The sequence below is a fragment of the Lawsonibacter sp. OA9 genome (genome assembly GCF_022440585.1).
Window position 1 is genome coordinate 2,509,332 of the sequence record NZ_JAKNTI010000022.1, and the last position, 57,671, is coordinate 2,567,002.

The window sequence follows — 57,671 nt, forward strand, 5'->3', positions numbered from 1 at the left end:
AAGAGCTCAAGGATGCCCCACACCAGCAAGGCGGACAGAATGGCCGAAACGACAACCCCCTCCTCAGTGCTGAGAAAAAGTCCACCCGGAATCATACCAGTCTCCAGCTCAGGGGGATTGAACCCACGCTTCAGCTGGATGAAAAACACAAGCAGGATGACAATAGAAATCAGAGTGTCTTTTTTGCTCCGTTTCATTCTGTTCTGTCCTCCTTATTACAGTAAATGTTAAAAAGAGGCCGGGCGGAAAAGGCCAGACTTCGAGGACGCCGCTCTCTACAAAATCTCTTTCAGGTGTTCCGCCGCATCCTTAATATGCCCAAACAGAGGGTCCGGGATCTGGGGCAGCAGCTCTGTTTCGATTCCTGCCGGGGTATAACGGTTTTTCACCCCCATATAGACCCCGTCCAGAAAGACAGAACCGCAGTGCCACTCCCCCCGGAGAGTAAGCAGCAGAGACAGGGCCCCGGAGGACAGAGCGGGGGCCACATAGGGCTTAAAGCCGATCTCCCGCATCTTCAGATTGGCAGTGACGGTGAGGCGGGTCAGCTCCTGGGAGACGGCCTCATCATAATGTTTGATGGAGTTGGCGATGGTCAGCCCGGTGCCGTGGGGCCCGAAGGACCGGCCCTCTGTCAGAAAGGAGGCGAATCTGGCGTCCCGCTTGGCAAAGTAGGCCGCCCGGGCGTTCATCACCCCCAGGCCGAAGCCCTGTACCTGCTCCGGCCGCAGGCCGAGGCCGTCCCAGTTTCCATTCTCGTCCCGGTTGCTCTCCAGATAGGCGGTTTTGGCCAGGGGGTCCACCGGGTCGGACACCGCGCACCACAGTCCCTGAAACTTCTTCTCCCGCGCCATGCGGGCGTAGCCCTTGACGATGGCGGCGTTTGCCTCGAACTGGGCCATCCGCACATCCTTCACCTGGGAGCCCACCGGGGGAATACCACGGGAGGCCACAAAGACGAACAGGTCGCAGTCAAAGAGATTTTCCGGAGAAATGATCTCCACCTCGGGGAAGGCGCTGTACTCCCAAGGCAGGGAGATCTGCCCCATCTCAAACTCCCACCGGGCGGTGATCTGGTCGGACAGGTCACAGATACCGATGGAGGAGATCACATCTCCCCCCAGCAGCTTCAGCCCGGTGAGCAGGGTGGAGCCCACATCACCGATGGCCAGGAGATTCACCCGTTTCTTCCCTTCTTTGGGGGAGGCGGCGAGGAGGGCCTCCCACCCCGCCCGGCCAGGGTTGACGGCGGTGAGCCGCCCCTCTGTGATGGCGGCAGACAGGGCCGGGTCCGCCTCCACCCAGGGCAGGCGGGAGGCATCCAGCGCCTCCAGCCCGTGGCCGGCCAGCAGCTGGCCGGGGTGATTTACCCGGAACGAGCCCCGGCCCAGAACCGGATCTCCGGGCACCAGGGCAAAAATAGGGCCGTCGGCGGCAGGATCGGTTTCAGGGCCGAAGCCCTCCAGAGGGGCTGGAGAAACCAGGGCAGCCCCTTTCCAGCGGTAATAATACATACAGATCACCTGTCCTTTTTACAGTTTCAGCGGTTGGGACACAGGGGGCACAAGCGTGGCAGCTCCGCTGTCATCCGTTTTGACGGAGAAGCTGCTCCAGGTCGTTCTCCAGATAGACGGAGGGGGACAAATTGGGGTCGTAGCTCAAGCAGGTACCCTTGTCCGGGCACAGGGGCAGGACGACCGCCTCTGGCAGCCGGGACAGGGTCAGGTTGCGGCCATAGAGGACCCGGTACTCCCGCTCCAGCACCCGCATCACATCCAGAGCGGCCTCCAGGCAGGTGCGTGACAGTTGAAAGACAGCTTCCCGACCGCACTCATCCTGGTAGGGCGGCGCCGCATAGGGCAGGATGTGGTTGATGCCCGGCAGCAGCCCCGGCACCGGGGAGGCGGGCCGGCGGACCGTATTGCCGCCGATAAAGGGATACAGGGTGGCCTCTACGAACCACTGGCGCAGCCGGGGCAGGAAGTAGACGCAGTCCACCGGCCGGTCCCAGGAGCGCATCAGATCCCGGCCATAGCCGGACAGGATACCCACCAGCACCATACGGATATCCACCCCCTCTTGGCGAAGGATGGGGTCCAGACTCCCCATCCGAAAGCCGGGGTGCATCAGGTCGTCCACCAGGATAACCGGGCGATTGAAGGACTTGATGGTGCGGATCTGGCTGGGGATGGGGGCATAGTATGGGAACGCCTCCATCACGCTCTCCGACAGATCAGGCGTAAACACCTTGTCGGTGTGGATGGTCTTGGTCACCGTGTTGGGCACAATCTTTCCCCGGAGCATCTTGCCGAAGGGGACACACATATCCTCGCCCAGCGTCCTGGGGGTGGTGGGGGTGGCGGGGACATTGTTATAAGCCGTGATTTTCTCCAGCAGGCGGTGGTGGATGATATCGGTGGACAAAGTCAGCACCAGGCAGCCGGGATAAAGGCCGGTCATAGCCCGCTGGAGCCGCTCGTGCCCGCGGCGGATCGCGGACAGCACCCTGGGATTGCCGGACAGAGGCTCCTGAATGGTGGTCTCCAAATTCTGGATAAGCACTGTGGGCGTCCGCATATCCACCTCCCAGATGGCGGTACCGCCCCCCTCCCGGTCCACAAAGCCGGACCGGGACAGGATGTCGCCCAGCTCCTGAGGCAGCTTTCCGTCGTGGGGGGAGAACACGGCGTAAACATACTCCTCCTCCAGAGCTCGGGCCAGCAGTTCGCTCAGGATGAGCTGGCCGTAGTCCTTATGCCGGTCGGTCCGGTCGGCAGACAGGGTAGTAATAAGCAGCACCTTTCCCCCCGCCCGCAGCCGCAGGCGGTCCGCCAGCCGCGGGTCCTCGGTAGCCGGGAACAGGTCGGAGGAGGCCAGATAGCGGTAGCTGGCATAGCCCAGCAGCTTCCCTTCCTCCCCGGTACGGTGGAGAAGGAGAAGCTGGTCCCCCTTCCGGATAATGGCGGAGCGCAGGGCCTCCCCCTCGGGATGACCGGCGGTGATGTCCGCCAGCAGCAGCGGGGAGGGGTCCTTCACCCACTGGAACTCCAAGTCCCCGGCATAGAGCAGGGGCTTGTCCTGGCTGTCCCGGAGGTAGAGGCCGTTTTGATAGATAAAGTCCTGAATGACCGGGTCGATGAAGTTGGAAATGTCCCGGTTCAGGTCCACGTTCTCCCGGATGCGGGAGGAGCTGATGTCCTCCAGATGGTGGGGCAGCTGGAGCTGAATGACCCGCCCCGTGATGGGCAGGGGCTGCGGCAGCTCCGCCTCTCCCGCCCGGCGAAAGATGACGTGGTCCATGTGGTGGATGGAGAAGGGCCTGGGCTCCGTTTTGTAAGAGGACGCGTTGGCCACCACATCGCTGCCCGCCACGATATAGACCTGCTGTCCGGGAAACAGCTCCACCAGCCGCTTCAGATCCCTGGGATTGGCGATATTCACCGGGATGTCGTCCGGGAACAGGTGGACGTGGAAGTCCCCGGCAATAGACAGGTTGACGATCTGCCGGCGGACCAGGTGGGGCTGGGCCTTCTTGGACCAGGAGAACTCGTCCACAGCCAGATAGACCTCGAACCCCAGGTCCCGGATGGCGTGGACGATGCCCTTGTGGGACAGGGTGAAGGGGTCAAAGGTGCCAGGGAAAAAGGCGATCTTCGTGGGGCAGGAGAACTGAAAAGGCCCTTGGTCCAGCCGCCGCAGAGCGATGAACCTGTTGATATGGGCCAGGGCGGCGGCCCGGTAGAAGAAGGTCAAGCTGCTGTGCCCCGTGGTCTCCTGTGTCAGGAAAAGGAGCTTGCGGTAGCACAGGGCAAAGAGCCGGGCCTTCTCCTCCATGTCCAGGATGGGGGACTCAAAGAGGAGCTTGCCAGTCACCAGCAGGGCCTCCTGCCGCACTGCCTCCCGATAGTGGGCCAGCCCCTGGAGAAGCAGTCCCAGCAGCTCCTGCCGCCGGCCCTCGTAGTGCTTGTCCGGCTCAGGAAAGCGATCCCGGTAGGCGGGATAGTGCTGTAAGAGGACTCCAATGGTATTCAGGGCGCCGGATACGGCGGAGTCGTTGGGGGAGCCCAGCAGCCCCTTGAGCCAAAGCACCTGCTCGTCCAGCTCAGAGGGGTAAAGATAGAGGGCGGCCTCCCCCAGGTATTGGGGGATATATTTGGATATCTCGTACTGTCCCATCTCCAGCCCTTTGCCCAGCTCCACCACTACCTCGTTGCGCTGGTCCCGGCGCAGCAGGGACAGAGTGCGTACCAGGGCGGAGCCGGCGGTATGCCGGACCACCACCCGCTCAGATACCTTGACCAGGTTGGAAAAGTGGGTGGCGATGTGAAGAATATGGGTGCGCATCCCGTATTCCACCTGGTCCCGGAGCAGCTCCACGCCGGCCACCTTGACGATCCAGGGGGTAGCCGTCTTTAGGTTGTCCAAAAAGACCTCGCTGGTGATGTCCAACTGGTACAGAGTCTGCTCCAGAGGGGTGGCGTCCTCCCCGGCCCGGCTTAAGATCTTATACTTCAGGAAAATTGTGGTCAGCTGGTCGGAGCCAGCCTGTCGGGCCACCTGGGCGATGCGGGCCATCTGGGGATGGCTCCGAGGGATGGACCGCTCCGCCTCCCGCAGGAACTCCAGGGCGGCGGTGACCAGGCGCAGGTCGTCGGACCTGATAAAGTGGGCGGCAAACTCGATCAGCCTGCCACGGACGTCATCTCCGTAGTATTGGGGCGGCAGGTAACGTACCGCATCCAGCAGGGTAAAGGCGGTGTCTGGGATGGTGTCCTCTGGGGTCTCAAAATAGCGCAGAAAGGCCCCCAGGAACCGGGGAATATCTCCCGGCCGGGCGTGGTCCAGCATAGAACCGATGACCAGCTTCAGAGTATAGCCGATGTGGGATCGCTGCTGGGGGGTGGTCTTGTGGTCTGGAAAAATGATCATGTCCAGATACTGCTCCCACAGGGTAAAGGGTACCTCCTCCGCCGGGTCGCTCTGGGCGTCGGCGGGCACCTCCTTGCGGTACACCAGGTGGAAACGGGCGATCAGCTGGCCGATGAGGCCACCGGCCTGGCGGCGGATATCGCCCTCACGGTGCATCAGCAGCTCGTAGAGGAAGGACAGGGCCTGGGTCTTCTGTCGGACAGACAGATAGGTAAAATATTCCTCAAAGATATTCAGATAGGCCCGCAGCTGCTGCCAGCTCTTGACAGAGCGGGCCTCCTCGATGATGTTGCCAAACTTCTGCTCGTTGGACAGCATGTGCATCAGCCGCAGATTGTGATCCACCGACAGCAGAATCAGCCCCTCCAGCGTTTCCTCCGGATCCATGAGCGCCGGGTCCTTGTGGGGCAGCGGAGGCTGGGGGCGGCCAGTGAGGTCCACGTCTACCCCCAGTGAACGCATATAGTCCTCGAAGTCATGAAGCTTTCCATAGACGAACTCATACCGGCGGCGCTTCTCATAGTCCACATTGTCCAGCTTGGACAGAATGACCTGGAAGGACTGATCCAGGGGAAAAATGGTGGTCACCTCGTTTCCTTCCTGGTCCCGCTCCTGCTTGCAGCGGAAGTCGGCGTAGATAAGAAGCAGGGACTCCACGGACAGGGACTCCAACTCCAGATCCCAGGTCGAGTGGTTGGAGGCGATGTGACTCACCGCCTCCATCTTCCGGCCCAGCAGCCACTGGTCAGTATAGTAATAGTGGAGGTAGGGCACCCGCTCCCTAGGCCGGCAGCCGAATTTGCCCACATCGTGGGCAGCGGCCGCGGCGGAGATCAGGGCCAGATCCACGTCCACCTGAGCCTCCGCCAGACCTCTGGCCGCCGTCATAGCGATATAGTGAACGCCGGCAATATGATTCAGGGCACGGAAGGGAGTAACCTCCAATCCCATCCGCATCAGTTCGTAGACGAACTCCTCCCGCCACGCAGCCAGAAACCAGCGGTACTCCTTTGCCTGGTCGCAGAGGGAGTACTCCTCCTCCGTCAAAAACTGGAAGTCCAGCATTGGGTCAAAGGGCAGGGCAGCCCGCTCATGGTCCAGCAGGACCTGGAGTACGGTGAGATAGAACTCCGCCCCCTGGGCATACCGGCCGGCCTCCGGCGCAAAGCCGTTTTCTGGGAACATCAGCCGGCACACATACTGATAGATAAAGGGCTCCCACCCCTTCTCCGGTCCCTGGGGACAGAGACGCTCCAGGGCCGGGGCGCACAGCTCCAGCACCCGTACGCAGCTCAACCGCTCCCGGATGGGAAACAGGGCCGCCAGGCTCTCGGCCATGCCGCAGGACTTCAGCAGGGCCTGGGCGGCCTTTCGGTTGGGAATCGCGGCCAGCTTTCGGGATACCAGGGCCTCGGCGATCTCGCCGGTGATCTGACGAATCAGCTTGTCATTCATAGTGGGCCCGCCTTTCTCCGCGCCCGTGTGGCACGGGATACTATTGTAAAAAGTGTAACACATCCCTGCCGGTTTGGAAAGTGTATCCGGCCGAGAAAATGGCCACACGCTGGGAGGCTGCGGGATAGGGCGGCCCGCATCTCACGCGGGCGGGCCCTGCCGCCTCCTCTCTCCCCTCCGGGCCGCAACCTGGCCGAAGATTGCCCCCAAAAGCAGGATATTTCCGCAGAAATACAGCCATACCAGCAGGATGATCAGCGAGGCCAAGGAGCCGTACACCAAGGTATACCGAGAAGACAGGCCGATAAACCAAGAGAAGAGGACGGAGCAGGCCACCATGGCCAGGGAGGCCAGCAGGGCGGCTCCCCGCACGATCCGACGCCCGGCCCGGTCTCTAGGCGTCCCTACCCGATAGATCACCAGCACCAGCAGCAGGAAAAAGAAGAAGAGCAACAGATAGCGGGTCCATCGCCACAGCCCGGACAGCGCCTGCAGCGGGATCAGCTCCACCACTCTGGGGGGCAGATGGGTCTGAAGCAGGCCAAAGAACCAGTCCCCGGTGAAGATTACCACCACGGACAGGTAGATAGTCAGCAGAAAGAGCAGAGACAGCCCCAGGCTGAGAAGAAACCGGGCCGGTCCGTTGTTCCGCCTGACCTGGTACAGCTCGTCCATGGTCAGAAACAGGGTACGGATGCCGGCGGAAGCTGAAACCAGGATGGTAAACAGTCCGGCGGCCAACAGGGCTGGGGACTGGATGTCCGCCGCGTAAGCCAGATAGTCCTCCATAATGGCCAGAGCCTGGGCGGGGAGCAGCTGGTCCAGGGCGGTCAGGAGCTGCTCCAAGTCTAGATGGAACAGCCCAATGAAGTAGTTGACACACAACAGCATGGGAAACAGAGTCAAAATCAAAAAATAGGACAGGGCCGCCGCCGACCGGGCCACACCCACCCGGATGTAGGTGTGGGCCATCTCCAGAGCAAGGGCCACGGGCGGAAATGTTATCAGCTTTTTCACCATAGGAGGTCCCTCCTTCTCAGACCATTGTACTGGTCCCGCCTGTCAAAAAAAGTATGTTTTCGGGGGCGAGGTCTTTCTTCCCTCTGATCCCCCGGCCTGTCTGGGAAAATCCCCTTGATGAATTGGGGTATCCGTCGTAAACTGTAAGAGATTTGTAAGAGATATCCGCTGAAATCTGTAAGGAATCTCTGTTATCCTGTATCCAGTGACCGAGGAAGGAGCTGTTTTCATGGCTGAACAAGCGGCTATCCTGGTGGTGGACGACGACCGGGAGATCGTGGGGGCCATCACCGCCGCCCTGGAGAAGGAGGGCTACCGGGTGCTTCGGGCCTACGACGGCATGGAGGCGCTGGACAAGGCCCTGGACCCGGACCTGCGGCTCATTCTGATGGATGTGATGATGCCCAGGCTGGACGGCCTGTCCGCCGTCCTCCGCATCCGGGAGCGCCGGAACCTGCCCGTCATTCTCCTGTCCGCCAAGAGTGAGGAGAGCGACAAGGTGCTTGGCCTGTCCATGGGGGCGGACGACTATATGACCAAGCCCTTCGGCATCCAGGAGTTGGTGGCCCGTGTCCGCAGTCAGCTTCGGCGGTATACCCGGCTGGGGGATGTGAATGCCGCCCCCGCTGGGGCCATCGTCAATGGCCGGCTGGTTTATGACCCGGACCGCCGCGCCCTGACGGCGGATGGGGATGAGGTACGTCTCACCGCCACCGAAACAGGCATCGTGGACCTGCTGATGCGGAACCTGGGCCGGGTCTTTCCAGCGGAGGAGATCTACCGCCGGGTTTGGGGGGAAGACGCGTTCGCCTCCGATAACACGGTAATGGTCCATATCCGCCGCATTCGGGAGAAAATTGAGCTGAATCCTCGGGAACCAGACTATTTGAAGGTGGTGTGGGGCATTGGATACAAAATGGAAAAAAAGTAGAGCGGCTGCCGGGTTTTTGGCCTTCCTGCTGGGGATCTCCATGCTTCTGGAGGGGGCCCTGTACTTTGGCACGGCGCTGACCTCCTCTGGCAGCCGCCGGTGGATCTCCGACAGCTTCCAAGCCGACTGGCGGGATACCACAGAGTTTCAGGGCTTTATCAGCGCCCGGCTGGTGCAGCTGATCACTATGGGCGCCGGAGGCGATGTCTTTGGGGATATCAATGGCTATGACGGGGGCGACTGGGGGCTACGGGATACAAAGGTCCGCTCTCTTCACAACGTCATGAAGGAAGACTTGAACATCCTCTACCGCATTGAGCGAGAAGGAAAAGAACTTTACAGCAACAGTGACACTTTGACCTCCTCTACAACGGCGGCACAGCTCCCCGATGGCTATGGATTCCTGCTCCAGTTCGACGGAGCGAAGGTCCGGGCCTGGCGGGACGGTGTCGAGCTGGACATCTATGGTGATGGCTACTACCGCTATCAGAATATTGACGAGCCCTATCAGTGGTATGTCCCCGGCTACAAAAACTTTACCATAGATGAGGCAGGGAGCAAAGTCAGGGTAACCATGGCGGTCATCGACGAGCCGCATATCTTTATTAGGGGGGACTATGGCAATTCCGGGACAAAAGAGTATAACGAGCTGTATTATTTAAAGCAAAATTTACAGATCTATCGAGAAACGATCCTCGCCCACGCCGCCTGCATGGGTGTGGGAGGGGCGCTGTTCCTGGTGTATATTCTTCTGCGGAAGGACAAACAGCGGGCCGACCGACTTCTGGCCCGTGGGACGGGAAGGATATGGTTTGAGGCGAAGCTCGTCCTGGCTTTCCTGCTGGTGTTTTTCTGTATGCCCCGGACGCAGTATCTGGGGGATGTATGGCAGGATCTGGTGTACAGCGACACGCCACAAAGCACTGCTTCTGGCTCCACCTCCGCCGCTACCTATGACCCCGAAACGGGAGAGTGGGTCTCTGTCGAACCCGTTTACGAATACGGCTACTCCTTTGAGCAGGCCATTGGCATCGGTACGGCGGTGACCACTCTGTCGGAGAACCACGGCTGGCTGCTGCGGGAGTATCTGCCCCAGCTGGCAGACCACGCTCCCGGCCTGCTGGCGGTGCTCTGGGGACTATACCTGCTCATCATCAACGACTGGCGGTATAACAAAAAGCCCTGGCGGCACGGCGTGCTGGGAATGCTGGCCGCCCGGGAGCTAAGTCGTCCTATCCAGAAGCAAATGAGCCGATTGGCTGGGCTGACGGGGCTGACCTTCGGAGCGCTGGGACTGATGGCGGGCTATCTCTTTTTAGTTATTGTGTCAAATGAGGGCTGGCCCGATCCCCTGTGGTGGTATTTCCTAGTGCTAGGACCTTGTATGTCGGCACTGCTCTTGTTGGTATGGGCCCTGGGGCGACAGAAGAATATCTGGACTGACCTGGGGGCCCTGGCCAACCACACCGCCCGGCTCCGGGCGGGAGAAATGGACCGGCCTTTGGATCTGCCCCCGGATCACGGCCTTTATCAGTTGGCCGACGACCTGAATCACATCCAGCAGGGCCTCCACCAGGCGGTGGAGGAGCGCACCCGCAGCGAGCGGATGAAGGTAGAGCTGGTCACCAACGTATCCCACGATCTGAAGACCCCCCTGACCTCCATCCTGAGCTACACCGAGCTGCTGGCCCAGGAGCCCCTGAATCCCCCGGCCAGCGAATATGTGGCTATTTTGGAGGAAAAGGCCCATCGGCTGCGGGCTATGGTTCAGGATGTATTCGAGGTAAGCAAGGCCGCTACCGGTCAGCTTCCGGTAAAACTGGAGCGGCTGGACCTGGGCCGGCTGCTTCGACAGACCTTGGCGGACATGGACCAGGCGATTCAGAACAGCGGTCTGGTCCTGCGGCCCTCCATCCCGGATGAGGGTATCCCCATCACGGCGGACAGCGACCGGCTGTACCGGGTCTTCCAGAATCTGCTGTCCAATGCCCTAGCATACTCCCTGCCCGGCTCCCGGGTCTATCTGACCCTGACCGTGGAGGGGGAACAGGCCCGGGCCAGCGTGCAGAACACCTCCGCCGCCGAGCTAAAGCCGGGAGTGGACTACACCGCCCGCTTTGTCCGGGGGGATGAGAGCCGGACCGACGGCGGCTCCGGTCTGGGGCTGTCCATCGCGGACTCCTTCACCCAGGCCTGCGGCGGTGTGCTGGAAATCACCACAGAGGCGGACCTGTTCACCGCCACAGTCATTTTTCCTCTCGCGCGGTGAATAAAATACTGCTCTCGGCACGGGGACGAACTTTCGTCCCCGTGTTTTGATTCAGATACGAAAAAAGCCGTCTGTCAGTACAGACGGCTTTCCCCACATCGGCCCTTAGGCCAGCTTGTTCAGCTTGATGGTCATGCTGCTCTTCTTGTTGGCAGCGTTGTTCTTATGCAGCAGCCCCTTGGCAGCGGCCTTGTCCACAGCCTTGACGGCCACCTTATAGGCGACATCGGCCTCGCTGCGGTTGCCTTCCGCCACAGCGGCGTCAAACTTCTTCAGTTCGGTCTTCAGCGCGGACTTCGCGGCCTTGTTCTGCGCGGCCTTGGCCTGATTGACCAGCACACGCTTCTTGGCAGACTTGATATTCGGCAAACCAAACACCTCCTCCGATCTTATCGTTGATTTGAGCACAGTACGCCTGTGCAGATATGTATTGTACCATCGGTTTTTGAAAAAATCAACTGTTTTTTTCATTTTTTCCAGATTTTTTGGATAGAACGGAATGTGGCGCAAAGACTAGGGGCGCAAAGAAATCATCCGCACAAGATATAGCGTGAAGGAGGGATGGTCATGACTATGCGCCGGACCGACCTGGCCCTGGAAGCCAGGGAGCTGTGGCAGGAGAGCGCCGGAGAGACCACCAAGCTGCCTGGGGTGGAGGCCAGGGATGGAGAACGGGAGGGCCTGCCTGTCACCACAGTGGACATTCTGGACCAGGAGGGGGAAAAGGCCCTTGGCAAGCCCAAGGGCCGCTATGTGACTCTCACTCTGGAGGGGTTGGCCAGCCGGGAGGGGGACATCTTCGCCCGCTCGATACAGGCCCTGGCCGCCGAGCTCTCCCTGCTGCTGAAGAATATTCCTCCCCAGGGGCTGGTGCTGGTGGCCGGGCTGGGCAACCGGGCCATCACCCCGGACGCCATCGGCCCCAAGGTCCACAACTACACTCTGGTAACCCGGCACCTGGTCCGCCAGATGCCGGAGACGTTTGGCGCCTTCCGGCCTGTGGCCTCCCTGGCGGCGGAGGTCATGGGGACCACGGGGGTGGAAAGCGGCGAGCTAATCCAGTCCCTGTGTGAAAAGATATGTCCCCACTGTGTCATCGCCGTGGATGCTCTGGCCTCCCGCTCCCTCCACCGGCTGTGCCGGACCGTGCAGCTGACGGATACCGGCATCACTCCTGGCTCCGGGGTGGGCAACCACCGGATGGGGCTGGACCGGAAGTCCCTAGGCGTGCCCGTTATCGCCATCGGGGTTCCCACGGTGGTGGACGCCGCCACCCTCGCTGCCGATCTGATGGGCGTGGAAGAACTGCCCGATCTTGGGGAAGGCCGGGACCTGCTGGTCACCCCCAAGGACATCGACAGTCAGGTGGGCGACCTGTCCAAAATCATCGGCTACGCCATCGATCTGGCCCTCCAGCCCGGCCTGACCATTGAGGAGCTGGAGCTGCTCCTGAGCTGACCGCTCCCCCTCTTTCTTTCACAGCTTCTGGGCAAGCCAGATCAGGACCACATTTACCACATAAATCAGAGCCAGCCCTGCCAGCCGCTGCCACTGCTTTTCCTTCACAACGTCCCCCCTTTTCCTCCACGCCTAGTCTACGGGTGGGACAAGGGAGAATATACCGGCCAAAAAGTGGACACACTAGTTCCATGATTGGGAATGTGGATCCCCGGAAAGGATGTGGCAGATATGGTCAAGGGCATCACCCGCCAGGTCATCCTGGTCAAGTCCCCGGACCCCCGGCTCTTTGAGGAGGCCATTTTTATTGTCAAGGAGGAGGCTCTGGCCCGGGAGGGCGTCAGCGCCGACCGGGTCTTGAAGGAGGCCCGTCAGGCGGCGGATGGCTATCTCAAGCAGGGTCGGGCCTGGAACCGGCGGCTGGAGCGGCTGCCCGGTCCCGTCTGGGGAGCGGCGGGGGCCCTTCTGGCCTCTCTGGGCTGGACGGTGTGGCTGTTGCTGCTGTGAGCCCTCTCCCGGCGGCGGAATAGAATGGAGATGGCAGGCCCCCTCCCACTCTCTGCGGGGCAGCCAGCCTCCGCCGCCGGACCGGCTCCGGGCGGACACTCCAAATTGATCCCATAAAGGAGCGTATGTACTTATGTCTGGTATCTGTGGATCCTGCGACTTTTTTCGTGACGGCGGCACTTTGGCCCGCCGGGAAGAGGCCCATCAGATGGGAGAGGGGCTGACCTGCCCTCAGCCTGTGGAGCGCGGCCTATGGCAGAGCCGGCACTGTGTGCTGGTCCACCGCCGGCCGGCGGGTCTGGCGCCCCAGGCCCGTCAGCCCATGGTCCGGGGTTGGGAGGGGGCGGAGTACGCCCTTGTATGGGATGGGGCCCTGACCAACGGCCCGGAGCTTCGCCGGGAGCTGGCGGAAGCCGGTTTTCCCCTTGACTCCCACGATGATACGGAAACTCTGCTTGCCGCCTGTATCCTCTGGGGAGTAGAGACGCCCAGACGGCTGCGGGGCTCCTTTGCCTACGCCTTCTGGGACGGGGGCTCCGGGCGGCTCCTCTGCTGCCGGGACCGGCTGGGAGGGCGGTCTCTGTTCTGGACCTGGGTGGACGGCACCTTTCTTTTTGCTTCCCAGCAGCGGGCCCTGTTCTGTTTCCCCGGTCTGGCCCCTCGGCTGAGTCAGGACGGCCTACGGCAGCTTCTGAGCCTGGCTCCAGTCCCACCGCCCGGCATTGAAATGTTTGAGGGTATCCATCTGCTGCCCCCCGCCTCCCTGCTGATCTTTTCCCCGGACGGGGTCAGTGTCCACCCCTATTGGGCGCTGGAAAGCCGTCCGCACCCCGACGACTACCCCACCACCGCCGCCAGGGTCCGCCAGCTGGCCGACGAGGCTGTCCGCCGGGAGCTGGCCGGCCCACCTGCACTGGGCTCTTTTTTGTCGGGCAGTCTTTCCTCCTCATTTGTAACCGCGGCCGCCGCCCTGGCGTATACTGAGGATGGGCGGCCGCCATTGGACACCTGGTCCCTTCAGCGGAAAGGGGAATCCTCCATCCGACAGGTGGCCGATGCCTTTCATACCCGGCACCGCGCTCTGGAGTGTCCCCTGCCCTCCTTGGTCAATTGTATGGAGGAGGAAGGGGAGATTCTGGAGTTTCCCGCCATGGCCCTGTCGGACGCCGGACTGTTCTTTCTCTGCCTCCAGGTCTCCGGGACCTGCCACACGGTCCTCACAGGGACTGGGGGCGGCTGTATTCTGGGCGGCTCCCTCTGGCCGGAGGGGGAAGGCGGGACTTTTCTCCCCCTCCCCCGGTCCACCGCCCTGCCCCTAGGCAGGCAGATCTTTGATCCCGGTCTGTGGCACTCCTCTGGAGTGGAGGAACACGGCAGGGACCACCTGTCCCGGCTCCTAGATCGCTGTCCCACACTGGATGGTGAGAGTCCTCGAGAGACACAGCGCCGCCGGGAGAGCTGGCTGGCCTTCAACTGGCTCCTTCCCGCCCTGCTGGCCCGCAACGAGCGTTTGGGCCGGGCCTCCGGCCTAGACCTCCGCTCCCCTCTGTGCGACCACCTTTTAGTGGAGTACGCCTGGAACATCCCCTGGTCCATGAAGACGGCCAACGGCAGACCCCTTCAGCTGCTGCGGGACGGGACAGAGGACCTTCTCCCCCAGGCAGTCCGGGACCAGGCCGTTCTCCCCCGCATCCTTGCCGCAGAATCCCTGTATGGGCAACTGGTTCGGGCCAGGCTGGCCCGTCTCCTGGACGACACCAACGCCCCGATCCGCCCTCTGGCGGAGGAGCGGGCCCTGCGCCGCCTCCTTATGGAGGATGGCGTCGCTCCCGTGGGCTCCTCCATCCCGAAGGCCCATGTCATGGCCTATCTGGTTCAGCTCAACCGCTGGATGGAGGCATTCCATCTGTCGGTATGACACCGGCGCAACCAATTTTCTTTGCTCTCATTCTTTTCCTCCTTATCCTGGCGCCCCGGTTTTCCGGGGCGTTTTCTTATTTTTCTTTTTAAAACAATTTTAATGAAATCCTCATAATTCCTTTAGAGCAATCGTCAAAACTGTATGATATGATTTGATACAGTTTTAGGGGTAATCCCCCGAAGGGAGCGGATATACGATGACGAACCATATCAAGACGGGACTGTGCGCGGCTGTATTGGTGCTGGCTCTGCTGGCAGCCTATCTCCAGGATGTGTCCTATCAGGGTGGAGGGCCTGGGGCAAGCTCCGCTTCCCCCATTCCCTTTTCCTATCTGGCTCCCGGACGATAGGGTTTACTCCGCGGGCCAGCTTTGTCCGCGCTTACAGTATGACAAGGAGGAACATCATGGCAGAGATTTTAACAGTAACAGACCTTCGGCGGGTCTATGGCAAAGGGGCGGCCGCCACCCGCGCGCTGGACGGGGTGTCCCTGTCTCTGGAAGCGGGGGAGTTCGTGGGGGTCATGGGCCCCTCTGGCTCGGGCAAGACTACCCTGCTCAACTGCGTGTCCACCATCGACCGGCCCACCGCCGGCTCCATCGTTATCGACGGCCGGGAGCTCACCGCCCTGCGGGGTAAGGAGCTGGCCCGGTTCCGCCGGGAGCGGCTCGGCTTCATCTTTCAGGACTGCAATCTGCTGGACACCCTGACCGCCGGGGAGAACATCGCCCTGGCGCTGTCCATCGTCAAGGCCCCCGCCCAGGAGATCGACGGCCGGGTGAAGGAGATGGCCGGACTGCTGGGTATCTCTGACTGTCTGAACAAGTACCCCTATCAGATGTCCGGCGGCCAGCAGCAGCGGTGCGCCGCCGCCAGGGCCATGGTCACCCGGCCGGCCCTGGTGCTGGCCGACGAGCCCACAGGGGCCCTGGACTCCAAGTCGGCCAAGCTCCTGCTGGACCGGCTGGAACACTTGAACCGGGAGATGGGAGCCACCATCCTGATGGTTACCCACGACGCCTTCACCGCCAGCTGCTGCCGCCGGGTGGTCTTTCTCCGGGACGGGCAGATTTTCCTGGAGCTCCGCCGCGGAGGGGAGGACCGGCGCGCCTTCTTCCAGAAAATCATCCGTGTGGTGTCTGAAATGGGAGGAGAGATGGCCGATGTTCTCTAAGCTGGCCCTTCGGAATGTGCGCCGGTCCTTCCGGGATTATGGGGTCTATCTGCTGACCCTCACCTTCGGCGTGTGCCTGTTCTATACCTTTAATTCCATCGACGGGCAGGGGGCCATGGTCTATCTGGCCCAAAATCAAAACCCCATGGTGGAACCCATCCTCATGCTGATCGACATCTTTTCCGTCTTTGTAGCGGTGGTGCTGGCCTGCCTGATCTTATATGCCAACCGCTTCCTCCTCCGGAGGCGGAAGCGGGAGCTGGGCACCTATCTCCTGCTGGGCCTGTCCCAAGGGCAGGTTTCAAGACTGCTCTTTCTGGAGACCGGAGTTGTCGGGCTCCTCTCCCTAGCCGCCGGGCTGGGTCTTGGAGTGGCCGCCTCCTACGGGATGTCTGCCCTCACCCTGTCCATGTTCGAGATGGATGTGTCCGACCTGCTGGCCATCACCTTCTCCTCAGGGGCCGCGGTCAAAACCGTCCTATACTTTGGGCTCATCTTCCTGCTGGTGATGCTCTTCAGCGGTGTGCAGGTATCTCGGGCCAAGCTCATCGACCTGATGCAGGGGGAGAGAAAAAACGAAGTGCTAAAGCCCCGCCCCCTGGGAGTGGCCGTGTTCCAATTTCTGCTGGGCGTTGTATTTTTGGCCGCCGCCTATGCCATCCTGCTTACCTTCGGCATGGCCATCGCCGTAGCCGTTCTGCCCATCTGCGTCCCCATGCTGACTCTTGGTACCCTGGGCACCCTGCTCATTTTCCGCTCCCTGTCCGGCTTTGTGTTGAAATTTGTCCAGGGGCGGCCCCGGCTCTACTACAAAAATCTCAATCTGTTTACCCTGCGCCAGTGGATCAGCAAGGTCCATTCCACTTATCTGGCCCAGACCGTGGTGTGTATTCTCCTCCTGCTGGCCATCGGCATCACCGCCAGCTCGGTCGGACTGAACAGCACCATCGAATCCATGACCGGCTATCAGTCCCCCTTCGATATCACTGTCCAGAACCGGAACGCCGACGCCTTGGGGCCTATGGACTTTGACGCCCTGCTGGAAGAACACGGGGTAAACTCCTCCGCCCTTTCCTGGCAGCAGGACACCATCTTTTATTATAATGACGCTTCCGTCACCGGCATTGAGGAGGCCAGCGCCGCCGTCCGGCTGTCCGACTATAACGCCCTGCTGGCCCGCCAGGGAAAACCGGGGTACAGCGGCCCCCTGCCCCATCTCCAGGAGGGCAGCGACGTGACGCTGACCACCGGGAATCTGGGGTTAAGCTATCTCATTATTCCGGATGAGATGGCGTCCGAACTCAAAATACGCCGTCAGGTCTGGTCAGCGGATTACGCCGGAAACCCGGAGGAAACGGAGGCGGAGGTCATGGCCGCCTTGCGCCAGTTCCAGGAGGAAAACTGGTACTTGTCCATCAACAGTCGGCTGACCATCTATCAAGAGGCCATGGGCAACAAGATCCTGGCCCTGTTCCTGGGGCTGTACCTGGGCTTTACGTTCCTGCTGGCAGCGGCGGCCGTGCTGGCCCTCCAGCAGTTGAGTCAGGGGGCGGACAATACCGGCCGGTATGCCATCCTCCGCCAGCTGGGGGCCGAGGAACGGCTGGTGGCCCGATCAGCTACCCAGCAGGTGGCCCTGGCCTTCCTGCTCCCCCTCGGGCTGGCCCTGATCCATTCCGCCGTTGGAATGAGAGCAGCCAACGAGCTCATCTCCACCGCCGGGAAGGTGGACAGCGCCGCCAGCAGCGCCGTCACCGCCCTGGTCCTGCTAGCTGTGTACGGGGGCTACTTCCTGGCTACCGCTCTGGCCTGCCGCCGGATGGCTAGACAGGCATAGCAATGAGAAGCTAAACGCCTCAGTGTCTGACTGCCGTGAAGAAGATTAGCGCTATCGGGATATAGCATAAAATTGAAGCTGCTAATTTGTATAATCTCCGCATTTTCTTCTTCCATAGATACGACATTCGAAAACACTCAAGGGGAAGCAGGGATAAAGCCTCCACTTACCATAAATGGGATACACTTTCTCCTGACGAAGCTAAAATCTTGCTTTCCATTCAAAAAGCACAAGAAACTAGTTCAGATTTTAATTCTATATTCCATCACTATGGAATTACTAAAGTTCTATCTTTCGTAAAGATATCGGACAAAATCCTGGTGGTTTCTCCTGTGAACAACACCCTAGTTGTTGGCTCCGCATATTATGATCTTCCATTCCGCATTTTCCTTCGCTCTGATTACCGAAGCGGCCCAAGGAGAGGGATTTCTGGCTGCTTTGGCCGAACTACTTCCTTGATCACCCCTATTCTCTATTTGGTGGTTCTGGGCCTGTGCTTAAAAATCCGGGCCAGGAAGTATGAGGGCAATAGGCCACCGAAATTCTCTCCATAGTGTTCTTATATATATGGCCGCCCAAGGGAGGTGCTTCGTAATGGAGTGTCTCCCTTATTATTTTTAAGACGGACGAGAGTGTTTGAATTCTCTGCAATTCAGACACCACGAAGGACTGTGTTATGAAAAAATCAGAGAAAACAGGTAGAACTTACTGACCAGAAAGCAATTATCACTTGCCCGACCTTACCGTCCCTGAAACCATAGCCGCTCAGTATATGGGGTCAATGGCATTTGCAACACATCAAAGCACGATCCAATATCATTACACCGCCCTGCTACTCAGCGGAAAGCCGGGCAGCTATCTGGTCAAAATAAATCAGCAAGCTTGGGAAATATATTTCCGGCTGGTAGCGCAGATAGCGGAGTGCAAGGGCATTACAGAACAACACAAAGCAGAAAATTGGATAGAGTGGTCAGGGCAGATAAATCATATCCAAAATTGAGCGACAGAGATCTTTAATGCTGAATTGATTTACATTTTTGGTGATACAATATGGGGGAAGGATAACACTTTGCCCCTCATATTGTATTATTATTCAAACAACAAGGCCATAATTATGTGCGTTATTTCAGCATCTTTTTCTGTATCTCTGTATATTTCTGCAACTTTTTGACTTTATACACTTCAGCGGCATAAATAAAAATCCGCATCGCATTCTGGTCATTGCGAAGTATATAAAGGCAGGCGGAAGTAATTACTTCCGCCTGCCTTTTATCAGTGCGCTATCAAATTTCGTAGAGGTCTGCGTAGCTTCCGTAGGTAGCGGGGTTCTTGCCCTCCATACGCTTGATGGTACTCTCCAGATGCTTGGTGGTATAGGCGGCAAAATCGGACTCCATCAGTTCAAAAGTTTTGTCCTCAGCGGCCTTTTTCTTCTGAGCCGCCTCTGCCACAGCCTCAGCATCCTGACGGCGGATGACGACGATACCATCCTTATCCCCCGCCAGAATATCGCCTGGAAACACCACCTGTCCACCGCAGGCTACAGGCACATTGACTTCGCCAGGGCCAAACTTCCAGGGGCCCTGAGGAGTTATACCCTTAGCATAGATAGGCATATCCAGTAGTTCAATACCGTCCAGGTCACGAAGGCAACCGTCCACCACGATGCCAGCCAGCCCCTTTTTTGCCGCAAAACGCATCATAATCTCGCCGGCCAAAGAGCGATTGCAGCCACTAGCACCGTCCACGACGATAACATCGCCAGGCTGTGCCATATCAAGGGCCTTGTGGAAAAACAGATTATCTCCAATAGGAGCCTTTACAGTAATAGCGGTCCCCAGCAGGGGTTTAGCCCTAGCAGGGTTCAGCAGACGAATGTAATCATGCATACAGTAGAGACGGTTCATCTCATCGTTAATATTGCTAGATGGCAATCCCCGGAACTTTTCTATCAGAGTGGGGTCGGAGCGGGTAAATTCGGTGAAGATACGGTTTCCAATTGTAATCATAGTATCCCGTCTTTCTTAACTTAGATTTAATTAAACTAGTAGGTCCTGGTTGACGATAGCCCGCATATTCTTGTTACCGGAGCTATCATACTTGGCGATATTCTCCATACAGATAGCGGCCATGTTCATGTCATTGTCGATGGTATTCCCGCCGCAGTGGGGTGTGGTAACCACATTGTCCATCTTCAGCAAAGGGGAATTCTGGGGCAGAGGCTCTTGTTCAAAGGTGTCCAGTCCGGCACCCAGAATTTTGTTTTCTTGGAGGGTTTGGATCAGATCAGCTTCGTTGATGACTCCACCACGAGAGGTGTTAATGATACAGGCGCTGGGCTTCATCAAATCCAATTTGGCCTTGTTAATCATGCCTGCAGTGGAGTCAAGCAGAGGAACATGGATACTGACGATATCAGACTGGGCCATCAGGGTATCCAAGTCCACATAGGTCACACCCAGGGCATCTTCCTGCTCCTCAGTCAAGCGAAACACGTCATAGTAGAGCACATGGCAGTCAAAGCCACCCTTCACGATGGCAACCACCTTCTTAGCAATATTGCCAATGCCGATCAGGCCTACGGTCTTTCCGTGAAGCAGATAGGACCGTGAAGAAAACTGCTCGCGCGCCCACTCGCCTTTCTTCATTCGCTCGGTCATAGGGACCACATTGCGCAGGAGGGTCAGCATTAAGGTTACCGCTACCTCGGCCACGGGCATGGCGTTCCCACCCACGCAAATAGCCACGGGGATGGATCGCTCACCGGCAGCCTTCACGTCAATTTTGTCATAGCCCGCACCCCATTTCTGGATCATCTTTAGTTGGGGGGCCGCATTTATTATGGCAGCATCTACGGTCCCTCCCCGGTTGACTATATAGTCAGCCGGGGCAAGTTGGGCCAGGTCGCCATCTACCGGCACATGGCAGGTTTCAAAGCCTAAAGGGCATTTCTCCTCCAGTGCGGAGAGCATATTGGGGGTAAAGGAACCGTACAGTATAATTTTTTTCATGGGAACATACACCTCTAATTACTTCTCGTTGGCGATGGCTCGGGATTTCTTGTTGACATAGTTCATCAGGATGGGGGAGAACAGAGAAATCACAATCAGGATCGCCAGCACAATAGCAATGGGACGGCCCATGAAGTATTGGAGCATTCCGCCCTTGGCGTTGGCTAGGATGACGGCGCGGCGCCAGTTGTTTTCACAAATCTCGCTGAGCACCATACCCAGGATCATGGGAGGAGCGGCGAATCCACACTTCTTCAGCACAAAGCCAATTAGGCCGAAAGCCAGCATTACGTACACATCAAACATATTGTTGCGGATAGCAAAAGTGCCTGCAGTAGCCAAGGCAACGATAACAGGACCCAGAAGACCCATAGGTACAGTACTAACACGGGCAATATATTTGGCGGCAAACATACCGATAACGCCCATCAGGATGTTGGCGATAAGGAAACCGATCATGATAGCATAAGTAGTAGGGGCGTGCTCAGTAAACATGGAGGCGCCAGGGGTCAGGCCGTGAATCATCATACCGCCCAAAAGAATGGCCGCCACGGAACTGCCGGGCAGTCCAAGAGTGATGAGGGGGATTAGGGCTCCGCCGGTAGCGGCGTTGTTTCCGGTCTCACAGGAGGCCACGCCTTCCAAAGCGCCGTGGCCGAACTCCTCCGGATGTTTGGAAAAGCGCTTGCCAAGAGAGTAACAGATCCAGGAGGAAACACCAGCGCCAGCGGCGGGGACTATGCCCACAATAGTACCTACGATGGAGCAGCGACCCATAGTGGGAAACAGGGTCTTCATTTCTTTCCAAGGTGGCAGGCGGCGGCTCTTCTTTAGGTTCTCCTGGTCTTCGATGACAGACCCCTTCTTTCCATGGTACACGTCCCAGGCTAAGGACATGACCTGGGAGATAGAGAACAAGCCTATCAGAGCTGGAACGAAGTTAATGCCGTCCTCCAGTTGGATGACACCCAAAGTCATACGGGGAACACCGGTGATGGCGTCCAGGCCTACACATCCCAGAGCCAGCCCCATTACACCGGAAAACAGGCCTTTGATAACCGAGTCTCCAGCCAAACTGGCGATCACAGTCAGTCCAAAGACGGCCAGTAGGAAATACTCCAGCACGGAGAATTTTAGGGAGAAGGCTCCCAGGGCAGGGGCAATCAACAGCATAGCAATGGCACTGACGGTGCCGCCCAATGCCGAGCCAAAGGTAGCCACACCCATAGCCTCCATACCACGGCCCTTCTTTGTCAGCTGATAACCATCAATGGCAGTAGCGGCAGAGGCGGGGGTACCGGGGGTATGACATAAAATCGCGGTGATGGAACCGCCGTAAATGGCAGAGGTGTACATAGCCACCAGCATAGTCAGGGCGGCCACAGGATTCATACCGTAAGTGATGGGAATCAGCAGGGAGACGCCCATAGCGGCGGAGAAGCCAGGCAAAGCACCGATAACCATACCCCCCACTGTACCGGCTACCAGGGCCAGTACAGCGTCAAGAGTTAGCAGGTTCTGAGCCCCGGCCATAATATTTGCTAACACAGTTCTGTATCCTCCCTTCTTACAGCAAACGGCCCAGAATGCCGAAGCCGTCAATGGAGACGTTGAGCATACGGGCAAAGACAAAATACATTAACAATAAGTAGACTACATCAATGGTAATGATGATGGGCCAGGAAGTCTGTTTCATAAAGCGCATTAAAATGATAAGGATGATGGCAGTTGCAGGGATGTAGCCGATAAACGCAAACAGAGCCACATATAGGGCCACAATACACCAAGTGATCACAGGAATCTTCAGGACATCCCAGGTCAGTTCCATCTTCTCCGCCTCGGCGGGATCTTGGCTCTTACGCATACCGTGATAGATAATAAGGATGGACAAAATTGTCAAAAGAGCAGCCAGCAAACGGGGCATCATAGCCGCGTCAGAGGGCAGGTCCATGTTCAGGGCAAAAATCAGAAGGGTGATCGCCAAACAAACGAATCCAATAAAAACATCTTGATGAATTTGTTTCTTCATAGGAGTGCTCCTTTCTCAGTGGAGTGTCAAACTCTCGTCCGGCACTCCACAAGGTATTTGGCCAGAGAAGTCTTATTTCTCAACATCCCACAGTTCCAATCGGGTGTCTAGTTGATCCATCAGCAGATTGTAGTAGTCATCGCCGGTATACAATTCCAGTTGAGCACCCATGGCCGCCATGTTATTCTGATAGTCCTCATCGTCCATAACCTTGATCAGAGCTTCAGTCATTCGGTCCACTATCGCCTGGTCCACACCGGGCATATAGGCGTATCCACGGGCGGAGAAGGACACATAGTCATCCAGCCCCAGTTCAATGGAGGTGGGCACATCGGGAGCAAATGGGGAACGCTCAGGAGCAAAAATAACAATTGGCTTGTAGCCATTGGCCTCAGCGTCCATCACATCGCCCAAGTTAGCGGACAGAAAATCAGTTTCACCGGCCAGGAACATGGTAGTGGCGTCGCCAGCACCATCTACGGGGATAACGGTCAACTGGCAGCCGTGCTCCTTCTCCAGCATCTTGGCTACGGTAGCGTCGCCACTGGTGATACCGGCTGTGGCGGAAGCCAAGATCAGGGGGTTTTCCTTGGCGTACTCGATCAGGGAGGCATAATCCGTGAACCGGGTCTCATCGCTGCGGATGGCCAGGACCTGATAGTCAATGACATGGTTGGCCAGTAGCTCGAAATCATCCAAAGTAGTCTCGCGTGGGTTGGCCTCGTCATAGTGGCCATACATGGCGGACAGATTGACCAGAGCCATAGTGTAGCCGTCAGGCTCTGTGTTGTTCAGCAACTGGTTCCAAGCCAACCAGCTACCGCTGCCAGGGACGTTCTCAACGACAACGGGTACGCCCAGTTCCTTACGCAGGGCCTCCGCTACATAGCGGCAACCTAAGTCAGAGGAGCCGCCAGCGGAATAGCCGCACAAGATGGTGATGGGTTTGTCGGGCCACGTTCCATCGGCCACCACAGAAGTATCACCGCCGGTACTGCCAGTGCTGCCGGTAGAGTTGTTGCCGCCACAGGCGACCAGACTCAGAGCCATGGCTGCAGTCAGGAACATTGCAAATAACTTTTTCATGCTTGTAGTCCTCCCACTTTTTTGTTTTATTTTGATTGGGTAAACATCCCCACAACCAACAATTTGTATAAATAATATTTATTTTGTTAAATATTTTTATTGATTAGTTTCGTTAACCGATTTTGTTAATCGATAAATAAATGTTAAAAAAGAGAAGGATGCTTAGCATCCCGTCTCTCGATTTAATTCCGCTTGGTAGAATCCCGAAAAAAAACTTTCCCGCTGAGGGCCACATGATTCTGGCTCATACGATTTTCCGCTAGAGCGGCCATCAACTCCTCCGCCGCCTGAATACCCATCTGGTCCATGGGCTGGCGGATAGCAGAAATGCCTGGCGAGACCAACTCAGCCCAGCCTTGGGCATCATAGCCGCAAACCCCGATATCCTCTGGGATGTGGCATCCCCGTCGCTCCAGTTCTTGTAGGGTCAGAAACAAGGTATGGGTATTCACGGCCATCACAGCCTTCCGCGTCCCCACCCATTTGGCTTTGAATTGGTCCAAGGCTTCCGGAATCTTTGGGTCCTTCCGCCCCACCAGGGCAATGGACTCATCCGGCTCCATGTCAAACAGCTCTTTGGCTCTCTGAGCAAAGGCGTCTCCCATTCTTCTTTTGTGGAAGTTGTTCACATCCAGTAGAAACTGGACCTTCTCAAAGCCCTGCTCCTTTAGATGAACCATCATCTGGCCGATCATTTCTTCATGTTTTACATAGACACAGCCATAAGGCCAGTCTGTCAATCGCCGGGTGCACAGCACCACTGGGGTCCCCCGCTGGCACAGTTCTATATAACGGTTCGATTTCTCCAGACAGGGAATAATGATAAATCCGTCCACCTGCTGGTTCTGACAAAGCTGTATGGCCTCCAACTCTTTGTCAGGATCATCGTCGCTACAGCACACCACTGTGCCATAGCCATATTTGTTGCACACATCCTGGATTCCAGTGACAGTCTGTGCCCCAACCTGGTACCGCAGAGTGTTCACTACCACACCAATCAGGTTGCTCTTCTTAGACCTGAGCGTCCGGGCCACATTGTTGGGCACATAGCCTGTCTGCTCAATGACTTGCTCGATACGGCGGCGGGTCTTATCCGACATATAGCCGTAGCTGCCATTCAAATACCGGGAAATCGTGGTCTTGGATACTCCTACCTCCCGAGCAATATCTGAAATTGTTACCTTCTCATCCATAATTTCTCCAATTAGGCCGCCTTTGTGTATCGGTTTCTATGTATAAAATAACAAACCCCGTCTATTTTGTCAAGCTGACGATATCCACAAAATATGATTTCATATTTGTTGAGTTCCTACAAGAACTTCGGACACACATTTATCTGTCCCAGTTGTTGCCCTCCTAAAATAACCTATCCCTAGTCATCGGCTCCGTGCCCTCTATCAGCAGTTAAAGACCACTTCCGGACGTGCCGGAACTGGCACGTGGCGGGACAGCCGCTGGAGGAAGATTTTGTCCGCATAAATGTCCGCTACATTTTTCTATTGTGGACAACATTAACCTTGCTGATAGCACAGCAGCATCTAGAATACGCCCTGACATCACCTAGCATTTGCGCAGAATCTCCGCCAGCAGCGCCGTCACCGCCCTGGTCCTGCTAGCTGTATACGGGGGCTACTTCCTGGCTACCGCTCTGGCCTGCCGCCGGATGGCAAAACAGGCCTGAGGCTGTACAAGAAAGAGGCGATCCACTGACGATGTATCCGCTGTAAATGGGCATATTCCACACTTACGGGGTGAGGTACGCTTTTATTCTTTCGCACCTGTGGGCACGAAACTCTGTGAGGTTTTTTTGATAGTTTGTGGCCCGCCCATGGATATCCATGGGCGGGCCTTTCTGCCTTTACCCAGTCGAGAGGGGCCTCCATTTCCCTCATGGGCCGCCGGCCGAGGCATTCTTTGCGTTTTAATGCAAAACAGTTCGCTCTCTAGCCATAAAGATTGTATAAAAAAGCTCTATGCAGGCCGGGAACAGGTGACTATAATACGGATGATTATTTTGGCTCCTGTTTGGAGGTATGTGCATGACTAAGGACCTGACCCAAGGCAGTCCCATGGGACTAATCGTCCGATTCGCCCTTCCCACTCTGCTGGGGATGCTGTTCCAGCAGCTTTATAATATGGTGGATACCATGATCGTGGGCAAGCTGTTGGGGGCTTCCGCCCTGGCGGCGGTGGGCTCTACCGGCTCCATCAACTTTTTTGTCATCGGCTTCTGTATGGGGCTGTGCGGCGGCTTTGCCATCCCGGTGGCCCAGCGGATGGGGGCCAACGAGCCCTCCAAGATGAGGCGCTATGTGGCCAACTCCGCCTATCTCGCCGCCCTTTTCTCCCTGTTGCTCACCACGGCCACTGGTCTGCTCTGCCGCACGATTCTGACCGTCATGCGGACTCCGGCGGACATCTTTGACAACGCCTACACCTATATCTTTATCATCTTTATGGGCATCCCCGCCACCATTCTCTACAATCTGCTGGCCGGCATCCTCCGCTCCCTGGGAGACAGCAAGACGCCGGTGGTCTTTCTGGCGCTGTCCTCCTTTCTCAATATTTTCCTGGACTTCGCCCTTATCCTGTGGTTCGACGCCGGGGTGGCGGGGGCAGCCATCGCCACGGTGGTATCCCAGGGGATCTCCGGTGTAGCTTGCCTATGCTACATGGCCAAAAAATATCCCATCCTCCGCATGAGTCGGGAGGAACGGCGGCTGGACGTCCACTCCTGCCGGGTGCTGTGCGCCATGGGAATCCCCATGGGCCTGCAATACTCCATCACCGCCATCGGATCCATTATCCTCCAGTCCTCCGTCAACGCCCTGGGCAGTCTCTATGTGGCCGCCGTAGCGGCCGGAGCCAAGCTTTTTCAGCTGCTGGCCTGTCCCTTCGACGCCATGGGAGCCACTATGGCCACATACTGCGGACAGAACGTGGGAGCCTGCAAGCTGGACCGGCTGGGCCGGGGCATCCGCTCCTGCACGGCGCTGGGGCTGGGCTGGTCCCTCCTGGTGCTGTGCGCCATGCTGGCCTTCGCCCCTCAGTGTGCCATGCTCTTCCTGGACCCCAGTGAGGAACAGTTGGCCCTGCTGGTGGAACTGACCGCCCGGTATACTGTGATCCAAGTATCTTTCTACTTTCCCCTGGCCCTTGTGAATATTGTCCGCTTCTCCATCCAGGGGATGGGCTTCTCCACCTTCGCCATCCTGGCCGGGGTGCTGGAGATGTTTGCCCGGACCGGCGTAGCCACCCTGCTGGTCCCCATCTTTGGCTATACCGCCGCCTGTCTGGCCTCCCCCGCCGCCTGGCTGGCCGCAGACCTGTTCCTGCTTCCAGCCAGTATCTTCTGCATCTCCCGGCTGCGCAAGCTCTACCCCTCTGTCCCGGACAATGAGCGGACTGCCGACCCCGCCCCCGCTCTTCTGTCGGACCCGGCCCGGTAAGAGCAAAAACTTTTCTTCAGGACTTGACACAAGGCTCTATCTATGATACAACAAGTAGCGTTGTTGCTTCAGCACTTTTAAGCGATAAAGTATTTGGGGAGGAACTCCAATGGAAGAAAACCGACCAATGGCCCAGCACGAGCAGGAACAGCTGGAAGCCAAGGCCCAGAAGCTGCTGGAGGAAAAGGAGGCAGAATCCCGCACCCGCTCCTACTCCGGCCCGGCAGGTACAGCAATCACCATCCTTCTGTGTGTGTGGACGGTGTTCCAGCTGTATTACAGCACCTTTGGTGTCATGAGCGCCATCAACCTGCGGGCATTCCACTGTATTTTTCTGCTGGCTTTCACCTTTCTGCTCTACCCCACCTATAAGCGGGAGAGGCGGGTGCGGAAGCTGCCTCCGGTGTGGGACCTGGCGCTAGTCGTGCTCACCGTTCTCACCTTTGGCTATCTCATCTTGAATTATGAGCGCATCGCCCAGAACGGCGGCCGGATCAACCAGTTTGAGCTGATCATCGCCGGTGTGGCCCTGGTGCTGGCCTTTGAGGCTGCCCGCCGGGCCTCTGGCAATCTGGCCATCCTGGCCCTGATCTTCCTGGCCTACAACTGGTTTGGCCAGTATCTGCCCGGTAAGCTGGGCCACAACGGCTTTACTTTGAAACGGGTGCTGTCCACCCAGTTCTGGGGGACCCAGGGACTGTTGGGCACCGGCATCGGCGTTTCCGCCACTTACATCTTCCTGTTCGTGGTGTTCGGCGCCTTCTTGAAGTACAGCGGCTTCTCCCGCTTTATCAATGACTTCTCCCTGACCCTGGTGGGTCAGACCGCCGGCGGTCCGGCCAAGGTGGCGGTCCTCGCCTCCGCCCTGATGGGCATGATCAACGGCTCCGCCATTGCCAACGTGGCCACTACCGGCACCATTACCATCCCCCTGATGAAGCAGACGGGATATAAGAAGGAATTTGCCGGCGCCGTGGAGGCGGTGGCCTCCACCGGCGGTCAGTTCTGTCCCCCCATTATGGGCGCGGTAGGCTTCGTCATGGCGGAATTTTTGAACCTGAGCTACACTGCCGTCATGCTGGCCGCCATCATCCCCGCCTTTTTATACTATTTGGGGCTGCTGTTTGCCGTCCACTTCGAGGCCAGGCGGCTAGGACTGTCCGGCCTGTCCAAGGAGAACATCCCCGACGCTATGAAGGTACTCCGGGAACAGGGGCATCTGGTGATTCCCCTGGTGGTCCTCATCGCCCTGATGGCCATGGGTTACACCCCTCTATATGCCGCCGTCATCGCCATCTTTGCCACTATCGCCGCCAGTTGGCTGCGGAAGGACACCCGGATGACCTGGTCCAAGATCGTGGCCGCCACGGTGGAGGGGGCCAAGGGCGCTGTTTCCGTGGGTGTCTGCTGTGTTATCATCGGCGTCATCATTGGCACCGTTACCCTCACCAGCCTGGGGTTGAATATGGGCTACCTCATCCTCTCCGTCGTGGAGAACAGCAGCATCTATCTCACTGGTCTGCTGGTCATGATCATGTCCACTATCCTGGGCATGGGCGTCCCCGGAGTGGCCGCCTACGTCATCGTTCAGGCGGTGGCCGTCCCCGTTCTGATCGACGTGAACGTACTGCCTATCTCCGCCCATATGTTCTGCCTTATCTACGCCTGTCTGTCCAATATCACCCCCCCGGTGGCCATGAGCAGCTATGTGGCCGCCGGCATCGCCGGCTCCAACCAGACCAAGACTGGCCTGCTGTCTGTCCGCCTGGGCCTGGTTGGCTTCCTGATCCCCTTCTTCTTCCTGGATAACCCCATCCTCCTCATTGGAGCCGACCCCACCGCCACCATCGCTGGCAGCCTGTGGGCCATGTTCACCGCCTCCATCGGCACTGTGGCCCTGGTGGGCGGACTGGAGGGTTGGTTCGTCCGCAAGTCCAGCTGGCCTGAACGTATCGTCCTCATCGCTGTGGCCCCCCTGATGCTCTATCCCGGAGCGGTCACCGACTTCATCGGCTTTGCCATCCTAGCGGCAGTCATTCTCTTCCAGTTCTTCACCCGCCGCCACGCCCCGGCACAGACTATCTGAACCTTGTCCTGGACCCCATCTGTTGTTCCTCATCCTCCTGTCACAGGGTGTTGGACATATGAAATCACATCGCAAAGGAGTATTCGAAATGAAAAAGATCCTCTCTCTTGCCCTGGCCGCCGCTATGACCCTTTCTCTGCTGGCCGGCTGCGGCTCCAAGGACAGCGGCAGCTCCACCAGCTCCGCCAACAGCGGCGGCGCCTCCAGTCAGACCACCGGGACCCATGACCCGGTCACCATCAATTTCCCCACTGCCTCCGCCTCCGGCGCCCTATACGCCGTCGGCGCCGCCATCACCAATCTGTGGGATACTGAGATCGATTATGTCAGCGCCTCCAGCCAGGCCTCTGCCGGCGGCATCGAGAACCTGACTCTGGTATCCGAGGGCGAGGCCCAGGTGTCCATTGCCATCTCCAGCAACTGCTACCAGTGCCTCAACGGCACCGACAGTTTCGAGGGTTACGCCTATGACGATCTGAAGGTCATCGCCGGCCTGTACTTTAACCCCAATCAGGTGGTGGTCACCGAGAAGTCCGGCATTACCTCTCTGGCCGATGTGGCCGGCAAGCACTTCGCTGTGGCCGCCGCCGGCTCCTCTGTGGAGGGTGAGTGCCGCAACCACTTCACCGCCGCCGGCCTGACCTACCCCGACGACATCCAGGCCGAATATATCGACTTTACCGCCGCCGCCGATATGCTGGCCAACGGCACTATCGACGGCGCCTGGATTATGTCCGGCGCCCCGGCCGCCGCTGTGTCCCAGGCCCTCTCCTCCGGCTGCAAGCTGCTGAATATCGACGACGCCATCATCTCCTCCCTGCAGGAGCAGTACCCCTGGTACGCCCCTTTGACCATCCCCGCCGGCACTTATCCCAACCAGGACGAAGACATCCAGACCTCCGCCATCAAGATGGTTATGTTCTGCCGGGGCGATCTAGATGAGGAGACCGTCTATCAGCTCACCAAGACTTTCTGGGAAAATATTGATAAGTTGGGCGACTCCCAGGCCAATCTGAAGGGTCTGACTCCCGAGGAGGCGGTAAAGGATATCGCCGATCTGCCCCTCCATTCCGGCGCTGAGAAGTACTACACCGAAATCGGTGTGCTGTGAGCTTCTCTATTGGACCGAATAATTTAAATAGCCCCGGGACCTGAACAGGTCCCGGAGCTATTTTTATCATCTTATCCACAGGCCGCCGTTCCCTTTGGCATACCTTATTTTCCCACGCAAAACCGGGAAAAGATGCGGTCAGTGATATCCTCCCGGACCGATTGGCCGGTCAGCTCCCCAAGGGCGGACAGGGCCTCCTCCACATCGGTAAGCAAGGCGTCCGGGGTAATCCCCGCCTCCAGGGCCTCTCGGGCCCGGCCTACCGCCTCCCGGGCCCGACCAGCCGCCTCGGCCTGCCGCTGGTTGGTGAGCATCTGGCCATAAGAGGCATCGCTGCCGCGGGGAAACAGGTATTCCACGGCGGCGGCCAGATCATCAAGGCCCTCACCAGTGGCAGAGCTGACAGCCACCGCGTGGGGCGCTTTTGCGCCGATCACCCCCAGGCTGCTGGCATTGCGGGCCAGATCCTTCTTGGACACTACCAGTACCCAAGGTTTTCCGGTATCTGAAACGGTCCGCATCAGATCCAGGTCCTCCGGGGTGAGGCGGACAGTCCCGTCCACTATCAGGAGGATGAGCTCCGCCTGTTCTATGGCCTGCCGGGAACGCTCTACTCCCATCCGCTCAATGGGGTCGTCGGTGTCCCGAAGACCGGCGGTATCAATGAGGCGGAGGGTGACGTTGCCCAGTTCCACCCGCTCCTCCACCGTATCCCTGGTCGTTCCCGGAATATCGGTGACAATGGCCCGCTCATATCCCGCCAGCGCGTTCAACAGGGAAGATTTGCCTGCGTTGGGCCGCCCCACGATGGCACAGGGGATCCCATCCCGAAGATAGCGCCCCCTCTGGTAACTGCCTGCCAGCGTCCGGAGCGCATCCTCCTGACCCCGCAAAATCCCATTCAGCTCCTCCAGCCGGAAGGGGTCTATGTCCTCGTCCGGGTAATCCAGTACCGCATGGAAATGGGCCATCACGTCCACTAAGGCGGAATAGATCTCCCCGATCCTTTTGGATAAAGCTCCGGCCAGCTGTCCGGCCGCATGGCGGGCCCCCTCCCGGCTTCTGGCTTCCAACAGGTCGCCCACCGCTTCCGCCTGGGCCAGATCTAGCTTGCCGTTCAAAAAGGCGCGCCGGGTAAACTCCCCAGGCCCCGCCTGACGGGCTCCCTGCGCAAACAGGGCCTCCAGCCCTAGAGAGAGCACCATAGGCGCCCCATGGCAGTGGAACTCAGCGGTATCCTCCCCGGTGTAGCTGGCTGGGCTCAGGCTGTAGGTACACAGCACCCGGTCGATGGGACGGCCCTCCAGGTCCAGCAGGTCTCCATAGACCAGGCAGCGGGGGGCATGATCCGTTAATCCCCTGGGCCCCAGCGGTTTGAAGCACTTTTCCGCAATCTCTACCGCCTGCGGGCCAGACAGGCGGAGTACCCCGATGGCTCCGGAGCCAGCGGGAGTGGAGATGGCAGCTATGGTGTCAGTGTAGTACATAAAAACCTCCTCTGGTAGGCGGGCCGACAGGAAGCGGTCCGCTTCCTGCAAAAACAAGCATCAGGTTTTTTGTCGAATTTTTACCCTTGACAACAATTATGGAAACCAAAATGAATTGTCTATCCTTCAACAGTTAACATAATGTTTTGTGGAAAACTCTGTGGATAATGTGGACAATCCCTGAAAACAGGGAATACTTTCTTCTGTGAAAATCAAAATAATGGTTTCGCAAAACTGCATATACATCTGTCAAAAAATAACCGTCATCCTTTGGGTCCCGGCGCCCACCTTACCCAAAAATGCAGGAAGACCGCCGCGCCCTGAGCCGGCCACGGTAGCCGGAAGGACGGGCGGCCTTCCTGTCCAGGGGGCCGGCCTTACATCCGTTTTACGACAGCTCTGGCCGCCTGCACACCAGAGGCACCGGCCTGAGCTAGTCCTCTGGTAACACCGGCGCCATCACCCGCGGCAAAGAAGTTGGGCAGGGCGGTTTCCAACTCCTCGGTGAGCTGCAGGCGGGCGGAGTAGAACTTCACCTCTGCCCCGTAGAGCAGGGTGTCATAGTTGGCAGTACCGGGGGCGATCTTATCCAGCTGATAGATCATCTCAATGATGTTGTCCAACTGCCGCTTGGGCAATGTCAGGGACAGGTCTCCGGGGACGGCGGCGGTAAGGGTGGGCCGGACAAAGGACTTGCTCATCCGATGCTCATTGGTGCGCCGTCCACCCACCAGATCCCCGAACCGCTGGACCAGCACGCCACCGGCCAGCATATTGGACAGGGAGGCCACGTGCTTGCCGTAGCGGTATGGTTCATTGAATGGCTTGGTAAAGCGGTTGCTGACCAGCAGGGCAAAGTTGGTGTTCTCACTCCGGAGGGCCGGGTCAGCGTAGGAGTGGCCGTTCACCGTGTTAATGCCCTCCACGTTCTCCGCCACCACATGGCCGTAGGGGTTCATGCAGAAGGTGCGCACCTGGTCGCCGTACTGCTTGGTGCGGTAGACTAGCTTGGACTCGTACACCACGTCGGTGATATGCTCAAAAACAGTGGCGGGCAGCTCCACCCGCACGCCAATGTCTACCTGGTTGTTGAGCAGCTCCAGCCCCAGGTCCTTACACTGGTTGGAGAACCACTCAGCACCAGATCGGCCCGGGGCGGCGATGAGATATTTGCAGGCCACCTCGCCCCCCTTGGCCAGAGTCAGGCGGTAGCCCCCCTCTGCCCGGGCGATGGCGGCCACCTCGGTATTAAAGGAGAACTCCAGCTTGTCCCGCAGTCCCTCGTAGATATTGGTGAGGATGCGCAGATTATTCTCTGTGCCCAGGTGCTTGCACCGGGCCTGAAGCAGGTGGAGGTCAAAGGCCAGGGCCCGGCGGGCCAGAGCCTTGGCCTCTGGGGACTCGGTGGAGAATACCTGGTCAGTGGCCCCGTGACGGACGTTGATGGAGTCCACATAGTCGATCAGCTCCATCACCTTGCCAGGCTCCATGAAGTCAGTGAGCCAGCCCCCAAACTGGGTGGTAAAGTTGAACTTCCCGTCGGAAAAGGCTCCGGCCCCGCCGAAGCCGCACATGGTGTGGCACACCGGGCAGTGGATGCACTCCTTCACCTTACCGGCCACGATGGGACAGCTCCGGTGGTAGATATCGCTGCCCTGATCTATGGCCAGTACCTTTAGGCCGGGGGCTAGATGGGTCAGTTCGTAGGCGGCAAAGATGCCAGCCTCGCCGCAGCCCAGGATGACAACGTCATAATTGGCGTTCATGGGAACGTCTCTCCTTTATCCTTATCTTGAAAATCCATTTTTGTCAGGGATCTCCCCTCAGACACATACAGGAAATAGTATAGCATACTTTTTAAAAAAAAGAAAGAGATTTCCCATAGCGGCGGCCTGTTTCAGTACCTACATGGCTCTAACCGTCCCTTTTCACCAGAGAGAACTGTAAAAAATCGGCAGAAAAGCCGCGCCCATAAATATGAATAAATCTTGACAGGAAAGACAGATGCCTTTACAATAGAAACGGACAAAAATGAAAAACTTTGGGGATGTTTTTCAGTTGTCGCAGAGAGGCCAGCCATTCCAAGTCGGGCGCTCTTTGCGGCTGATTTTATGTACAAGTCCCGTGAGGGCTGGCGGCCTGGACACGGGCGCTGGGGCGGTCCGCTCCAGCCTTATGAAATTTCATGGAGGTGTAAAAGACCAAATGCTACCCTATATCATCGGAGCGATCATCGGTATCGTGATCGGTCTGGCGGTAGGTATCCCTGTAGGCATTCAACGTCGGAAGAAGTCCGCCGAGCAGCAGATCGGCTCCGCCGAGGAGGAGGCTACCCGCATCGTTAATGAGGCCTATAAAAGCGCCGAGAGCAAAAAGCGCGAGGCCATGGTGGAGGCCAAGGAGGAGATCCTGAAGGCCAAGAACGAGCATGAGCGTGAAGTCAAGGAGCGTCGGGCCGACCTGCAGCGCCAGGAGCACCGGCTCCAGCAGAAGGAAGAGAACCTAGACCGCAAAACCGAGAACATCGAGAAGAAGGAGGAGCAGCTCTCCTCCAAGCTGTCCAGGCTGGAGGCCACCCAGGCCGAGGCGGAACAGATCAAAAAGAGCCAGTTGGAGGTGCTGGAGCGCATCTCCGGCTACACCGCGGAGGAGGCCAAACACTACCTGCTCCAGCAGTTGGAGGAGGAAGTCACCCACGAGTCGGCCATGAAGATCAAGGAGATCGAGGCCCGGTTCAAGGACGAGGCGGACACCAAGGCGCGGGAGATCATCTCCCTGGCCATCCAGCGCTGTGCCGCGGACCATGTGGCCGAGGCCACAGTTTCTGTCGTTCCCCTGCCCAACGACGAGATGAAGGGCCGTATCATCGGCCGCGAGGGCCGGAACATCCGCACCCTGGAGACCCTGACCGGGGTGGACTTAATCATCGACGACACGCCGGAGGCCATTACAGTCTCCTGCTTTGACCCTGTCCGCCGCGAGGTTGCCCGGCTTGCCCTGGAGAAGCTGATTCTGGACGGCCGCATTCATCCCGCCCGCATCGAGGAGATGGTGGAGAAGGCCAAGCGCGAGGTAGACGCCGTCATCAAGTCCGAGGGCGAGCGGGCCATCTTTGAGACCAACGTCCACGGCCTGCATCCGGAGTTGGTCAAGCTGCTGGGCCGGATGCGTTACCGCACCAGCTACGGTCAGAACGTGCTCAATCACTCCATCGAAGTATCCCATGTGGCTGGACTGCTGGCCGCTGAGATTGGCGCCAACGTGGCCGAGGCCAAGCGGGCCGGTCTGCTCCACGATCTGGGCAAGTCCATTGACCATGAGGTGGAGGGCTCCCACGTTCAGATTGGCGTGGAGCTGGCCAAAAAATACCGGGAGAGCGAGGGCGTGATCCACGCCATCCAGGCCCATCACAACGACGTGGAGCCCCGGACCGTCGTCGCCTGTCTGGTCCAGGCGGCTGATGCCATTTCTGCCGCCCGCCCCGGGGCCCGGCGGGAGAATTTGGAAAACTATATCAAGCGGCTGGAGATGCTGGAGGAGATCACCTCCTCCTTCAATGGGGTGGAGAAATCCTTTGCCATTCAGGCCGGCCGTGAGGTCCGTATCATGGTCAAGCCCGAGGTCATCAGTGAGGACCAGATGGTCCTGCTGGCCCGGGAGATTGCCAAGAAGATCGAGGACGAGCTGGAATATCCCGGCCAGATCAAGGTCAACCTGCTGCGGGAGACCAAGGCCATCGAGTACGCCAAATAATACAGTCAAAAAGAGCGGGACGCCCCCCAGCGTCCCGCTCTTTTTTGTTGATATTCTCGGAAGAACCACCGCAAAAGGCGGCGATCCGTCTTCAGCGGTACTTCACCGCGGTACCGTAGGCGATGACCTCGGCCGCCCCCTGCATGACTGAGGATGAGCCGTAACGCACGTTGATGACCGCGTCCGCCCCCATGGACTCCGCCTCGTCCACCATACGCTTGACAGCGATTTGACGGGCCTCGTTGAGCATCTCGGTGTAGCTGGTGATCTCACCGCCCACCAAAGTTTTCATCCCGGCCATAAAATCCTTGCCAAAGTTCTTGGACTGGACGACAGTACCTTTAGCAATCCCCAGCACCTCAAGCTCCCTGCCCGGAATATAATCAATGTTTACCAATAGCATATGTCTTTCCTCCTTATACAAACTCACAAACTCCTTTGCTGTATCCAGCTCCTGAAACCGCTTCCGCAGTGTCCACAGCGCGGGCAGCAGCACAGCGGCACAGACCGCCGCCAGTACAGTAAACAGGATAAACAGCCACCGTGGAATGTTCGGGATAGCGCTCAGGGCCGCAAATCCAATGACACAGGCCATCTGGAGCAGACCAAAAAGGGCCATTCCCAAGACAGCCGATCTCTTTTCTCTCCGCAGCCACTCAATATTTCCGCGCTTCATCCAGCTCCCCCCTCTCGATCTCCCGAATCCGCTGGATCAGCACGACAAAACTGAAGGGGATGGTAAGCAGATCTAGAATGGCCAGCAGAAGCAGCAGGCCGTGGAGTTCAGGCCAGGGGGTGTGCTCCCGTGTGAAAAGCAGCAGGGCCGCTCCAAGGATTCGGAATAGGCCGCTGAACAGCACGCTTTTAACGGCAGCCCGCTTCTGTTCCCTCTTGCGGATGTCAGTACCTTTTGGCTTCATCCTCCTCACCCCCTTGGATCTCTTTCCAGCGGCGGTACAAAGAGATGATCGCGCCTAGAGCCACCGCCAAATACAGCAGGGCAAAAAACAGAACGACGCCGGTGGCAAAGGGCTCGGTATCCCCGCCGAAGTAGCCGGTCAATAGGGCGCCAGTGAGCAGGAACATCAGGACCGCCACAGTGATCGTGACCAGTACAGCACCCAGGAAGCCTTTTCCCTTAGTAGTTTTTCGCATCGTCTTCCTCCCCCCGCTGAATCTCCCGAATCCGCTGGATCAGTGCCAGCAGAACCCCCAGAATGACCACTGCCGGGAGGGCCACCAGCACCACGATCAGCGGAAGGGGCGGAGCTTCCGCAGCCTCCACCGTAAACCCCCAAACCATCAGCGCGATGACACCAGCCATAAAGGCGGTCATTACCAGGGCCGCGATTACGGCCGCGGCATAGCGGATGGGCTTCACATCTCCGTACTGCTTATCCTGGAAGGTGGAGCCCGCCTGTTCCATCTGCTCCATCTCCGCCAGCAAGGATCCGGCATCCAGCTCGGCCAGCCGCTCCTCCCGGTTCTTCAGGCAGCGGCACAGTTCCATAGACTGCTCCAGACTGCGCTGCTCCCGCTCCAAGGTGACCAGGTGTCGCCTCATCCCGTCCGCTACCGTGATCCTGCCCGCCTGCATCCGCCGGATCTCCTCCAACGGGACACCCAACTTGCGCAGCAGCTTGATCTGCCGCAGAGTATCCACTTCCTCCTGGCCGTAGTCCCGATAGCCGTTCTCACTGTTGCGCCTGGGAGAGAGCAGGCCCTGCTCCTCATAAAACCGGATGTTCTTTTTGGTGATGCCCACCAGGGCCTCCACCTCGTTGATCTTCATGGGCTACGCCCCTTTCTGGTCCTACTCTACACCTTCCACCTGGGGGAAGGTCAAGACTTTTTCCATTTTTCCTGTAAATAGACCCGTCGGGCCAGCAGGGCCAGGGCTGCCGCCCATGCTGCCAGCAGCGCCTCGGTAGCCGGAATAGGCAGGAAGGCCCCGGCTGCCACAGCGGTGACATCCACCGCGGCGTGGAGCAGAATGGCGGCAGGGAACCAATACCAGCCGCTCTTCCTGGTAACGGCGGCGTACACCAGTACCGACAGGGCGATCTGTACCACCATCGCCGTGATCCGCTCGAAGGCCCCCCAGAGGTAGAGTGCGGCGGGGGTAACAGCAAGAGAGGTGATAGCCGCCATACCAGCTTCTGGAATGGGGCCTATCAGCTCCTCCACCGCTGGCAGGCCGCCCCGGTTGATGGTCAGGGACAGAATGACATTGTTGACCATGGTCATTCCCAAGAGGAGGAATGACTCCGCCCCTCCGTGGCCCGCCCCATACATCAGGGCGTCTCCGGGACCCTGAGTCCACCGCCGGCCCAGCCGGAAGGCCACCCAGCGGCCGCACTCCTCAAAGATACCGGCCATCAGCCCCCCGTACAGAGCGTATAGCCAGATGCTGCTGTTCAGCGCCTGGCTCCAGACCCCGTAGTACAGCAGCCGGTGCCCCTGGGCCTCCAGCCCCATGGCGAACAGCGGGAACACCACACAGCCCAAGAGGAAGAATCTCGTGCGTCCCCCGGTCCTCCGCCGAAATAGCAGGGCCAGTCCCAGCGGGAGGGCGACCGAGAACAGCCCCACCAGCCCCATGACCAGTATGGCCGAGGAGTCTACCGCTCCATTCATTTCCATATCGCTTCCACTCCTTTCTGGTCAGACCATACATGGTCCAGAAGGGGGAATGTCAAGACTATTTTATAAATAACTTTTCTTCCTGTTGGTGGAAGGTCTTCTTTTTCAAAAAGCGGCCCCGGTCTGGCGAGACCGGGGCCGCTGTCCGCAGGTGCGCTTACAGTTTTTTAAAATCTGATACGTCCAGCACGAAGACTGTGGCTCCCCCAGCCTCCACCTGGATGGTGCTATAATTATAGTTCCAAATGGGCGCCCCGCCTATGGGATAGGGTGCGGCCACATCGATCTGGGTCCGCTTCGCACAGTTCTCCCGCAGGATCCCCATGACTTCCTCCACCCTGCTGTCCTCGACCCCGATCATCAGTGTGGTATTGCCCTCCCGCAAAAAGCCTCCGCTGCTAGCTAATTTTGTCACACCGATATTTTTTTCACTCAGAGCGCCGATGGCGGCATAGCTGTCCTTGTCCCGGATCACCGCAAAGATCATTTTCATAGGTTGCTCCTCCTGTACTTCTGTTTTTTCGATGCTTTTAAGACTGATATCCCTAGTCACTAATGTAGTATATAGCGATATTATACACCATTTTGAATCAAAACTTTATTAAGATTTTCTCCGGGATATTTGGCACACATTCAGGATATCCCCCTCTACCTGAAACTTTACCTCCAGACCTCCAAACTCCATGGTGTAGATCCGGTCCGGAGCCTGTTGATAAGAGGGCCTGGGGTCCTGGGCCAGCACCCCAGTCAGCGCGGGCAGCAGTCCTTCTGGAATCAGAGCCTTCCACCGCTCCGGGATATCTACCGCCAGGGACGCCTCCTTGGGTTGGCTGGCAAAGCCCCCCACCGCCTCCGGCTTACAGTCGGAATAGGGCAGGTAGGGCTTGATATCATAGATCGGGGTCCCATCCATCAGGTCAGCCCCCCTGACACGGAGGACGGGCCCCCGTTCCGTGTGCGGATCTATTCCCGCCAGCCGGACACAGCTTAGGCCGATAGGGTTTGGACGGAAGGGGGACCGGGTGGCAAAAACTCCCAATCGGCGGTTTCCCCCCAGTCTGGGCGGCCGGACAGTGGGCGTCCAGCCTTTGTCCCTGACCTCGGAAAAGTCCCAGATAAGCCAGATATGGGAAAATCCTTCCAGCCCCCGCAGCGCATTGAGGTCCCGAAACTGGGGTTCGAACACGACGTCCGCCTCCAACTCCTCCACCAGACCGCTCTGCCGAGGGATACCAAATTTTGTGTGGAACTGGCTCTCGATGTGGGCGATTACCGTCATCGCTCCGTTTTCCTCCACTCCATATCCCCTCCTCCGCCGTCCATTGTCCCCTCTATTATACAACAGGTCAGCCCCGATTTCATCCCCTGAAGCAAATTTGTTTTCGCCCCTAAAAGCCCTCCCGCAAGGAGTTCCGTCGCCCGCAGGCGACGGAATAAAATTTGATCCCGTCATTTCCGGCGACATACGCGTCGGAAATGACACTTCTCCCGCAGGGTGGGCCGACTTTTCCGCTGGGAGTGGAGGACCACCCTGCGTATGGCTTTTCTCGAAAAAGTGTCTTTGCCGCTTTTTCAACAGTTTCAAGCCCCCCTGGTCTTTGACCAGGGGGGCTTCCTTCAGACAGAAAAGGAGCTAATCTGTTCATGCCGGTCCATCAGCCCCTGCAGCTCCTGGGCGCTGATGGGTTCCTTGACCCGGACGGTCAAGGTATAGGCCACATCTCCATCTCCCGTCTTGTTCACGGCGCAGTTGCAGATACTGCCTCCCCGCTCTTGTAGAAGGCGGAAGAGATAGTCCCGAAATTCCAGGGAGTCCCGGAATCGCACCTTGATCTCCTGCATGGTGTAGGCGTCGTTTCCAAAGTGGAATCGGTGCATCAAAAATTGTTCCAACACAATAAGCAGCGTACCTGTGATGCCGATGATATACATACCCGCCCCTAGTGCTAGCCCCACGGCAGACGTGGTCCACAAACCCGCAGCGGTGGTCAGGCCCTTGATAGAAACCCCGGTGCGGAAAATAACTCCGGCCCCCAAAAATCCCACACCGCTGACTACCTGAGAGGCTATCCGCGACGCATCCGCCCCCTTCGTCCCGTAGAGATACACCCCGGCCTCCTGCACAAGATCCGCAAAACCATATTTGGAAACAATCATCATCAACGCCGCTCCGCAGGCGACCATACAGTGTGTGCGCACCCCGGCCTCCTTCAGCCTTTTGGACCGCTCAAAGCCAATTAAAATACCGCAGACGCTGGCCAACACGATACGGAGAAAAAACTCAGCTTCCAGTATGTAGGGGATCATGGACATATACTCCTCTCAAAAACCTCTTCAGCCGCACAGCAGCTGGATCAATGTATCCCAATCCAGGCCGGACACATAGGCCCCAAGGTCCACCCCGGTTAGAGGGGACAAGTCTTCTGGGATGAGCCGCCGTCCCCGGAACAGGTCTTCCAGGGAAGACAGCTCTTCCCTGCCAAAAAAGTCACCGGACAGTTTCAGGCATTGAATCCGGCCTTTCTCCATCGCCAGTTCAGCTGATATCTGACCGAAGGGGTAATACCCCTCCCTCCTGATATCACAGCGGGGAGACGCCCCGTAGTTCCACTCCCACGTCGCGTAGCGGCTGTCCCGCAAAATCTGGATTTCCGACAAATCTCCCTGGCTCAACACGACTGGATGGGGTGCCGCCGCAAAGACTTGTTTCCGTAGCACCTCTTTGAAACGGGCCATAGTAATGGGGCGCTCCAGATGCTCGTTGATTGAGGTGACACGGCTGCGCACGGATTTGATGCTCTTGGAGCGAATCTTGCCCTCCTTCACCTGGAGCGCCCTGGTCAGAGTATCCCGGTCACAGTCCAGCAGGATACAGCCATGATGGAGCAGCCGCCCATTCCTGAAATACTGAGAACTGCCGGATATCTTTTTCCCATCAATGGTGATGTCATTCCGACCGGATGTCTCCGCCGCCACGCCCAGTTCCTTCAAGGCAGCCAGCAGAGGCTTTGTAAACACTTCAAAACGAAATGCTTCAGCCCGGTCTTCCTCCACGATAAATGTGTAGTTCAGATTCCCCAGATCATGATACACCGCGCCTCCGCCCGACAGGCGGCGGGCTACCCGGATTCCCCTCTCATCCACGAATGTCTGGTCAACTTCCTCCAGAGTATTCTGGTATTTTCCTACTATAACAGCTTTATCATTCTGCCACAGCAAAAAATAGTCCTTCATGGGATCCATATGGGTAAAAAAATAGTCCTCCAGCGCCAGATTGTAATAGGGATCTGTGCTGGTGCTTTCATAAAATTCCATAGCGCCGGCGACCTGCTTTCTAAAACAAAAATATTACTAATAATATTTCATTTTTATATTAGATAGTATAGAGTATACTTTCTATTTTGTCAATAGCACTCCGTTTTTTGCCTATATTTTTTATCAATTATTCAACTTTTAAAATTTTTGCTCCAGAAAATATTATTAATATATTTTATCCAATTCTTTTGCCAATCGCCGGGCCATTTCCCGATGCCCCTCAAGATTTGGGTGGATTCCATCCAAAAACAACTCATGGCGCACCTGCCCGGAAACGCTCAGGAAATCCGACGCAAAGTCTACCAGGACCAGCCCGGCACTGGCTGCAAAACGTCTGAGCCACTCATTGTAGGCCAAAATGCGTGGGGCACTCTGATAGAAGTCCACCACCCCCGTCCATTTCTCTGGAGCTTTGGACCAGTCTACCGGAAGCGGAATGCCAATTACCGGAAAAATTCCCTCCGCCTCCAGTTGGTGACAGATCGCGGTCATATTGCCTCTGGCCTGGCTGTCTGTCCCGGAAAAAAAGATATCGTTGCTGCCCCCCATCACCAAGACCCGGCAGTCTCCGCCGCATCGGCGTTCCTCCAGCGCCGGACCCAGGACATCCCGTTGCAGACGAACCAGCATTCCGCCGGTCGTATCACCACTGATCCCCCGGTTGACCACCGTCCACCCACACTCTCTCTGAACAAGAGAGGTCCAGCAGTCCCGGCGAGTTACTCCCGCTCCAAATGTCAGGCTGTCTCCCAGGCATATCAGTTTCCTCCGAATGCCGTCCCCGTTTCTCCCTAGATCTTTACCTATACCACACATCGAATTTTGCCTCCAAGTTTTAATAATATATTTTTCCATCTTCCCTTGACATCTCTGTATATTCCGTCTAAAATATTGATATTCAAAATATATTTTCCTGTTTTTTGCCAATTTTAGAGCAATTTTAAGTAATATCAAACTAATATTTTAATAGAATCGGAGGTCAACTATGCGAGACATTTACTTATCTACTTACTGCGTGGCCTTTCAAGACTACCCCTGGCTGGCGGAGTGCATCCGTACCTTCCCAGACTTCCCTGTAGGTGTAGAATTTGCCACCAGCTGGACCACACCCAATTTTGACGAAAATCTGGTCCGTCAGATCCCAGTCTTCTCCCATCTGCCTATTACCCTCCACGCCCCTTTTGTGGAGGAGTGCACCATCCCCGGCAGCCCAGAGGAGCAATTCATGGAAAAGGAGTACAACAAGGCTTGTCGCCTCTATCATCAATTCCACGCTACCTCCATGGTTATGCATACCCACGAGGGTAGCTTTCCCGCCCAGGAGGGGGACCGCTGGCGAGCCCGCTCTCTGGAGGTCTTGCTGGACTGGACCCGCCGCATGATAGACGAGGGCATCCACGTAACAGTGGAAAATGTGGGCTATCCCAAAAAGAACAGCGTCCTTTTTGACCAGGAGCAGTTCGTAGCTCTTTTTGACCGTCTCCCCCAGGAGGTCGGCTGTCTGATCGATACCGGTCACGCCATGCTCAACCGCTGGGATATTCCCGCCCTTATCCGCCGAATGGGGACCCGCATCAAAGGATACCACCTCAACAACAACGACGGCTTCCACGACAGCCACTACCCTATTTACGACCCAGAGGGCTTCTGTTCCCATCAGGAGATGGACGACATTCTCCGCGCCATCGCCCAATATACACCTCAGGCCCACCTAGTGCTGGAATACGCCCCCGACGGGAGGGCAACCACGCCTGTCATCCACTCCGACATCCGCCGAGTGGTTCAAATCACAGAGTCCCTGTAGCAGCTGTACTCCCTCACAAATATTGCGCGCCCCGGCATCCGGCCTCTCAGGCCGGCTTTGCCGGGGCGCATATTTTGTGTCCGCTTCCTGTCACTTTAACACCAGCCGGCTCTGGGCAGGAGGAGGAGCCGTGGTCCCACGGGCCACCAGCTGAGGATGGCACTCCACCTTGTACCGCGGCACTGTGCCGGCCGCCCCAGCTCCCCCCGGAGGCATTTTGAGCTTTTGCAGCAGCACTTCCACCGCGCTCCGGGCCAACATCTCAGTGTGCTGATCCACTGTGGTCAACGATACACCGGTCAGCCGGGAATAAAATAAATTATCAAACCCCAGCACCGATACATCTTCCGGCACAGAAATGCCCCTCTCTCGAAGGGAGTCAATCACTCCGTATGCCAGCATATCATTGATACAGACAATGGCGGTGACTCCCTGGTCGTACAGCTTCTCGTTCTGGGCCAGCAAGTAACCCGCGTGGTAATCATTGAGCCGTTCGGCCAGGTTGTCCGCCTCCGAATTGTTTTCAATACATAAGACCAGGTCATTGTCGGGCAGATGCTGTGCGAAATAGGCTTTCAGCCCGTTCAGCCGCTCCGTCCGAGCAGTGTTCCGTTTCAGAGGGCTGGTAAGTACAGCGATGCGCTGATGTCCCAGCGCATGGAGGTGTTCAGCAGCCAACCGGCCCGCCAGACAGTTATTCAGCTCTATGATATCTGTTTCCAGATTAGAGATGCGGTCACAAATGGTAACTACCGGTATCTTAGCTGACACCTCAGCAAAGGCAGCCGGATTATCCGGCGGCGACAGCAGGATAACTCCGGGATAGTTATTGCTGACCGCCATCTCCATATACAGCTTTTCCGACTCCGTATCGTGGTAAGTGCAGCAGGAGACCACCTTATACCCCTGGGCGTAACACACGTCCTCGATGCTGCTGAGCATGGCTGTGTAATACGGGTTGGTCACGTTTGCCATCAGCACCATAACGGTCTTGGGCCGAGGCCCCTGCGTAATGGGACGTTTCGCCTTATAGTTCAACTGGGCAGCAGCGGCATAGACCCGGTTGACAGTTTCCTGGGAAAAGGAGGCACTGCCGCTCTGGTTCAGAATCAGAGAAACCGTGGTCTGGGAAACTCCAGCTAAACGCGCCACGTCGTGCATGGTAACGGTAACCCTTTTCATTGTTCAACACCTTGCTCAGCTTTTCAGAATACCACCGCCCAGCAGAGGAGCAGGGAACCCCCTCCGCTGGCCGATGGTAATATTTTATCACAAATTCCAGCCTCTGTATAGTTTTTATGTGCGATACCTTTCGGTTTTGTTCTTTTTATGGTCAATACGGTCATCTAACGCAGGAAGCAGTCCATAGCCTTACCATCCGCCTGAGGCAGTTCCACCCCCAGAAGCTTGGCGTAGGTGGGCGCCTCATCTACCACCAGTCCCCGCTCCAGCGTAGTCCTCTCCCGAAAATCAGGTCCCTTTGCCACAAAGACGGGCTGCGCTCCCAGGTCCGGGAGGTATCCGTGGGTAGCCCGGCCGAAGCGGTAATCGTTCACGTCGAAGTTCTGCACCAGCGGACGCACCGCCTTGTCTCCAAAGGAGGTATAGCCGTCGCTCTCGATCACGAAGCTGAAGCCGCCGTAAAGATGCTCCTCATCTCGTGCTTCCTCGGCTGTGAACAGTCTGCCGATCCCATAAACTCCCTCCTGCCGCAGCTCCTCCAGGCACTGATAGACGGCCTGTTTCAACGCCTGGTCCTCCGGGTCCCGGAGATAGACATTGGAGGACATGGCATTGGAGAAGCAGTAGGCGCGCCAGTCCACTACGTTGCCCTGTTTGTCCACATCGATAAAGCCACGATCAGCCAGCAGCACATTCAAATTGATAGCCCGGCAGATATCCCTCTGTCCATGGTCACTGACCAGAACCAAGTTGGTTTCCTCGGCTACACCGGCGATCCGGCACGCCTCCATCAGCTCCCCGATATACCGGTCCAGATTGGCCCGAGCCTCGTCCAAATAGGAGCTAAACACCCCGTGGGCATGGCGATAAGTATCAAAGGTGCCCGTGTGAACAAACATCACCTCAGGGGCATGTTGACGAATCACATCGCTGGCCACATGGATGATGAAGTCGTCCACCGTGGGCCACTGCATGAAATTCTTTTTGCCGCCTTTTTCATAGCCAGCGGGCAGGTACCTCTTATTCGCCTCTATGATGTCCAGCATAGCAGGGCTGGAACCCGCGTCGGCGAAGCTGCTGCGCAATGTGTCTCCAGGATGGGGCATCCAGTATTCAGCCATCAGCCAATCCACATTCTTGTTCCCAGCGGTAACAGGCCAGGAGATGGCGCCTGTGGTATACCCGGCTTTTTTTGCCGCCTGGAAGATGTCCTCCACCTGGATGGCGTCGCTGAACCACAGCCAGTTGTCATCCTTGTTGGTGGTGGTAAAGGAAAAGTTACTGGTGACACCGTGCTTTCCCACATAGCATCCGGTCATCATGGACACATGGGCCGGATAAGTCACAGAGGGATATATGGTACGCATACCTCCCGTGACCTCACAGCCTCCCGCCAAAAATTTCTGAAAATTAGGCAGCCTCCGCAGGGCGTCTACGTCCTCACATACCATAGCGTCTACGGAGTAGACTAAAATACGTTTTTTCATTGCAGCATCTCCTTATTTGCGTACTCCGCTCCCGCCCGCCGGCAGGCCAGAGTCCTATCGGCTCAACGCCTTTTGCACCGCCCGGGCCCAGCCATCCAGCCGTTCCAGGCGCTCCTTCTGTTCCATCCGCGGCCGGAACAGCTGTGTCCGCCGAAGCCGTTCCAGCTCCGGCAGGTCATACAGTCCCATAGCCAGTCCAGCCATTTGTCCCGCGCCCACGGCTACCAGCTCCTCATACTTTCCAAGGACAACAGGGCGGTCCATAATGTCACTCTGAAATTGCGTCAAATAGCGATTTTTCGTAGGCCCCCCAGCCATCCGCACCTGACTGGCAGGCGCGCCCATATCCCGCTCCATGGCTCTCACGATATCGGCCACTTGGTATCCAATGCTCTCTATCCCAGCTCTGACCAGCTCCGCCCGCCCGGTCAGCCGGCTCATCCCCACAAAGCAGGCAGAGGCGCCATCGTCCCAGTAGGGCGCTCCGATCCCCGTGAAGGCAGGTACCAGATAAGTATGGTCACCTGGGTCAGCCCGACAGGCCAGCGCCTCGGTTTCCTCTGGGCAGGACACCAGCTCCAGACCGTCCTTCAGCCAGGTGGTGACCGCTCCAGCATAGTTCACCACACCCTCCAGAGCGTATACAGTCTTTCCATTCATCCGCCAGGCCACCGTGGTATTGAGCCCATTCTGGGACTCCAGCGGTTCTTCTCCAATATTCATCAGTACGCAGGTGCCTGTTCCGTGACCCGCCATGCAGTCCCCCCGCTCCACGCATCCGTGTCCAAAAAGGGAGGCATGGGAGTCCCCGATAGCACTTCGGATCGGCACCGGATGGTCCAGCAGTCCTCCCAGATCTGTCTGTCCATATTCCCCATCAGAGCCGCACACCTGGGGCAGCACTGACATGGGGATATCAAATATCCGGCACAGCTCCGGATCCCACTCCATGGTATGGATATTAAACAGCTGGGTGCGGGAGGCGTTGCTGCAATCCGTTTTGTGGACTTTTCCTCCGGTGAGCTGCCAGATCGTCCAAGTATCCATGGTGCCGATGCAGAGCTGTCCCCGTTCAGCCTTCTCTCTGGCCCCAGGCACATGTTCCAGCGCCCAGGCCACCTTCCCGGCAGAGAAAAAGGAGGAGGGGACCAGCCCGGTACGCCGCTGAATCTCCGGATAATCGCCTCGTTCCTGGATATGGCGGCACAGCTCCGCCGCTCGGTTACACTGCCAGACGATAGACTCACACACCGGCCTGCCTGTATCCCGCTCCCACAGGGCCACGCTCTCCCGCTGATTGGTGACCGCCACGCCGGCCAGCCGCCGGGAATCAATCCCGCTGTCCCGTACCGCCGCCTGAGCAACCCGAATAATATTTTCCGCGATCTCCTGGGCATCGTGCCCCACCCATCCCTGGGCGCTGATTAACTGCCGGTGGGGCAGGTCCCGGCGCAGGACGAACTGGCCCTGGCCATCCAGCAGGATCGCTTTGGTCCCCTGGGTGCTCTGGTCAATCGACAAAATATAGCCTCGTTCCATAGAGATCCTCCTTTCCCGCTCCTTTCACAATTTTATTCCTGGGGAAAAATCAGTTCATTGATAGCCGGCCACACCAGCGCTACGGAGAGGGCGGCAGCAGCGGCCAAAAGCAGCATGGCCCACGGCAATACAGAAATGGGATAAAGCAGCAGGAACACACAAAGCGACCCGTACACCGCCCCCATAGCCAACAGCGTACGGGGGAGCCGGGCGAAGGACAGCAGCGCAGCGTCCCACAGCGCTGAAAAGAACGGTATGCTACTGTCCGCCAGCAGAGGGACCAGATATACGCCCGTCATTGCCGCCAAAAACAGCGACAGGGATATAAAGAGCCAAAGCATTGTCCGTCCCGCTCCATCCAACTGTCCAGCTACGCTGGCGCTCCAAAGGATAATCAGCAGGTACAGTCCTACCACCGCTTCCAGCTGGATGCCCCGCCAGAATTTGGCTTTAAATACATACCAAAAGTCTACCCAGCAGCTCGAATTTCCCCGGTCATCAGCCCGTCTGGTCAGCACCCCATTCATGGCCAGCAGCGCCGGTCCTACTGTGAGCAGCGGCAGAGAAAAGGCCGTGAATAGGAAATTGGCCAGCAGCAGAGCCTTCCACTCCTCCAGAAAAAGCCGTTTAAGCAGTTCCGTTGTCTGTCCCATGTATGCCTCCCAATGTATGGACGGTCAAGAGATCACGATGTGTCCCTCCGAAGGGGCATCCGGCAGGACCGCCACATCTCTTATTTTCTGGATCTGGACATCATACACGCCGTCGCCGGCAGTGGATACCCGGATCGCTCCGTCTGTGCTGTTGTAGAATACCTCGGCCCCACCGGCTATATACCGCATTGCCACTGTCCGGCTGGCCACGCTGTCGAACATCCCCACCGCGATCTTGGGAGACATGGCCTGAACGAAGTCCTTGCCGTTGGAGGTATCCTTGCCGTGGTGGTTCATTTTTACCACATCGCTAGCAATATCCTGCCCATACGTCTCTGTCAGCGCCTGTTCCCCAGTAATGTACAGATCGCCGCTAGTCCAAAAGCTAGACTGACCATAGGTCAGACGCATGGCAATCGAACCGTCATTGGCGTCCAGATAGCCGCCGGCCACCTCCTCCGTATCCCCCGGAGTCGGACCAAACACCTGGACTTGGACTTCCTCCCCCAAAGAGAAGGCGTCCCCCGCCTCTAAAACTTCACAGGGCAGGGACAGTTCTTCTATCTTTTCCATCATGGCTCGGTAGGTCCCGCTGTCATATTCATGCCCATTGACATAGACCTGCCCGATTTCAAAATTGTCTGCTACTGTGACAAACCCTCCCACATGGTCCGCATGCGGATGAGAGAGGACCAGAACGTCGATCTTATCTACACCCATAGCCAGCAATTGGTTCGTCACCTCCTGCCCTCCAGGTACGTTTCCACAGTCCACCAGCATCACCATCCCATCCGGCGAAGTATAGACCGCGCTGTCGCCGGTGGTGACCGCCTCCTTACCCGTTCCGTAGATCGTCTGCAGATAAAGGTAGCGGGCGGTCAATTTCCCTTGGTCTTGGCTGGTGTCAAAAACCAGATCAAAGTAATCCTCCGGCTGGGAAATTTCTCCCTCTTTCAAAGCCGAGGAGCCAGAAGCGGAGTCCCCTGGTCCTGACGCGGACACAGATGTGCCGCTCTGACCGCCGCTGATATCCCCTGGCTCTCCCGCACACGCGGCCAGCATCGCTAGCGCCAGAAGGGAAGTCCAGAAAAGTTTATGTTTCATGACCAAGTTCCCCCTTTATCATCGGAAAAGGGGGGGCAGGGCTTGGCCCTGCCCCCACATGGGAAGTTATGCTATACCTGGAACACCGTCCGCTCAGGGATTGGACATATTGTATAGGTCAATCGCTTCCTGGATGGTCTCCTCAGCAGTCTTGATGACGTCGTCGATGTTAGCCTTAGGATCGCTGGACACGGTTTCGATGGCCAGCTTGTTAGCCACCTTCATCTCGTTGGAGATGGGGATATAGGGGTTGGTAGCGGAGTCGTCAGAGGCGGCCAGGGACTCGTACACGCCGGTAACGGCGGGGAAGGTGTTGGCCACATAGTCGTTATAAGTATCGCTGGTATAGGACTCCTGGTTGGGAGCCAGATAGCCGGTGGCGACAGCAAAGGAAGCGGCCTGCTCGCCGGTGCTGGCGAACTTGATAAATTCATAGGCGCCCTGCTGTTCAGCGGTGTCGCCGGTGTTGCAGATCCACAGTCCGGTGCCGCCGGCGGGCTCGCCGGAATTCATGCCGGCCTCAGTGGCGGAGATCATGGGGATGATTCCCACTTCAAAAGCGCCGTTGGCAGCGTCCAGAATCTTGGTGGTCATAGAAACCACGCCCATGAACATGGCGCAGTCGCCGGAAGCCATCTGGGGAATAACCTCAGCCTGGTAGTCAGAACCGTAGGCCACACACAGCTTTTCCGCGTGGAGCTTCTGATACACGTCCAGCATATTGTAGATGGCGTCGTGTACTTTGGCATCCTTGGTGTACAGACACTCGGTGATCCGCTCGCTGCCCAGGCCGTTGTTGTTGTTATATGCCTGCAGGCCCTCACGGCCCAGAGCGGCGTTGAAGTAGAAGCCATCGGGATGGAAGCCGACGCCGTAGGTGGTATAACCGCCCTCGACCAGTTTGACGCAGGCGTCATAGAGATCGTTGAAGCTCTTGATCTCCTTGGGATCGATGCCGGCCTCAGCCAGCATATCGGCGTTATAGTAAATGCCGGGATAGCTGTAGCCCACGGGGTAACCGACCTGGTTGCCCTCGTTGTCGCAGTAAGCGGTGCGGATGGCTTCCCAGGTGCTCTCCAGCTCAGGCCAGCCGTTGGTATCGGCGTCGATAAAGCCCTGGAGCGGGACACAGTATTCAGCCGTGGCGTACATAGCTACGTTCTCCACAGGACCAGAGAACATGGAGGGCAGATCGGCCTGGGCGGTAGAGCCCAGCTTGGCGTTCAGCTCGGTCTGATTGCCCTGATACTCGATGGTCACATGATAGGCGTCCTGGCTCTCATTGAAGGCGTCAATCACCTTCTGCAGGTGGTCCACGTTGGCCTGGCCAAAGGCGGTCCACCACAGAACCTCGACAGGCTCGCCGGAAGTGGAGGGGGTGCTGGCGCTGGTGCCCGCGCCGGAAGACGCGCTGCCCTTGCTGTCGTCGGGCTTGTCTTTGCTGCCGCAGGCCGCCAAGCTCATAGTCATGGCAAGCGCAAGAACAATGGATAAGACCTTTTTCATACTAATGCTCCTTTTCCAATTTTTTATAAAAAGCCTCTTTGCTTTTTACAACATCAGGATAGGCCTCAGCCCTTCAGGCCGCCGGCTGTCATGCCCTTGATAATGTAATCCTGACCCAAAATATAGATTAGGACCGAGGGAATGATAGCTACCACGGCGCCGGCCAGAATATGTCCGTAGTTCACCACATCGGCTGTGACTAGATAGGAGATTCCAATCTGGATGGTCCGCATCTCGTCCCGGCTGGTGACCAGCATAGGCCAGAAATACTGGTTGTAGATCTGGACGAACAGATAGATCGCCAACGAGGAAATGGTAGGGATGGACAGGGGCATAGCCACACGGAAGAGAAACCCCATGTCACCGCATCCATCCAGAATAGCGGCCTCCTTATAATCTTTGGGCAGGGTCATAAAATACTGCCGCATTAGGAAAATAGCGGTGCCCGAAATGAGGGAGGGCAGGACCAAACCGATATAGGTGTCAATCAGGTCCATGTTCTGAATGGTAACATAGTTGGTGATGACCACCACCTCGCCGGGGATCATCGTCGTCATCAAAATCAGGGTAAACAGCAGGTTTTTCCCAGGGAATTTGAAGAACACGAAGCCGTAGGCTGCCAGACAGGAGATTATGACTTGGGCCACGATACACACCAAGCATACCACGGCAGAGTTTTTCAGATAGTGAAGAATGGGGATCTGCCGAAAAACCTGAGCATAGCTCTCCAGGGTGGGGTTGGCTGTGATCAGCTTCAGGGGATAGGTCATCAGCTCCTGATCCGTCTGCAGCGAGAAGCATACGCCGACAATCAGCGGAGAAATGAACAAAATACCGATGATCGTCTTGAGAGCAAAGGAGGATATCTCTCCCGCTATTTTCTTCTGATGGGGCGTAATCATTGGTAATGCACCACCTTTTTCTCCAGGGCGAACTGGATCCTGGTGAACAGGAAGATCAGCCCAAACAGGAACAGGGCCTGCACGCAGGCCGTTTCAAATCGACCGTTAATAATGGCGTTCTCGTATATGTAGTAGATTAGTGTCTTCGTCTGGTTAGCCGGACCGCCCTGGGTCAGCAGTCTGATCTGAGCAAAGCTCTTGAACGAACTGCCGATGTTCAGAAACAGGACAAAGAAAATCTGAGGAGAGGCCATTGGAATAATAATATCCTTAATTCGGCGGAAAGGGCCGGCCCCGTCCAGCAGGGCACTCTCCAGCAGGTCCTCAGGCACATTCCGAAAGCCTACCAACAGGAAGATGAAACTCACGCCAATATGCATCCAGATTGTCATAGCGCAGACCGCCCAGATGGCATGGGGCATCTCGTTTGTCCAGGCGATCTCCGTACCCAGAATATTATTCAGCAGGCCGTTCTTCTGGCGGTAGATAAACAAGAAGATAGCGGCAGCCGGGGAGGAGGCGATGGCCATGGGCAAGGCGTACATGGTCTGGTAGACCTTGGAAAAACGGACCTTTTTAGTCGCCATCAGGGCAAAAATCATGGCGACAATAAAGGTAAAAAACAGGTTGATAGCGGCCATCTTCAAGGTAACGGCCACCACATCCCAGAAGGAGTCCTTGGTCAGCACTCGAATCCAGTTGTCCGGACCAACCCACTGGGTAAAGTTACCCTGCTTATTGGTCAGCGCGAAGGACAGTACAATAGTCTTGATAAAGGGATAAAAGGTAAACAGCGTGAACAGGGCCATAGCAGGAAAGATCAGTACATAGGGCAGCGGTTTGACCCGTCCCAGGCGCCGTTCCTTCCCCGGTTCCCTTTGGAGTTTGCTCAAAATTTTCACCCTTCCTCTGTTCGCTCAAAGCATCAAACGGTCATCCACCCGGCCTCAGGCCAGGATGGGATAAGGGCACGGGGGAGAGAACAGTTCAAGGGCCATACGGTCCCGGAAGCCCCGCATAGGGGTAAAGGTAAACCGCTCCACCACCCGCTGGTCCTCGGGCAGCCGAGGAACAGAGACGGTCAGGACACGTTTCCCCTGATACCGAAACACATGAGCCGCATATCCGAACAGCTGTTCAGTATAACCCTTGCCCTGAAGCTCTGGCAGGACAAACATGGTCCTGACATGGCCGCAGTCCTCAGGAGTCTCCTCCTCGTTTTCCATCCAGACAAAGCCCACAGGGCGGCCCTTTAGGCGGCAGACAGCCAAATAATCCGGATTGTAGGCCGTCAGCTCTCTGGCCCGTGCCAGCCACTCCGCTTCGTCAAAGGGCACTTCCGCTCCCTCTGTCTGCCGGGCGTGGGCTCTGGCCAGTTCCTCCAGGACCTGACTCTCCTTGTCTAAGTCCACCGGGTCCACAGCCATATTGATGTCGGCTCCCGCTACGCCGCTCCAGGCCCGCCGCAGTTCCGGCGGGAGGTGGGAGCCGTCATTCATGTACTCCACAGAGAAATTGCCCTCCCGGTCTACATGAATCAGGCTGACCGAGGTGTTGTCCCCATGGCCTACCACTTTCACATCAGACATGGGCCGCCCCATCATAGCGCATAGGCCAGCCTTGATGGTACAGGAGTGGGATACGCACAGGGCATTCCCGTCCCCCACTTCCCGGGCAATGCGCCGCAGGCCGAACAGCAGACGGTCTGCCACCTGCTGAAAGGTACTGGCCCCCGGAGTAGTATTGGCCCAGGGGTGCTCATCCCAATCTTTGCTTTCTTTGGGATATTCCTTGGCAATATTGCCCCAGGCCATATCCTCCCAGACACCAGTGGTGACTTCCCGCAGGTGGATCCTCACTCGGATGGGCAGCCCTCGCTCCTTGGCGATGGGCTCCACTGTCATGATAGAACGGAAGGCGTCGCTAGAATAGATGCCGTCGATAGGGATATCCCGAAAACGGCGGCGAAGCATCTCATTTTGCAGATAGCCCTTCGTGGTGACCAGAGCGTCCGTCTGTGCCTGAGTCCGCCGGCAGGCGTTTCCTTCTGACTCGCAGTGCCGGACCAAGTAAATGTTTGCCATTCCAGATTCTCCCTCCATTCCGCCTCGTTACTATTAGTAAAATTTTAACGATTTCTTTTAAGAATTTTCAATTTTATTTTACACATATTTTATTACTTAGTCAAGATTTTTTGTTTAATTCTTGTAAAAATTGTGTAAAATATCTCCTTAAATGTTTTTTAATATTATTAATATTACATATAAAGGCCGCCGTTTATATTCATGGCATCACCAGTCACATAGCTGGACAGGTCGCTGGCGTAGAACAGCACCGCGTTAGCAATGTCCTCGGCAGTGCCGTACCGGCCCAGGGGGATATAGGTCTTGGGGTCCTTCTGGGACCAAGAGAGCGTTTTGCCCATCGGCGTCAGGATATTGCCAGGACACACAGCGTTGGAGGTAATGTTGTATGCGGCGCCATGAAGCGCAAAGCATTTGCTCAGGTTCAGGATGCCGGCCTTGGCCGCCGCATAGGAGGCGTCAGAACTTCGGCCGCCCCGCAGCGCCGCCAGAGAGGACATATGGACGAGCTTGCCGTAATTCTGCTCCTTCATGACGGCAAATACCGCCTGGGTGCAGAAGAACATAGCCTTCAGGTCAATGTTCATCATCTTGTCCCAGCTCTCCAGACTGATCTCCTCTATAGGTGTGGAGCCGGTAATGCCGGCGTTGTTGACCCACACATCGATCCGGCCGAACAGCCCCTTGACCTCTTCAACCTTCTCCTTGATATGGTCAAAGTCCGCCACGTTGAACAGCACACACTTGGCCTGCCCCCCCTGGGCGATGATGTCGTCCACCACCCTCTGGGCCGTTTCCATATTGATGTCAGTAATGACCACCTTGGCCCCAAACTCCGCCAGGCGGCGGGCAATCGCCTCGCCAATTCCCCGGCCGGAGCCGGTGACCACGGCCACCTTATCTCGCATAAACATATGGTCCATTGACCCGATCTCCTTTCCTGTCGGGCAGGCGGGGTCATCGCCGCGCCCGCCCCTCCGAAGGGCGGCAGGAGGCCGCCCTTCGGGTCCGTTAAGCCTTATGAACCGCGGCTCCGAAGGCGTCCAGAGCGGCCTCCCGCACCATCTCCGCCAGAGAGGGGTGGGCCACTACCATCCGTTCCCACTCCTCCAGAGTCAGCTTTTTGTCTACCGCCAGGGCCCCAAAGGCAATCAGTTCAGAGGCATTTTCTCCGACGATAGTAACGCCCAGAGTCTGCTTGGTGGCCTTATCCGCCACCACGAACACCCGTCCGGAGGCTCCCTCCGCCAGCGCCATACCATTGGCGGAGTAGTCAAAGGTACCCAGAGCCGGATCAAAGCCAGCCTCTTTGGCACTGTCCGTATTCAGTCCCACAGAGGCAAAGCAGGGATTCGTATAGACGCAGCTGGGCACAGGTGCCCGGTCTTTGGGTGCCTTGCCTGTCAAGATATGGGTCAGAGCCGCTTCGCCCTCGGCGTAAGCCGCATGGGCCAGCTGGATCCCTCCCGCTACATCCCCGATGGCGTATACGCCCTTCAAATTTGTGCGCTGGGCGCCGTCTACCAGGATGTGCTTCTTCTCGCTCAACTTCAGTCCCAGGTCCTCCGCGTCGATCCCGGACAGATTGGGGCGTCGTCCCACCGCCATCAACACCTGATCCGCTTCTACGCTGTCCTGCTTTCCGTCCAGCTCATAGACCGCCCGCAGGGCGCCGTTTCCTTTCTCCACCCGCAGCATCTTAGCCCCGGTGAGAATACGGATCCCCTGCTTTTTCAGCGCAGATACCACCATATTGGCAGCTTCCTTCTGATCCCGGGGCAGCAGACTGGGCAGCATCTCAATAATCGTGATCTCAGTGCCGTAGCAGGCAAAGGCGCTGGCCAGTTCCAACCCGATGACACCGCCGCCCATCACCACCATACGGCGGGGCAGCCGCTCCAGATTCAGCGCTCCGGTGCTGTCAATCGTCAGCTCATGGCCGGGGATGGGCACCGTCATGGGGACCGAGCCGGTGGCGATCACCACATTTTTCCCCTTGTACTCCTGTCCGCCGCAGCGGACCACCCGGTTTTTCTCCAGACTGGCCTCGCCGTTTATCACGGTGACGCCGCACTTTTTCAGCAGAAACTGTACGCCGCCCACCAGCTTGGCCGTCACTTCCCCTTTGCCCTTCTGAATCTTGCGGAAGCTGAAAGAACCGGCATCCCGGAAAATCTCCCTGTCTACCAGCGAGCGGACCTTTTCCATGGCGTTGGCCTTGTCCACCAGGTATTTAGTAGGGATGCAGCCTACGTTCAGGCAGGTCCCACCCAGATGCTCCTTTTCAAACAGGGCTACCTTCTGCCCCTTTTTAGCCGCGGCGATGGCTAAAGAGTATCCCCCCGGGCCGCCGCCCAGCACCAAAATATCAAACGTTTCCACAGCGAATTCCTCCTCAGCCCAGCATCAGGGCAGGATTCTCCATCAGCAGCTTCAGCTCACGCAGGAACTGGGCTCCATAAGCTCCGTCAATGATCCGGTGATCGAAGGAGCCAGTCACGCTCATCATATGGACGGGCTGGAACTGCTGTCCGTCCCAAACAGGCTGCACAGCGATCCGTCCCACCGCCAGGATACAGCTCTCCGGCGGATTAACGATGGCAATAAACTGATCCACGTCAAACATACCCAGATTGGAGATGGTAATGCTGCCGCATCCCATGTCCGAGGGGGCCAGTTTGCTGTCCCGGGCCTTTTTCACCACCTGGCGGTACTTGTCCGCGATCTCCTCCAGCCCCATTGTGTCGATCCCCTTTACCACAGGTACCAGCAGAGCGCCATCCAGACCCACAGCCAGACCCACATTGGTGTGGCGGTAGACCCGGACCTCGCCCCCTTCACAGCGGGCGTTGACCAGAGGGAACTTTCGGGAGGCCACGGCGATGGCCTTGGCCATAATGTCGTTGTAGGACAGCTTGACGCCCCGCTTCTCCTGATAGCTCTGCTTGAGGGCCATGCAGGCCTCCATATTGATATTTACCGTACACTGCCAAGCCGGGATGTTCTGGACGGACTCCAGCATCCGGCGGCCAATGACCTCCCGGGTCTTGGTCATGGGCAGGACCTCATATTCCGCCTTGGCGGGCGCAGCAGCCGGAGCGGGCAGGGCCTGCTCTGCCGCCAGAGCCGCCGCCTGGGCTGCGCGCACATCCTTACGGGTAAGCATCACCCCATTGGCCGGAGTCAGACCGGCCAGCTCCACACCCAGCTCCCGGGCCAGCATTTTGGCGTTGGGCATAGCGGGCCACAGGGCCTTGGCTACAGCGGGAGCAGCGGGACGAGGGGCGGGAGTAGCGCCCTTGATGATGGGGATATATTCCTCCTCATCCAGAACGCCGGCGGCAGGAGCGGCAGGGGCGGCTGGTGCCTGAACCGCAGGAGCGGCAGCAGGACGGGGGGCAGCGGCTCCGCTCCCGATCATCATCAGCACATCCCCGGAGGTGACATCGTCCCCCTCCTTGACCAAAATCTCCAGCACGGTGCCGGCCAGGTAACTCTCTACCGGCAGCACCGCCTTGTCTGTTTCCGCCTCCACCAAAGTATCGCCCCGTTTGACCTTGTCGCCCACCTTGACCAGTACGCTGGTGATCCGGGCCGCGTCGGTGGTCTGGCCGGCGGAGGGCATTTTGATGGGCTGGCCGCCGGCCGCCGGCGCCGGCTTCTCCGGTTCGGGCCGGGCCGCCTGAACCACAGGAGCGGCAGGGGCGGATTCCCCGCTCCGGACATAGCTCTTCCGATCCTCCTCAGAGCCCACGGCTACCAATACATCTCCGGCGTGGACATCGTCGCCCTCCGCGACCAAAACATCCAGCACGACGCCGGCAGCATAGCTCTCTACCGGCAGAATTGCCTTATCAGTTTCCGCCTCTACCAGAATATCGCCCCGCTTGACCGGATCTCCCGCCTTTACCTTGATGCTGGTAATCCGGGCTTCATCGGT

At 57.6% G+C, this 57,671-nt stretch carries 49 protein-coding genes (2 of these 49 cut by a window edge); 14 read left to right on the plus strand and 35 right to left on the minus strand.

The window, feature by feature from the left end:
- The 4 genes from MCG44_RS13405 to MCG44_RS13420 form a co-directional block, all read right to left on the minus strand.
- Positions 1–197 carry the 5' portion of a hypothetical protein gene (locus tag MCG44_RS13405; RefSeq protein WP_186852348.1) on the minus strand. 34 nt of this gene lie to the left of the window's left edge, so 197 of the gene's 231 nt are visible here — the first part of the coding sequence; it begins with the start codon at positions 195–197; its stop codon lies beyond the left edge, outside the window.
- 78 nt (positions 198–275) lie between these two features.
- On the minus strand, positions 276–1,514 hold the full coding sequence (locus tag MCG44_RS13410) for a lactate dehydrogenase (protein ID WP_240288688.1): 1,239 nt from the start codon (positions 1,512–1,514) through the stop codon (positions 276–278).
- A 70-nt stretch (positions 1,515–1,584) separates the two neighbouring features.
- Positions 1,585–6,384, minus strand: coding sequence for a nicotinate-nicotinamide nucleotide adenylyltransferase (locus MCG44_RS13415; RefSeq protein ID WP_240288690.1), 4,800 nt, complete (start codon positions 6,382–6,384; stop codon positions 1,585–1,587).
- A gap of 141 nt (positions 6,385–6,525) precedes the next feature.
- Complete coding sequence (locus MCG44_RS13420) at positions 6,526–7,404, minus strand: YihY/virulence factor BrkB family protein (protein ID WP_207721904.1); 879 nt, start codon at positions 7,402–7,404, stop codon at positions 6,526–6,528.
- Positions 7,405–7,633: 229 nt separating this feature from the next.
- Here MCG44_RS13420 and MCG44_RS13425 point away from each other — a divergent pair, with 229 nt between their 5' ends.
- Positions 7,634–8,335, plus strand: a complete 702-nt coding sequence (locus MCG44_RS13425; RefSeq protein ID WP_186852351.1) for a response regulator transcription factor — start codon at positions 7,634–7,636, stop codon at positions 8,333–8,335.
- Positions 8,310–10,604, plus strand: coding sequence for a sensor histidine kinase (locus tag MCG44_RS13430; protein WP_240288692.1), 2,295 nt, complete (start codon positions 8,310–8,312; stop codon positions 10,602–10,604). The genes MCG44_RS13425 and MCG44_RS13430 overlap by 26 nt, the downstream gene beginning before the upstream one ends.
- A gap of 105 nt (positions 10,605–10,709) precedes the next feature.
- On the opposite strand, the gene rpsT is transcribed toward MCG44_RS13430, so the two are convergent.
- Entirely contained in the window at positions 10,710–10,973 is a 264-nt protein-coding gene (rpsT, locus tag MCG44_RS13435; RefSeq protein WP_147572797.1) for a 30S ribosomal protein S20, read from the minus strand.
- A gap of 198 nt (positions 10,974–11,171) precedes the next feature.
- Between rpsT and gpr the strand changes: the two genes are divergently transcribed.
- The 7 genes from gpr (at position 11,172) to MCG44_RS13470 (ending at position 18,500) form a co-directional block, all read left to right on the plus strand.
- The gene (gene gpr / locus MCG44_RS13440; RefSeq protein ID WP_240288694.1) at positions 11,172–12,062 is read left to right on the plus strand and encodes a GPR endopeptidase; all 891 of its coding nucleotides are present in this window, start codon (positions 11,172–11,174) and stop codon (positions 12,060–12,062) included.
- Positions 12,063–12,263: 201 nt separating this feature from the next.
- Positions 12,264–12,569, plus strand: a complete 306-nt coding sequence (locus MCG44_RS13445; protein WP_240288696.1) for a translation initiation factor 2 — start codon at positions 12,264–12,266, stop codon at positions 12,567–12,569.
- Positions 12,570–12,702: 133 nt separating this feature from the next.
- Positions 12,703–14,487 carry an asparagine synthetase B family protein gene (locus MCG44_RS13450; RefSeq protein ID WP_240288698.1) on the plus strand — a complete coding sequence of 595 codons (1,785 nt, stop codon included), beginning with the start codon at positions 12,703–12,705 and terminating at the stop codon, positions 14,485–14,487.
- Between the two features lie 199 nt (positions 14,488–14,686).
- Positions 14,687–14,839, plus strand: coding sequence for a hypothetical protein (locus MCG44_RS13455; protein WP_186852355.1), 153 nt, complete (start codon positions 14,687–14,689; stop codon positions 14,837–14,839).
- Positions 14,840–14,895: 56 nt separating this feature from the next.
- Positions 14,896–15,663 (plus strand): ABC transporter ATP-binding protein, encoded by a 768-nt coding sequence (locus MCG44_RS13460; protein ID WP_147572800.1) that lies wholly within the window; start codon positions 14,896–14,898, stop codon positions 15,661–15,663.
- Positions 15,653–17,500 (plus strand): FtsX-like permease family protein, encoded by a 1,848-nt coding sequence (locus MCG44_RS13465; protein WP_240288700.1) that lies wholly within the window; start codon positions 15,653–15,655, stop codon positions 17,498–17,500. Before MCG44_RS13460 ends, MCG44_RS13465 begins: the two co-directional genes overlap by 11 nt.
- A 730-nt stretch (positions 17,501–18,230) precedes the next feature.
- Positions 18,231–18,500 carry a TnpV protein gene (locus MCG44_RS13470; RefSeq protein WP_240288702.1) on the plus strand — a complete coding sequence of 90 codons (270 nt, stop codon included), beginning with the start codon at positions 18,231–18,233 and terminating at the stop codon, positions 18,498–18,500.
- Between the two features lie 283 nt (positions 18,501–18,783).
- Here the strand turns inward: MCG44_RS13470 and MCG44_RS13475 are convergent, their stop codons facing one another.
- From MCG44_RS13475 to MCG44_RS13500, 6 genes are all read right to left on the minus strand, one after another.
- On the minus strand, positions 18,784–19,509 hold the full coding sequence (locus tag MCG44_RS13475) for an RraA family protein (protein WP_147572805.1): 726 nt from the start codon (positions 19,507–19,509) through the stop codon (positions 18,784–18,786).
- Positions 19,510–19,539: 30 nt separating this feature from the next.
- Positions 19,540–20,511 (minus strand): 2-hydroxyacid dehydrogenase, encoded by a 972-nt coding sequence (locus MCG44_RS13480; RefSeq protein WP_147572807.1) that lies wholly within the window; start codon positions 20,509–20,511, stop codon positions 19,540–19,542.
- Positions 20,512–20,529: 18 nt separating this feature from the next.
- Positions 20,530–22,059: a tripartite tricarboxylate transporter permease gene (locus MCG44_RS13485; protein WP_240288704.1), complete on the minus strand. Its 1,530-nt coding sequence runs from the start codon at positions 22,057–22,059 to the stop codon at positions 20,530–20,532.
- A gap of 19 nt (positions 22,060–22,078) precedes the next feature.
- The gene (locus MCG44_RS13490) at positions 22,079–22,540 is read right to left on the minus strand and encodes a tripartite tricarboxylate transporter TctB family protein (RefSeq protein ID WP_240288706.1); all 462 of its coding nucleotides are present in this window, start codon (positions 22,538–22,540) and stop codon (positions 22,079–22,081) included.
- 72 nt (positions 22,541–22,612) lie between these two features.
- Positions 22,613–23,626 (minus strand): Bug family tripartite tricarboxylate transporter substrate binding protein, encoded by a 1,014-nt coding sequence (locus tag MCG44_RS13495; protein ID WP_147572811.1) that lies wholly within the window; start codon positions 23,624–23,626, stop codon positions 22,613–22,615.
- A gap of 182 nt (positions 23,627–23,808) precedes the next feature.
- Entirely contained in the window at positions 23,809–24,819 is a 1,011-nt protein-coding gene (locus MCG44_RS13500) for a LacI family DNA-binding transcriptional regulator (protein WP_240288708.1), read from the minus strand.
- A gap of 846 nt (positions 24,820–25,665) precedes the next feature.
- Here MCG44_RS13500 and MCG44_RS13505 point away from each other — a divergent pair.
- From MCG44_RS13505 to MCG44_RS13515, 3 genes are all read left to right on the plus strand, one after another.
- The gene (locus MCG44_RS13505) at positions 25,666–27,075 is read left to right on the plus strand and encodes an MATE family efflux transporter (protein ID WP_240288710.1); all 1,410 of its coding nucleotides are present in this window, start codon (positions 25,666–25,668) and stop codon (positions 27,073–27,075) included.
- A 109-nt stretch (positions 27,076–27,184) separates the two neighbouring features.
- Positions 27,185–29,161 carry a TRAP transporter permease gene (locus MCG44_RS13510; RefSeq protein ID WP_240288712.1) on the plus strand — a complete coding sequence of 659 codons (1,977 nt, stop codon included), beginning with the start codon at positions 27,185–27,187 and terminating at the stop codon, positions 29,159–29,161.
- A gap of 88 nt (positions 29,162–29,249) precedes the next feature.
- The gene (locus MCG44_RS13515; protein WP_240288714.1) at positions 29,250–30,272 is read left to right on the plus strand and encodes a TAXI family TRAP transporter solute-binding subunit; all 1,023 of its coding nucleotides are present in this window, start codon (positions 29,250–29,252) and stop codon (positions 30,270–30,272) included.
- A gap of 104 nt (positions 30,273–30,376) precedes the next feature.
- Here MCG44_RS13515 and mnmE read toward each other — a convergent pair whose 3' ends face one another.
- Both mnmE and MCG44_RS13525 read right to left on the minus strand, forming a co-directional pair.
- Positions 30,377–31,759 carry a tRNA uridine-5-carboxymethylaminomethyl(34) synthesis GTPase MnmE gene (mnmE, locus tag MCG44_RS13520; protein WP_240288716.1) on the minus strand — a complete coding sequence of 461 codons (1,383 nt, stop codon included), beginning with the start codon at positions 31,757–31,759 and terminating at the stop codon, positions 30,377–30,379.
- 377 nt (positions 31,760–32,136) lie between these two features.
- On the minus strand, positions 32,137–33,525 hold the full coding sequence (locus MCG44_RS13525; protein WP_147572823.1) for an NAD(P)/FAD-dependent oxidoreductase: 1,389 nt from the start codon (positions 33,523–33,525) through the stop codon (positions 32,137–32,139).
- Positions 33,526–33,964: 439 nt separating this feature from the next.
- Here MCG44_RS13525 and rny point away from each other — a divergent pair, with 439 nt between their 5' ends.
- Positions 33,965–35,512, plus strand: a complete 1,548-nt coding sequence (rny, locus tag MCG44_RS13530; protein WP_147572825.1) for a ribonuclease Y — start codon at positions 33,965–33,967, stop codon at positions 35,510–35,512.
- Positions 35,513–35,603: 91 nt separating this feature from the next.
- Here rny and MCG44_RS13535 read toward each other — a convergent pair whose 3' ends face one another.
- From MCG44_RS13535 to MCG44_RS13580, 10 genes are all read right to left on the minus strand, one after another.
- Positions 35,604–35,915 (minus strand): YbjQ family protein, encoded by a 312-nt coding sequence (locus MCG44_RS13535; RefSeq protein WP_147573039.1) that lies wholly within the window; start codon positions 35,913–35,915, stop codon positions 35,604–35,606.
- Positions 35,916–36,168: 253 nt separating this feature from the next.
- Positions 36,169–36,432 carry a hypothetical protein gene (locus tag MCG44_RS13540; RefSeq protein WP_147572828.1) on the minus strand — a complete coding sequence of 88 codons (264 nt, stop codon included), beginning with the start codon at positions 36,430–36,432 and terminating at the stop codon, positions 36,169–36,171.
- On the minus strand, positions 36,413–36,667 hold the full coding sequence (locus MCG44_RS13545; protein ID WP_147572830.1) for a hypothetical protein: 255 nt from the start codon (positions 36,665–36,667) through the stop codon (positions 36,413–36,415). The genes MCG44_RS13540 and MCG44_RS13545 overlap by 20 nt, the downstream gene beginning before the upstream one ends.
- Positions 36,651–37,304, minus strand: coding sequence for a MerR family transcriptional regulator (locus MCG44_RS13550; RefSeq protein WP_240288718.1), 654 nt, complete (start codon positions 37,302–37,304; stop codon positions 36,651–36,653). Before MCG44_RS13550 ends, MCG44_RS13545 begins: the two co-directional genes overlap by 17 nt.
- Before the next feature lie 50 nt (positions 37,305–37,354).
- Positions 37,355–38,155: a YhfC family intramembrane metalloprotease gene (locus tag MCG44_RS13555; protein ID WP_240288720.1), complete on the minus strand. Its 801-nt coding sequence runs from the start codon at positions 38,153–38,155 to the stop codon at positions 37,355–37,357.
- A gap of 157 nt (positions 38,156–38,312) precedes the next feature.
- Positions 38,313–38,648 (minus strand): cyclic-di-AMP receptor, encoded by a 336-nt coding sequence (locus MCG44_RS13560; RefSeq protein WP_147572836.1) that lies wholly within the window; start codon positions 38,646–38,648, stop codon positions 38,313–38,315.
- A gap of 108 nt (positions 38,649–38,756) precedes the next feature.
- Positions 38,757–39,434 (minus strand): tRNA (N6-threonylcarbamoyladenosine(37)-N6)-methyltransferase TrmO, encoded by a 678-nt coding sequence (tsaA, locus tag MCG44_RS13565; RefSeq protein WP_240288932.1) that lies wholly within the window; start codon positions 39,432–39,434, stop codon positions 38,757–38,759.
- A 338-nt stretch (positions 39,435–39,772) separates the two neighbouring features.
- Positions 39,773–40,462, minus strand: coding sequence for an MgtC/SapB family protein (locus MCG44_RS13570; protein ID WP_240288722.1), 690 nt, complete (start codon positions 40,460–40,462; stop codon positions 39,773–39,775).
- A gap of 27 nt (positions 40,463–40,489) precedes the next feature.
- Positions 40,490–41,470 (minus strand): lipoate--protein ligase, encoded by a 981-nt coding sequence (locus MCG44_RS13575; RefSeq protein WP_147572840.1) that lies wholly within the window; start codon positions 41,468–41,470, stop codon positions 40,490–40,492.
- Positions 41,471–41,635: 165 nt separating this feature from the next.
- Positions 41,636–42,286, minus strand: coding sequence for a GDSL-type esterase/lipase family protein (locus MCG44_RS13580; RefSeq protein WP_240288724.1), 651 nt, complete (start codon positions 42,284–42,286; stop codon positions 41,636–41,638).
- Positions 42,287–42,455: 169 nt separating this feature from the next.
- Between MCG44_RS13580 and MCG44_RS13585 the strand changes: the two genes are divergently transcribed.
- A complete protein-coding gene (locus MCG44_RS13585) occupies positions 42,456–43,274 on the plus strand; it encodes a sugar phosphate isomerase/epimerase family protein (RefSeq protein ID WP_186852363.1) in 819 nt (272 codons plus the stop codon).
- A gap of 90 nt (positions 43,275–43,364) precedes the next feature.
- Here the strand turns inward: MCG44_RS13585 and MCG44_RS13590 are convergent, their stop codons facing one another.
- The 12 genes from MCG44_RS13590 to MCG44_RS13645 form a co-directional block, all read right to left on the minus strand.
- Positions 43,365–44,456, minus strand: coding sequence for a LacI family DNA-binding transcriptional regulator (locus MCG44_RS13590; protein ID WP_147572846.1), 1,092 nt, complete (start codon positions 44,454–44,456; stop codon positions 43,365–43,367).
- A 164-nt stretch (positions 44,457–44,620) separates the two neighbouring features.
- Positions 44,621–45,943 (minus strand): alkaline phosphatase family protein, encoded by a 1,323-nt coding sequence (locus MCG44_RS13595; RefSeq protein ID WP_240288726.1) that lies wholly within the window; start codon positions 45,941–45,943, stop codon positions 44,621–44,623.
- A 54-nt stretch (positions 45,944–45,997) separates the two neighbouring features.
- Positions 45,998–47,482, minus strand: coding sequence for an FGGY family carbohydrate kinase (locus MCG44_RS13600; protein WP_240288728.1), 1,485 nt, complete (start codon positions 47,480–47,482; stop codon positions 45,998–46,000).
- Between the two features lie 32 nt (positions 47,483–47,514).
- Positions 47,515–48,135, minus strand: coding sequence for a DUF624 domain-containing protein (locus MCG44_RS13605; RefSeq protein WP_240288730.1), 621 nt, complete (start codon positions 48,133–48,135; stop codon positions 47,515–47,517).
- Positions 48,136–48,159: 24 nt separating this feature from the next.
- A complete protein-coding gene (locus MCG44_RS13610; protein WP_240288732.1) occupies positions 48,160–49,239 on the minus strand; it encodes a ComEC/Rec2 family competence protein in 1,080 nt (359 codons plus the stop codon).
- Positions 49,240–49,332: 93 nt separating this feature from the next.
- Positions 49,333–50,745, minus strand: a complete 1,413-nt coding sequence (locus tag MCG44_RS13615; RefSeq protein WP_240288734.1) for an extracellular solute-binding protein — start codon at positions 50,743–50,745, stop codon at positions 49,333–49,335.
- A gap of 65 nt (positions 50,746–50,810) precedes the next feature.
- Positions 50,811–51,647 (minus strand): carbohydrate ABC transporter permease, encoded by an 837-nt coding sequence (locus MCG44_RS13620; RefSeq protein WP_186852368.1) that lies wholly within the window; start codon positions 51,645–51,647, stop codon positions 50,811–50,813.
- Positions 51,644–52,540: a carbohydrate ABC transporter permease gene (locus MCG44_RS13625; protein WP_147572860.1), complete on the minus strand. Its 897-nt coding sequence runs from the start codon at positions 52,538–52,540 to the stop codon at positions 51,644–51,646. Before MCG44_RS13625 ends, MCG44_RS13620 begins: the two co-directional genes overlap by 4 nt.
- Before the next feature lie 54 nt (positions 52,541–52,594).
- The gene (locus tag MCG44_RS13630; protein WP_186852369.1) at positions 52,595–53,731 is read right to left on the minus strand and encodes a GNAT family N-acetyltransferase; all 1,137 of its coding nucleotides are present in this window, start codon (positions 53,729–53,731) and stop codon (positions 52,595–52,597) included.
- A 173-nt stretch (positions 53,732–53,904) separates the two neighbouring features.
- Positions 53,905–54,654, minus strand: coding sequence for an SDR family NAD(P)-dependent oxidoreductase (locus tag MCG44_RS13635; protein ID WP_240288736.1), 750 nt, complete (start codon positions 54,652–54,654; stop codon positions 53,905–53,907).
- A gap of 88 nt (positions 54,655–54,742) precedes the next feature.
- The gene (gene lpdA, locus MCG44_RS13640; RefSeq protein WP_240288738.1) at positions 54,743–56,113 is read right to left on the minus strand and encodes a dihydrolipoyl dehydrogenase; all 1,371 of its coding nucleotides are present in this window, start codon (positions 56,111–56,113) and stop codon (positions 54,743–54,745) included.
- A gap of 13 nt (positions 56,114–56,126) precedes the next feature.
- Positions 56,127–57,671 carry the 3' portion of a 2-oxo acid dehydrogenase subunit E2 gene (locus MCG44_RS13645; protein ID WP_240288740.1) on the minus strand. Its footprint extends 39 nt past the window's final position, so only the last 1,545 of its 1,584 coding nucleotides appear in the window; its start codon lies off the right edge, out of view — the gene reads right to left on this strand; the stop codon is at positions 56,127–56,129.

Excerpts from the sequence above, each read along its gene's own strand:
- MCG44_RS13410 (WP_240288688.1), bottom strand. The coding sequence starts at position 1,514 with ATGTATTATTACCGCTGGAAAGGGGCTGCCCTGGTTTCTCCAGCCCCT.
- MCG44_RS13415 (WP_240288690.1), bottom strand. The coding sequence starts at position 6,384 with ATGAATGACAAGCTGATTCGTCAGATCACCGGCGAGATCGCCGAGGCC.
- MCG44_RS13420 (WP_207721904.1), bottom strand. The coding sequence starts at position 7,404 with ATGGTGAAAAAGCTGATAACATTTCCGCCCGTGGCCCTTGCTCTGGAG.
- MCG44_RS13425 (WP_186852351.1), top strand. The coding sequence starts at position 7,634 with ATGGCTGAACAAGCGGCTATCCTGGTGGTGGACGACGACCGGGAGATC.
- gpr (WP_240288694.1), top strand. The coding sequence starts at position 11,172 with ATGACTATGCGCCGGACCGACCTGGCCCTGGAAGCCAGGGAGCTGTGG.
- MCG44_RS13445 (WP_240288696.1), top strand. The coding sequence starts at position 12,264 with ATGTGGATCCCCGGAAAGGATGTGGCAGATATGGTCAAGGGCATCACC.
- MCG44_RS13450 (WP_240288698.1), top strand. The coding sequence starts at position 12,703 with ATGTCTGGTATCTGTGGATCCTGCGACTTTTTTCGTGACGGCGGCACT.
- MCG44_RS13455 (WP_186852355.1), top strand. The coding sequence starts at position 14,687 with ATGACGAACCATATCAAGACGGGACTGTGCGCGGCTGTATTGGTGCTG.
- MCG44_RS13460 (WP_147572800.1), top strand. The coding sequence starts at position 14,896 with ATGGCAGAGATTTTAACAGTAACAGACCTTCGGCGGGTCTATGGCAAA.
- MCG44_RS13465 (WP_240288700.1), top strand. The coding sequence starts at position 15,653 with ATGTTCTCTAAGCTGGCCCTTCGGAATGTGCGCCGGTCCTTCCGGGAT.
- MCG44_RS13475 (WP_147572805.1), bottom strand. The coding sequence starts at position 19,509 with ATGATTACAATTGGAAACCGTATCTTCACCGAATTTACCCGCTCCGAC.
- MCG44_RS13480 (WP_147572807.1), bottom strand. The coding sequence starts at position 20,511 with ATGAAAAAAATTATACTGTACGGTTCCTTTACCCCCAATATGCTCTCC.
- MCG44_RS13490 (WP_240288706.1), bottom strand. The coding sequence starts at position 22,540 with ATGAAGAAACAAATTCATCAAGATGTTTTTATTGGATTCGTTTGTTTG.
- MCG44_RS13495 (WP_147572811.1), bottom strand. The coding sequence starts at position 23,626 with ATGAAAAAGTTATTTGCAATGTTCCTGACTGCAGCCATGGCTCTGAGT.
- MCG44_RS13500 (WP_240288708.1), bottom strand. The coding sequence starts at position 24,819 with ATGGATGAGAAGGTAACAATTTCAGATATTGCTCGGGAGGTAGGAGTA.
- MCG44_RS13505 (WP_240288710.1), top strand. The coding sequence starts at position 25,666 with ATGACTAAGGACCTGACCCAAGGCAGTCCCATGGGACTAATCGTCCGA.
- MCG44_RS13510 (WP_240288712.1), top strand. The coding sequence starts at position 27,185 with ATGGAAGAAAACCGACCAATGGCCCAGCACGAGCAGGAACAGCTGGAA.
- MCG44_RS13515 (WP_240288714.1), top strand. The coding sequence starts at position 29,250 with ATGAAAAAGATCCTCTCTCTTGCCCTGGCCGCCGCTATGACCCTTTCT.
- mnmE (WP_240288716.1), bottom strand. The coding sequence starts at position 31,759 with ATGTACTACACTGACACCATAGCTGCCATCTCCACTCCCGCTGGCTCC.
- MCG44_RS13525 (WP_147572823.1), bottom strand. The coding sequence starts at position 33,525 with ATGAACGCCAATTATGACGTTGTCATCCTGGGCTGCGGCGAGGCTGGC.
- rny (WP_147572825.1), top strand. The coding sequence starts at position 33,965 with ATGCTACCCTATATCATCGGAGCGATCATCGGTATCGTGATCGGTCTG.
- MCG44_RS13535 (WP_147573039.1), bottom strand. The coding sequence starts at position 35,915 with ATGCTATTGGTAAACATTGATTATATTCCGGGCAGGGAGCTTGAGGTG.
- MCG44_RS13540 (WP_147572828.1), bottom strand. The coding sequence starts at position 36,432 with ATGAAGCCAAAAGGTACTGACATCCGCAAGAGGGAACAGAAGCGGGCT.
- MCG44_RS13545 (WP_147572830.1), bottom strand. The coding sequence starts at position 36,667 with ATGCGAAAAACTACTAAGGGAAAAGGCTTCCTGGGTGCTGTACTGGTC.
- MCG44_RS13550 (WP_240288718.1), bottom strand. The coding sequence starts at position 37,304 with ATGAAGATCAACGAGGTGGAGGCCCTGGTGGGCATCACCAAAAAGAAC.
- MCG44_RS13555 (WP_240288720.1), bottom strand. The coding sequence starts at position 38,155 with ATGGAAATGAATGGAGCGGTAGACTCCTCGGCCATACTGGTCATGGGG.
- MCG44_RS13560 (WP_147572836.1), bottom strand. The coding sequence starts at position 38,648 with ATGAAAATGATCTTTGCGGTGATCCGGGACAAGGACAGCTATGCCGCC.
- tsaA (WP_240288932.1), bottom strand. The coding sequence starts at position 39,434 with ATGACGGTAATCGCCCACATCGAGAGCCAGTTCCACACAAAATTTGGT.
- MCG44_RS13570 (WP_240288722.1), bottom strand. The coding sequence starts at position 40,462 with ATGATCCCCTACATACTGGAAGCTGAGTTTTTTCTCCGTATCGTGTTG.
- MCG44_RS13575 (WP_147572840.1), bottom strand. The coding sequence starts at position 41,470 with ATGGAATTTTATGAAAGCACCAGCACAGATCCCTATTACAATCTGGCG.
- MCG44_RS13580 (WP_240288724.1), bottom strand. The coding sequence starts at position 42,286 with ATGTGTGGTATAGGTAAAGATCTAGGGAGAAACGGGGACGGCATTCGG.
- MCG44_RS13585 (WP_186852363.1), top strand. The coding sequence starts at position 42,456 with ATGCGAGACATTTACTTATCTACTTACTGCGTGGCCTTTCAAGACTAC.
- MCG44_RS13590 (WP_147572846.1), bottom strand. The coding sequence starts at position 44,456 with ATGAAAAGGGTTACCGTTACCATGCACGACGTGGCGCGTTTAGCTGGA.
- MCG44_RS13595 (WP_240288726.1), bottom strand. The coding sequence starts at position 45,943 with ATGAAAAAACGTATTTTAGTCTACTCCGTAGACGCTATGGTATGTGAG.
- MCG44_RS13600 (WP_240288728.1), bottom strand. The coding sequence starts at position 47,482 with ATGGAACGAGGCTATATTTTGTCGATTGACCAGAGCACCCAGGGGACC.
- MCG44_RS13605 (WP_240288730.1), bottom strand. The coding sequence starts at position 48,135 with ATGGGACAGACAACGGAACTGCTTAAACGGCTTTTTCTGGAGGAGTGG.
- MCG44_RS13610 (WP_240288732.1), bottom strand. The coding sequence starts at position 49,239 with ATGAAACATAAACTTTTCTGGACTTCCCTTCTGGCGCTAGCGATGCTG.
- MCG44_RS13615 (WP_240288734.1), bottom strand. The coding sequence starts at position 50,745 with ATGAAAAAGGTCTTATCCATTGTTCTTGCGCTTGCCATGACTATGAGC.
- MCG44_RS13620 (WP_186852368.1), bottom strand. The coding sequence starts at position 51,647 with ATGATTACGCCCCATCAGAAGAAAATAGCGGGAGAGATATCCTCCTTT.
- MCG44_RS13630 (WP_186852369.1), bottom strand. The coding sequence starts at position 53,731 with ATGGCAAACATTTACTTGGTCCGGCACTGCGAGTCAGAAGGAAACGCC.
- MCG44_RS13635 (WP_240288736.1), bottom strand. The coding sequence starts at position 54,654 with ATGGACCATATGTTTATGCGAGATAAGGTGGCCGTGGTCACCGGCTCC.